Origin of the sequence: Cupriavidus yeoncheonensis (genome assembly GCF_905397275.1) — a bacterium.
In the GTDB taxonomy this organism is placed as follows: domain Bacteria; phylum Pseudomonadota; class Gammaproteobacteria; order Burkholderiales; family Burkholderiaceae; genus Cupriavidus; species Cupriavidus yeoncheonensis.
Map to the genome: position 1 here is coordinate 112,052 of NZ_CAJPUY010000014.1, position 55,843 is coordinate 167,894.

Here is a 55,843-nt window from a genome sequence, read left to right on the forward strand (position 1 = left end):
CTTCACCGTTGCGGTGGTGCCGGCCGGGGCCTGCACGACCTCATAGCTGGCCGATGCCTGGGCCAGCGTACGCTTGACGATATCGCACGAGCTGCGGAAATCGATCTCGCGTGCGATCGGGCTGCCCTGGAACGAGCACTGCTTCGGATCGGCGGTGACCACGATCTGCGCGGTCTGCTGCGCGCGCTCCAGCGCCGGGTTGGCATAGTGCGTCAGCGCCTTGAACAGCGGGAAGTAGGTCAGCACGGCCAGGGCGCAGCCCAGCAGGATGATCCACTTGCGGCCGATCTTGTCCGACAGCGAGCCGAAGAACAGGAAGAACGGCGTGCCGATCACCAGCGCGCCGGCGATCAGCAGGTTGGCCGTCTTGGCATCGACCTTCAGCACCTGGGTCAGGAAGAACAGCGAGTAGAACTGGCCGGTGTACCAGACCACGGCCTGGCCGGCGGTCAGGCCCAGCAGCGCCAGGATCACGATCTTCATGTTGCGCCACTGGCCGAAGGCCTCGGTCAGCGGGGCCTTCGAGGTCTTGCCCTCGGCCTTCATGCGCTGGAACGCCGGCGATTCGCTCATCGACAGGCGGATGTACACCGACATGGCCAGCAGCAGGATCGAGACCAGGAACGGAATGCGCCAGCCCCATGCCTCGAAGTTGGCGCCGGTCAGTTCGCGGCACAGCAGGATCACGATCAGCGACAGGAACAGGCCCAGCGTCGCGGTGGTCTGGATCCAGGCCGTATAGGCGCCGCGCTTGCCGTGCGGCGCGTGCTCGGCCACGTACGTGGCGGCACCGCCGTACTCGCCGCCAAGCGCCAGGCCCTGCAGCATGCGCAGCGCGATCAGGATGATCGGGGCGGCCCAGCCGATGGTGGTATAGCCGGGTAGCAGGCCGACGATGAAGGTCGACAGGCCCATGATCAGGATCGTCACCAGGAAGGTGTACTTGCGGCCGATCATGTCGCCGAGGCGCCCGAACACCAGCGCGCCGAACGGGCGCACGATGAAGCCGGCGGCGAATGCCAGCAGCGCGAAGATAAAGGCGGAGGTCGGGTCCAGGCCGGCGAAGAACTGCTTGGCGATCACCGCCGCCAGCGAGCCGTACAGGTAGAAGTCATACCACTCGAACACCGTGCCGAGCGACGAGGCCAGAATGACCTTCTTCTCCTCGGTTGTCATCGGTGCATGCTGTGCGCTGCCTCCGGGCATCGCTACGTTCTGCGGGTTTGCCATATTGTCTCCTCCGTCTGAAATGGTTCACCGGCGAGGCCGCGGACGCACCGCAAGACATGGCGCGCTGCGGAGCCATAGGCACCGGAGCTGCATGGATTTTGGGAGGCGAAACTTACTGAGTTCTGACAGATTTCCGCAGTCTGGCGCGCAAAGCGTCGGGGTATACGCTAGCGCGCGCAGGGCATAAGCGCGCACTTGCGTTGCTGCATTGCGAAGGCGAATGTGCGGCAAGCGCCGTGCTCTGGCGCTATGCCGGCTTGGTGCTACGCAGCATCCTTGCCAGCGTCCGGTGGCATGCCCTGCGAAGGTGGGGGGACGTCAGTGGCGCCCTCGTCAGCTTCGCCGTCGGTTTCGTCGTCGGCCCGGTTCATGCGCCAGGCATAGAGGGCGGTCATCAGGACGTAGACCACCAGCGCGCCCTGGGCGCCCATCCAGAAGGAGAACGGCCAGCCAAAGAAGTCGAAGCGCAGGTCGCGCGCGAACCAGCTGACGACGAAGGTGACCACGAACCAGACCGCCAGCAGCGCGCAGATCCAGCGCTGGTTGCGCCGCCAGGCGCGCTTGAGCGCCGGATCGACGGGCGGATGCGCGCTCATGCCGCCGGCTCCGGCGCGGGCCGCCGCAGCGTGATGCGGAAGCGCGCGCCGGCCAGCCGGGGCTCCTGCTGGTAGACGTGGTCTTCGATCCGGACTTCGCCGCCGTGCTGCTGCACGATCTCCCGAACGATGGCCAGGCCCAGGCCGCTGCCCTCGGTGTTGGTGCCCAGCACGCGATAGAACCGCTCCATCACGCGTTCGCGGTCCGCCGGCGCAATGCCGGGTCCGGTGTCTTCCACATCGAGATACGCGAACGGCTCGAAGGCATCGGCGCTGACGCGCACGGTGGCATGCCCGCCGGGCGGCGTGTAGCGGATGGCATTGTCGATCAGGTTATTGAGCATTTCCGTGAGCATCAGGCGGTTGCCCTGGATCATCACCGGATGGTCGCTGGCATCGAGCCCCAGGTCGATCTGCCGGGCCCAGGCGCGCGGCAGCCAGTCCTTCACCACGTCGCGCGCGAGCGCGGCCAGGTCGAGCGCGGCCATGCTGCCGGCGCCAGCCAGGTTCTCCATGCGCGCGAGCGACAGCAGCTGCGTGACCAGGTGCGCCGTGCGCTCGGAGCTGCCAGCAATCTGCGCCAGCGACCGGCGCAGCTCCTCGGGCGACTGTTCGCGCTGCGCCAGCTCGGCCTGCATGCGCAGCCCCGCCAGCGGGGTCTTCATCTGGTGCGCGGCATCGGCGATGAAGCGCTTCTGCGTCTGCACCGACTGGTCCAGCCGCGCCAGCAGCTCGTTGAACGACGCTACCAGCGGCGTGATCTCCTGCGGCGCGGCGCGCTCGTCGATGGGGCTGGTATCGCCGGGGTTGCGCGCGCGGATGCGCTGCTGGATCGCGGTGAGCGGCGCGAGCCCGCGCGTGAGCCCGAACCAGACCAGTACCACCGCCAGCGGCAGGATCACGAACTGCGGCAGGATCACGCCCTTGATGATCTCGTTGGCGAGCCGCGCGCGCTTGTCGAGGGTCTCGGCCACCTGCACCAGCACGGGCTGGGTACCGCCGACGTTCTTGAGATCGATATAGGTGTAGGCCACGCGCACGTCGTTGCCGACCACGCGGTCGTCGCGCAGCGAGACCAGGCCAGGATGGCCCTGGTCCTCTTCCGAAGGCAGCGGCAGGTCGTGGTCGCCGGCGACATACTCGCCGCGCTTGCCGACGACCTGGTAGTAGATGTTGTCGGTCTCGTCCGCTCGCAGGATCTCGCGCGCCGACAACGGCAGTTGCAGCGTGACCCGGCCATTTACCTCGCGGACCTGCTGCGACAGCACGATGGCGCTGGCCTCGAGCGCGCGGTCGAACGGCCCGTTGGCGATCGACTTGGCTACCAGGTACGTGACGGCGATGCTCATCGGCCAGAGCAGCAGCAGGGGCGCCAGCATCCAGTCCAGGATCTCGCCGAACAGCGAGCGTGGGGCAGGGTGGGCGGTGCTTTCCTCGAGGTGAGGCAGGGCGTCGGCCAGGTCGTCCGGGTCATCCGGGTCGTCGGCGCCGGTGGTGGGCGCGGGGTCCCTGGCGGGCCGATGCCGCCATGGCAGTCGCAGCAGGCTCATCTCGGCTAAAGGTGTGGGGCGGTTCCGGTCGAGGGATCAGCTGCGTGGGCGGGCGCGGCGCGGATGCGCCTTAGCTTGGGGTGGCCACGGCCGGCTGGAATTTTTCCAGGCAGTAGCCCAGGCCACGCACGGTGGCGATGCGGATGCCGCCGACCTCGATCTTCTTGCGCAGCCGGTGCACGTAGACCTCGATCGCGTTGTTGCTGACTTCCTCGCCCCACTCGCACAGGTGGTCCACCAGTTGTTCCTTGGAGACCAGCCGCCCGCTGCGCGTCAGCAGGATTTCCAGCAAGCCGACCTCGCGCGCCGACAGGTCCAGCATCTGGTCGTTCATGTAGGCAATGCGTCCGACCTGGTCGAAGGCCAGAGGCCCATGGCGCATCAGCGTCGCGCCGCCGCCGGCGCCGCGTCGTACCAGCGCGCGCACCCGGGCTTCGAGTTCGGTCAGCGCGAAGGGCTTGGCCATATAGTCGTCGGCGCCGAGGTCCAGTCCCTTGACGCGCTCGCCCACGCTGTCGGCGGCGGTCAGGATCAGCACCGGCAGCATGGCGCCGCGCGCGCGCAGGCGCTTGAGGACTTCCAGGCCCGGCATGCGCGGCAGGCCCAGGTCCAGGATCAGCAGGTCGAAATTCTGGGTCGACAGCGCGGAATCGGCTTCCAGGCCATTCGCGACATGGTCGACCGCATAGCCCGAGTGACGCAGCGAGCGCGTCAGGCCGTCGGCTAGCACATCGTCATCTTCGGCGATCAGAATGCGCATGGTTGTCTCCACCACGGCCGGCATTGCCAGCGGCCACGCAAACATTGCGGACAGGGCTTGCCAAGCATACTGTTTTTTTATACAGTACCCGCACATTCCGCGCAGGCCGCAGCAGAAGGCGGTCGTGCAGGTAGTCGGGTGATTTTGTAGTTGAGGCGCGAGATCGGCAAACCTACGGGAACCTACGTGGAAGCCCAAGTGGGCAACCGGTCGGAAGGCAGATCGGAAATGCCGGTGCCGCGCCACATTCGACCCTTTATACCACCATTGACTCAACATTTGACTCAAGGACGACCATGGACGACAAGAAGGCAGGTGCCGGCCTGAGCGCCGAGAAGCAGAAGGCGCTTGCCGCCGCGCTTTCGCAGATCGAGAAGCAGTTCGGCAAGGGCTCGATCATGCGCCTGGGCGATGGCGAGGTCGAGAAGGATATCCAGGTGGTTTCCACCGGTTCCCTCGGCCTGGACATCGCGCTTGGCGTGGGCGGCCTGCCGCGCGGCCGCGTGGTCGAGATCTACGGTCCCGAATCTTCCGGTAAGACCACGCTGACGCTGCAGGTGGTGGCCGAGATGCAGAAGCTGGGCGGTACCTGCGCCTTTATCGATGCCGAGCACGCCCTTGACGTCAGCTATGCCTCCAAGCTGGGCGTGGACGTCGGCGAACTGCTGATCTCGCAGCCGGACACCGGCGAGCAGGCGCTGGAAATCACCGACGCGCTGGTGCGCTCGGGCTCGATCGACCTGATCGTCATCGACTCGGTGGCCGCGCTGGTGCCGAAGGCCGAAATCGAAGGCGAAATGGGCGATTCGCTGCCCGGCCTGCAGGCCCGCCTGATGAGCCAGGCGCTGCGCAAGCTGACCGGCACCATCAAGCGCACCAACTGCCTGGTGATCTTCATCAACCAGATCCGCATGAAGATCGGCGTGATGTTCGGCTCGCCCGAAACCACCACGGGCGGCAATGCACTGAAGTTCTATGCCTCCGTGCGCCTGGATATCCGCCGCATCGGTTCGATCAAGAAGGGCGACGAGGTCATCGGCAACGAGACCAAGGTCAAGGTGGTCAAGAACAAGGTGTCGCCGCCGTTCCGCGAGGCCTTCTTCGACATCCTCTACGGCCAGGGCATTTCGCGTCAGGGCGAGATCATCGACCTGGGCGTGGACGCCAAGATCGTCGAGAAGTCGGGTGCGTGGTACAGCTACAACGGCGACAAGATCGGCCAGGGCAAGGACAATGCGCGCGAATTCCTGCGCGAGAACGTGGACATTGCCCAGGAGATCGAGAACAAGGTCCGCGCCACGTTGGGCGTGGCGCCCATGAACGGCGTGCCGGCGGCCGCGGCCGCGGTCGTGGAAGAAGACTGAGCGTCGCCGGCAGGCACGCTCCGGAGGCTGGCGCATGGCCGATGCGCCAGCCTTTTTCTTTTCCCTCCCGCACTACCTGAATTGCGCCGATGGCCACCCGACCCCCGCTTTCCCTGAAGGCCCGCGCCGTAGGCTACCTGTCGCGCCGCGAGCACAGCCGGTCCGAGTTGGCGCGCAAGCTGGCGCCGCACGCGGAATCCCCGGAGCAGCTCGAACAGTTGCTCGACGCCCTCGAGCGCGAGAACTGGCTGTCCAACCAGCGCTTTGCCGACAGCCTGCTGCACCGGCGCGGCAGCCGCTACGGTGCCGCCCGCGTCATCCAGGAGGCCAAGACCCACCAGCTCGGCAGCGAGCAACTGGGCGATCTGCAGGAACGCCTGCGCGAAACCGAGCCCGCGCGCGCGCGCGAGGTCTGGCGCAAGCGCTTTGGCACCCCGCCCGCCACGCCGGAAGAGCGGGCAAAGCAGATCCGCTTCATGATGGCGCGCGGTTTTTCGCGCTCGGTCATCGGCAAGGTGATCCAGGGCGCCGAGGACGAGCTTCCCGACGACATGGAATAGGGCCACCCGCCCGCCCGCGGTATGGTCCGCTTTTCAGGGCAATACCAGTACTGGCGACGAGTGTATTCGGCTGTATGCCTGCAGCGCCGCGAGGCGAGTCCGGCACCGGGAGCGGCGCAGATGGCGTGCATTCGCCGGTTTTCCGTTCCGGTCGGCCGACAATCCGGCGCCGACAGTCGGCACATGCGGATGTTCCCGGGCAAACCGGCGCGTCATGTTAAACTCTTCCGGTTCTTCGGCGCCGTTGCCTTTCCACGGTACCTTGCCCCCGTATTCCAGTCTGGTCATGCCTCTTTCCCAGCCCGTCAACCGCTCCCTGCGTCATACCCGCGCCATTACGGCCCAGGCTTACCTCAGGGAAGACGGCTTGTGGGACATCGAGGTGCGCCTGACCGACACCAAGCCGCGTGACATTGCCCTGGCCGGCGGCCGCATTCGTCCGGTCGGCCAGCCGCTGCACGACCTGTGGCTGCGCGTCACGATCGACGAGCAGCTGAACGTGCTGGATGCGGAGGCTTGCTCCGACTGGGTGCCTTATCCGACGCAGTGCGACCAGATCGGCCCGGCTTACCGCAAGCTGATCGGGCTGAACCTGCGCAAGGGTTTTCGCAAGGCGGTGCGCGATCGCCTGTCCGGTATCCAGGGCTGCTCGCACCTCACCGAAGCCGCAGGCGTGCTGCCGAGCACCGCGATCCAGGCCTTCGCCGGCGAAGTCATCAGCATTCGCGATGGCGGCGATGATGATCCCAATCCCGAACCCCCTTACCAGTTGAACGGCTGCCACGCGCTGCGATTCGATGGCGAGGTGGTGCGGGAGTTTTACCCCCGCTGGTATGGTCACCAGCCGAAGCCCAAGGTTCGGGCCGAGGCGGAGCAGGCCGCTGCGAACACGCCTCAGGCGCAAGCGGCAGCCGGCCACGGCAATGTTCCGTACGACCGGCCAACCGGCACTTCCGGCTGATCCTCAGGATCGGCCACGGACGAGAGAGTTCGTCTTCTTTCACATTCTTCCCTTCTACCTTTTACGCCTACCCGAAAGGAAAAACGCATGAATATCCATGAGTACCAAGGCAAGGAAATCCTGCGCAAATACAATGTGCCGGTTCCGCGCGGCATCCCCGCGTTCTCGGTCGCCGAGGCCCTGAAGGCCGCAGAAGAGCTTGGCGGCCCGGTTTGGGTGGTCAAGGCGCAGATCCACGCGGGTGGCCGCGGCAAGGGCGGCGGCGTGAAGGTTGCCAAGAGCATCGACGACGTCAAGACCTACGCCACCAACATCCTGGGCATGCAGCTGGTCACGCACCAGACCGGTCCGGAAGGCAAGAAGGTCAACCGCCTGCTGATCGAAGAAGGCGCCGACATCAAGAAGGAACTGTACGTTTCGCTGGTGGTGGACCGCGTTTCGCAGAAGATCGCCCTGATGGCATCGAGCGAAGGCGGCATGGACATCGAGGAAGTCGCTGCCCACACCCCGGAAAAGATCCACACGCTGATCATCGAGCCGTCGACCGGCCTGACCGATGCTGACGCCGACGACATCGCCCGCAAGATCGGCGTGCCCGACGCTTCGGTTGCCCAGGCTCGCCAGGCCCTGCAAGGCCTGTACAAGGCGTTCTACGACACCGACGCTTCGCTGGCCGAAATCAACCCGCTGATCCTGACCGGCGAAGGCAAGGTCATCGCGCTGGACGCCAAGTTCAACTTCGACTCGAACGCGCTGTTCCGTCACCCGGAAATCGTCGCCTACCGCGACCTGGATGAAGAGGACGCCAACGAAATCGAAGCCTCGAAGTTCGACCTGGCCTACATCTCGCTGGATGGCAACATCGGCTGCCTGGTGAACGGCGCCGGCCTGGCCATGGCCACCATGGATACCATCAAGCTGTTCGGCGGCGAGCCGGCCAACTTCCTCGACGTGGGCGGCGGTGCCACCACCGAGAAGGTGACCGAAGCGTTCAAGCTGATGCTGAGCAACCCGAACGTGGAAGCCATCCTGGTGAACATCTTCGGCGGCATCATGCGCTGCGACGTGATCGCCGAAGGCGTGATCTCGGCGTCGAAGGCCGTGAACCTGACGGTACCGCTGGTGGTCCGCATGAAGGGCACCAACGAAGACCTGGGCAAGAAGATGCTGGCCGATTCGGGCCTGCCCATCATCGCCGCCGACACCATGGAAGAAGCCGCCCAGAAGGTCGTGGCTGCTGCCGCCGGCAAGAAGTAATCCGGGCGCCGAAACACATTCAAGCGGAATGGGGCAGCGCGCGTGGCTGCGTGCCCGCGCTGCCAGAGCCAAGCAAAGGAATAACGTATGTCGATTCTGATCAACAAAGACACCAAGGTCATCACCCAGGGCATCACTGGCAAGACCGGCCAGTTCCACACCCGTGGCTGCCGTGACTACGCCAACGGCAAGAACTGCTTCGTCGCCGGCGTGAACCCGAAGAAGGCCGGCGAAGACTTCGAAGGCATTCCCATCTACGCCAGCGTGAAGGATGCCAAGGCCCAGACCGGCGCCACCGTTTCCGTCATCTACGTGCCGCCCGCGGGCGCTGCCGCCGCCATCTGGGAAGCCGTCGACGCTGACCTGGACCTGGTGGTCTGCATCACCGAAGGCATTCCCGTGCGCGACATGATGGAAGTGAAGGACCGCATGCGCCGCGAGAACAAGAAGACCCTGCTGCTGGGACCGAACTGCCCGGGCCTGATCACGCCGGACGAAATCAAGATCGGCATCATGCCGGGCCACATCCACCGCAAGGGCCGCATCGGCGTGGTGTCGCGCTCGGGCACGCTGACATACGAAGCCGTGGGCCAGCTGACCGCGCTGGGCCTGGGCCAGTCGTCGGCTGTCGGTATCGGCGGCGACCCGATCAACGGCCTGAAGCACATCGACGTCATGAAGATGTTCAACGACGATCCGGAAACGGACGCCGTGGTCATGATCGGCGAGATCGGCGGTCCGGACGAAGCCAACGCGGCCCACTGGATCAAGGACAACATGAAGAAGCCGGTGGTTGGCTTCATCGCTGGCGTGACCGCGCCTCCGGGCAAGCGCATGGGCCACGCCGGCGCGCTGATCTCGGGTGGTGCCGACACCGCCCAGGCCAAGCTGGAAATCATGGAAGCCTGCGGTATCACGGTGACCAAGAACCCGTCCGAGATGGCCCGCCTGCTGAAGGCAAAGCTGTAAGCAACACCTCCGGCCTCGCGCCATGTGGCGCGCAGGGTCTGTGTTGAACCGCTCCGGCCTGGCCAGAGCGGGCTTGCCCCCGCCAAGTGCGGGGGCAATGTCATTGTGGTGAAGCGCTTCCTAGGGTATTTCCCGAGACGTTCGCCCGTGATTTGAAATCGAATCGAAAGGTTCGCACGATATACATGTCTGTTTTCTCAGACATCCGAAACTGCCGCAATCGGGCGGGGTCGGACATAAAGATAGAAACCTCGAGGAGCCTTGCCGTGGAACTGCTGTCTTCCACCACGTTCTGGATTGCGTTGGGATCGATCATCCTGACCAACATTGTCCTGTCCGGCGACAACGCGGTGGTTATCGCGCTCGCCTCGCGCAACCTGCCGCCCGCGCAACAGAAGAAGGCCATCTTCTGGGGCAGCGCCGCCGCCATCATCATGCGCGTGGTGCTGACCGTGGCAGCCGTCAAGCTGCTGAGCCTGCCGTACCTGAAGATCATCGGCGCCGTGCTGCTCGTCTATATCGGCGTGCAACTGCTCAACAGCGACGACGATGAGGATGGCCACGACGCCAAGGACAATATCTGGGCGGCTATCCGCACCATCCTGATCGCCGACCTGGTGATGTCGCTGGACAATGTGGTGGCCGTGGCCGCCGCAGCGCAGAAGGGCCCTGAGGGCAGCCAGCTGATGCTGCTCATCCTGGGCCTGGGCCTGTCGATCCCGCTGATCGTGTTCGGCAGCACCATCCTGCTCAAGGTCATGGAGCGCTTCCCGATCATCATCGTGCTGGGTGCGGCGCTGCTGGGTTATCTGGCCGGCGAGATGCTGGTCAGCGATCCGGTCGATGCCGCCTGGTTCGAAGTCAATGTGCCGCATGCCCATCTGGTGTTCGGCGCGGCCGGCGCGATCCTGGTGGTGGTTGTCGGCAAGCTGATGGGCCGCCGGGCGGCGCAGACGGCCTGACGAAGCGTTTTCAACGCCTCATAGCAAAGGGCAGCCCGGGTGGCTGCCCTTTCTGCTGATGGCGGACCGGCAAATGTGGAGCTAACTCATGTGAGTTATCGCACATTTTGTCGGTCTGGCAGGAGACATTGGCAGACAACTGACAATTTTTGGTGCTGAGGCATTGATGCGCGATTGTGGGGTGACGAAATTTGTCGCTTACCCCCCTGGTCGTGGGGTATCACCCCCTGGCACGGTCTCTGCTCTATCCCCCCCGCACTACACAAATCGAAGGCGTGTAGTGCATCAACCTAAAATCTCTTCGAGGGGTCATCTCATGCAACGGGTGCAACAAATCAAGAAGCTGGGCCGTCGGGTTCAGAAGGGCTTTACGCTGATCGAACTGATGATCGTGGTTGCGATCATCGGTATTCTGGCGGCGATTGCGATTCCGCAGTATCAGGATTATGTGACTCGCGCACGTTGGTCGGATAACATCTCGACTGTGGCACCGCTAAAGCTTGCGATTGCGCAATGTTTGCAGGAGAACAGTGGAGTGCTGACTTCGTGCGATACCACGGCCAAGCTTGGCACTACTGTAGGCTATCCTGGTACTCAGAATCCGACCAATGGCACTATCGCGGTAACGGCGGCCACTGCGGCGATCGTTATCACCGGTGCGGGCCAGCTGGCGGCGTGTACCGTAACGCTCACGCCGACGGTGGGCACCAACGCTGTAACGTGGCTGGGGGCGACGGGCGGCGCTGCTACTTGCACTAAGTCGCAGACTGGCGTCTAAGTCCGAAATCGCATCGCCAAGATGTAAAGCGCCTTCGGGCGCTTTTTATTTATTCCTCAAGCTATCATGCGCCTTTTCCCCAACAAGGCAACGCATGCCGCAGCTTAGGACCGCCATTCCGGCGATCTTTCTTGTCCTCACGATTGCTTTCCCGCTACTGGTTTCCCGGCATACCCTGCCGCTGGCCACGTTCTACGGCGAATGGGCGGCAGCAGTAGTCTTCCTGGCACTTGCCGGCGTGCTGACTGCATCGGCATCCCGGTCTGCGTCGGGCAAGGACACCAACGTTCCTCGGGTCGCATGCCTTCTCCTCTGGCTGGTCGCCATTGCAGCAATCCAGTCAGCCTCCGGCCTCGTTGACCTAACCGGTAGCCGTTACGCGACGCAGCTCTCGCTCGTGTTTAGCGCGGTCGTCATGCTGGCAGCGTATCGCTACGGCACATCCGCTTCGACGGACAATCGTCGCAACGTCGTCGACGCCCTCGCCACTGCGTTCCTCCTCGCCGGCCTCCTCGGCACTCTGTCCCAGTGGGTCCAACTCTTCCATCTGGAGTCCCGCAGCTTCGGCCTAGTCTCGTCCTATTTCTACGACGACAACCGCCGCCTCTGGGGCAACCTCAACCAGCCCAACCACCAGGCCACGGTAGAGGGCATGACGCTGGTCGCGGCGACTTGGCTGGCCTCGCGCGGCAAGCTGCGTTTTCCGATGTGGCTGGTCGCCGTGGTGCTGCTGGAAAGCGGGATCGTACTATCTGGTTCACGCACCGGCGTTCTGCACGTTGGTCTCGCCGCGCTGTACGCCGTCATCGCCGCGTGGCTTGCACGCGGTACACCGCGCGATACCGACCCGATGCGTCGGCCCATCGGCTTGCTGGTCGCGGCGGTTATCATGGTTGCCGTGCTACTGGTGTTGCAGCCGGCCATCAAGGCAGCCGGCCACGCCTTCGACTGGCGCCTGTTCGACACCCTTGCCCAACTTGAGGCCGCGGATCAGATGTCCGCGCGCAGCGCCCTGTGGACCCACGCATGGGCCATGTTCCGCTCCCACCCCTGGCTAGGCGTAGGCTGGGGCGAGTTCGGCTGGGCCCAGTTCCAGCAGCTGCCGCAGGTCGGCGTGAAGGTCGAGATGTCCCTTCATGCGCACAACGCTGTGCTCGACCTCCTGGCCAAGACGGGGATCGTCGGGACCGCGGGCGTGGCGCTAGTGCTTGCGGGATGGTTGTGGCGCGTGGTGCGTGTCCGCCTCTTGCAGGCGGATGGCGACGAAAGGGCGCAGATCGTCGTCGTCCTGGCATGGCTGGCCATGCTGTGCGCGCATTCGATGCTCGAGTACCCGCTGCACTACCTCTACTTCTTCCTGCCGTTCTGCTTCATGCTCGGCTGGCTCGAGCCGGGCGGCTTCGGACGTTGGAATATTCCGCGCTGGCTGTCGCTTGGATTGCTGGCGGGTTTCGCCGCAGTCAGTGTGATCGTGCTCGCTTCGATGTGGCAGGACTACCGGCGTGCCGAGGCGCGTGAATACGCCACCCGCGAACGCCGCGCCACGCTGCCGATGCCGGCATACTGGTTCCGTCAGTACGCATCAGCCGATGTCGCTGAGCGCGCCGTCATCACGCCCGCCAATGCCGCGGAGTTGTTGCCTTCGCATATCGCCGCAGTGCATCTGCTGCCGACCCCGACGATGATTGCCCGCACGGCTTGGCTGATGGCGCTGACGGGCGATGGCGCGCAGGGCCGTGCATGGCTGGAGCGCCTGCGCTACTACTACCAGGGCGATGAGGCGACGCAATACGCCACGCTGGACCAGGCTTGTCGCGAAGTACCCAATGCGGCGCGGCCGCGCGAGTTCTGTGGATGGATCCGCGAACAGGCGCGGCGCATGCCGGACTAGGACGCTGACGACCCGGACCAATCAGTACGGCGCCCCGTAGCCCGGAGGCGGAGGCGGCGGCGGATAGTAGTAGGACTGCGCCGCCGGCCTCGGCGCCGTCGCCATGTGGCCATACACCGGCACCCGGTGGCCGCTGGCGTACATGCACTGCACATAGGCAGTGTCGTACTGGCGTTGCGTGCCATAGCCGGAGTAGGCGGCACTGTTTGTGCCGACCGCCGCGCCGGTCAGCAGGCCGACGCCGGCCCCCACGGCTGCACCTTCGCCGCCGCCAAATGCCGCGCCCGCGGCGGCGCCCAGCGCGGTACCCACGATGGTGCTGCCCACCGCGCTGGTATTGGCAGCCTGGGCCGAACTCACCCCGCCTACCTGGCCGAACGCGTACTGGCGGCAGTTGCCGTCATCGGCGCGGAACTGGTCGAAGGACTTCCCGGTGCCGGGCATGACCATCACGGAGGGGCCGGATGGCACCACGGCGCAGGCGCCCAGTGCAAGGGTGGCCAGCGCCAGGGTCGTGCGCGAAAGGATTTTCATAGACTCATCCTTGCAGCCGGCGCCTGTGGCACCGGTTGTGGTGCCTGTTGTGGCGTCATCGAACCCGACGGCGGGTGCGCGGGTACCTGCTGCCAGCCGCCCGGGCACTCATGTACGTACGGGTAGTAGCCCTCGGGCTTGCTGCAGTGGTACCACAAGGCCTGCGCGGGCGGTGCCGCGTTGTCCGGGCCGGGCGCCGGAACCGGGCCATCGGGGCCTTGTTCGACGTATTGAGGTGGCGATGCCGGTACGCCTACCGCGGCTGGCGGGTAGTAATACGGAGACGGGTAGCCATAGGGGTAGCCCCAGGGATAACCGCCATAGTAGAAGCCGGGGCCGATGAAAACGCCAACGCTGCCGTGTGCGTGGTAATAGCCGCCATGGCCATGGTAGTACCCGCCGTGGTAGTAGCCACGCCCCGCGAGCGCCACGCCGCTCGCCGAGACGGCTATCAATGCCAGGGCCAACTGGCAAAGCCTGCGCCCGTTCATGGTTTTCACCCGGTTGTTGGCGGGGGACGGTTGCACGGCCTCCGCAATTCGCTGCCCGGCGGATATGTGGGCACGCCGGTCTGAATATCATTCAATACCAATTTATCCCGGCCGGGGCGACTTGCGGAGTCGAGGAAATGCAGCGTTACCTTTATTACGGAAGCGATGCCTGGATGATTGGAAATGGTGACATGACGCATGCATCATGGCGCTTGAACTGCCAGGCCAGCGCAAGTTCGCCGTCGCTGCGGCTGGTGCTGCTGAAGGAGCAAAAGCAAAAGGCCAAGGTCGTTACCCCTTGGCCTTGCACCGGCGCCGATCTCACCGGATCCGGTTCCGTGAACAATCAGCCGCCATCGGTGAACGAGTCGCGCCTGTCACCGATTCTGGAGCCATCGGTGAACATGTCCCTCCGGTCCGTGACTCTCGTGCCATCCGTGTACACGTCGTACTTGCCCACAACGCGGCCTCCATCGGTGTACGGATCAACCGTCCGTATGCCAAGCGAGCCATCTGTGTAGACATCGCGGGCTCCATTGCCCGCCCAGGCCATTCCGGCACCCAATGTGGCAGCGACCGCTGCCAGCATCAGCATCTTCTTGCTCATTTTCCACCTCCTTCAGGTGGTAGCAGATCTAACAGGTTGCAGCAGTTTGCCTCCCGGCTATAGGAATTCGTACCAATATAGGCCTGTTTTTGCACTGCAGTAGAGCCATGTTCTGACAGATTCGTCATAAGTGCGAATCCTGCTAATGCCTTGTCGAAATATGGTTTGTCCAGGACTGGCCGCAGACCCACTGAATGCAGTAACGCTGTCTCCTTGGGGGCGCTTCGGCACTCCTGTCGGCGTTGGGTTCTGACGCTATACCGTTATGTGATAATCACGTCGCTATTACTGAACGGTCGCCGTCCATGGATACACGCATCAGTGGCACCCTGAAAACCTGGAACAAGGACAAAGGCTTCGGATTTATCACCTCGTCGAATGGTGGCCAGGACATCTTCGTCCATATCACGGACTACCCCAGGCAGGGTGGTCTGCCGAAGGTGGGTGAGTCGCTGACATTCCTCGTTACGCTCAACCAGGATGGCAAGAAGAAGGCCATCCAGGTTCAACGGCCGGGCGGTCGTCCGGCTGTGCCATACCGGAGTCGCAAGCAAGCACCGGTGCGCCGACGAGCATCATTCGGTTCCCGTCTGGCAAGTCTTATTGCCGTAGCAGTCCTCTGCGCTATCGGATACAAGCACTTCGCCCCGGGGGCCGGCGCAAATGAAACGTTGGCCGCTGGCGCGAGCACGGCCCCAGCCGCCGCGGCGCCCAGCTCATTCCAGTGCGATGGACGGACGCATTGTTCTCAGATGACCTCCTGCCAGGAGGCCAGGTACTTCCTGAAAAACTGCCCGAACCCGCAGATGGACGGTGATGGTGACGGTACCCCGTGCGAGTCCCAGTGGTGCTCGGGCATGTTTTCCAGATAGATTGCCCGGAGTGCGATAGCGATCGGACGTCTGCGCCGTGGGCCGCGATGGATGGACCGCCCTTCGGGTTCTCTGGTATCGATCAAGCCATTTGCAGGGCAATGCCTTACGGTTGCACCACCCAGTCCCCCGACTTGCCGCCATGCTTCTCCAGCAGGCGCACATTGCCCATCACCATCCCCCGGTCCACCGCCTTGCACATGTCGTAGATGGTCAGCAGCGCGACCTGTACGCCGGTCAGCGCCTCCATCTCCACGCCGGTCTGGCCTCGCGTTTCGGTGCGTACCGTGCAGGTAACGCTGGCGCCAGCGTCGTCCAGCGCGAAGTCCACCGCAACCTTGGTCAGGCCGATCGGGTGGCACAGCGGAATCAGGTCGGCGGTACGCTTGGTCGCCATGATCGCGGCGATCCGCGCGATGCCGAGCACGTCGCCCTTCTTCGCGGTGCCGTCGCGCACCAGCGCAAAGGTATCGGGCAGCATGGTGATGGTGCCGGTCGCCACCGCCACGCGGTGGGTGCTGGCCTTGTCGCCGACATCGACCATGTGGGCCTGTCCGGCGGTATCGAAATGGGTAAGCTGCGTCATGGCTGGGTCCTGTACGGCAACGTGCGGCAACCGCCAATGGGAACGGGTTGCGGAGGCCGCTATCATAGCAACATGCCCAAGACCCCATTGCTTCGCAGGCCAGGCACCGCCGGCCTTTGCGGACGGCCAGGCGCTGCGCCTGCCGGCCCGGCATCACATGTCCCTGCGCGGCATGCGAGGCCATGGCGCCGTTCGCTGGTGGCGCTGATTGCGCTGACCATGGTGACGCCCGCGTGGCCGCAGGGTAGCGCGCCGGCGGGGGGCGCCGGCGCCGCGGCCAGGCCCGTGGCGGTCGCGCCCGCGGAAACCAGCGACCAGGTCTACGACAACCTCAGCCGTAGCGTCAGGGCGGGACAGAAGTCCGAGTTCGGGCTGCGCACCAACAATGCTGTGGTCGATGTCGGCGGCGTCCAGTTGCCGGACATGGGCGATCCCTCCACGGCGGCGCTGTCGCCCGACATGGAAAAACGCCTGGGCGACCGCATCATCCGCGAAATCCGGCGCGATCCGCAGTACGTGCCGGATCCGCTGCTGTCCGACTACCTCAACGCGCTGGGCTACCGGCTGGTGCAGGCGGCGCGGCGCCAGAACATCTCGGGCTCGAACGGCGCCGGGACCTTCGCCACCGGCTTCGAGCTGTTCGGCGTGCGTGACCGCAGCATCAACGCCTTCGCCTTGCCGGGCGGCTATATCGGCGTGCATACGGGTCTGCTGGTGCAGTCCGAGACCGAGTCGGAACTCGCTTCGGTGCTCGGCCACGAAATCGGCCACGTCATGCAGCGCCACATCGCGCGCGGCATTACCCAGCAGGACCAGTCGATGTGGATCGCACTGGCCTCGATGGTGCTGGCCGGGCTGGCGGCCACGCGCAGCCCCGATGCCGCCGCCGCGCTCGCCATGGGCGGGCAGGGCGCTGCCATTGCCAACCAGCTGTCGTTCTCGCGCGGCGCCGAGCGCGAAGCCGATCGCGTCGGCTTCCAGATCATGACGGCGGCCGGGTTCGATCCGCAGGGCATGCCCGACTTCTTCCAGCGGCTGCAGCGTTCGTCGGGCACGGCGGAGAACTCGGTGCCATCCTACGTAAGGACCCACCCGCTCACGTCCGAGCGGATTGCCGACATGCAGGATCGCGTGAGCCACGTGATGGCACGCAAGGTTCCGAACACGCCCGAATACGAGTTTGCGCGCGTGCGCGCCCGCGTCATCCAGGAAAGCTCGCCCAGTGACCTGCAGAACCTGCGCGCTTCCGTGCGCGCCCAGCTGGCCGGCGCCTCCGCGGTGCGCTTGCCGGCGCTGCACTACGGCCTGGCCTTCATCGAACAGCGCCTTGGCCGTTACCCGGCCGCCGAGCAGGAACTGGCCGAATCGCGCCGCCTGTACGGCAACATTCCCGGCGCCAGTTCGGGAAGCCCGATGCTCGACGTGATGGCGATTGAACTCGCACGCGCGCAGGGCCGCGTGCCCGAGGCGATGAGCCAGGCCGCGGCGTCGATGAAGACCTTCCCGCTGTCGCACGCGGTGGCGCTGGCCTATGGGGACACGCTGCTGGGTACCGGCCAGTACGATGCGGCGGTCACGTTCCTGCGCGAGCGCACGCGGCAGGAGACCGGGCGCAGCGAATGGTGGGACATGCTGGCGCGCGCCTATGCCGGGCAAGGCAAGCGCGTGCAGCAGCACCAGGCGCTGGCGGAAAAGTATGCGATGGAGGGCGCCTTCCAGGCCGCGATCGAGCAGTTGCAGATCGCGCGCAAGGCCGGCGACGGCGATTTCTACACGTTGTCCGAGGTCGACGCGCGGCTGCACCAGCTCCAGCGGCAATACCGGGAGGAGCGGCAGGACAACAAGGGCATGCCCAACTGAGGCGGATCGGCCTGCTCAGGCGGCCGGCGCCCGCGGGTCGCGCATGAAGCCGAAGCGCTTCGGCACCTCGTCGGCGCCAATCGGTTCGATCGGGATGTCGCGGCCGTCATGGTGGAACACGCCGAGGTCCGCGCCGCAGGCGTCGCCATGCCACTTGCATGCGCCGCTGAAGAGGTCCAGGTCGTGGTCGTGCAGCAGCGCTGCCTGCGAATCGCCGGCTTCGCCTTCAACTTTGCCAGCCAGCACGACATTGCCCTGTTCGTCGGCAAAGCAGGCCTGCACGTCAAACGCGCGCCGCGTGGTGGTGCGCAGGCTGCCTTCATGCAGGCGCACGATCCACGGCGCATAAGCCAGCGACACAAAGACGCGCTGCGGGCCGTTCTGGAAATACCACGCCCCGCGCTCGTCATGCAGGTAGTTGCGCTCGATGAACGCGACCAGCGTTTCATGCCGGAGCGGGTCGCCCGACAGGCCGTGTTGCTGCGCGAACTCGTTGCGCAGGCGCCATTGGCCGCGGCGGTCCAGCGCCAGCCATCCATAGCAGTGGGGCACATCGGGCCAGCGCGCCAGTGCTTGCCGGACTGATTCATCCATGGTCGTGTCTCCTCGGTGCTCGTCGTTGCCCGTCGTTGCTCGTCGTCGCGTGAGGTGCCGGCTTCAGGACATGCTGTCGAAGAAGCGCAGGATCCGTGCAGGCAGCCATTCGATATGCCCGCTGAACGGCAGCAGCGGCAGCTGTCCCAGCAGGCCCGCGCGCGGCGTCATGAAGCCGACGTGTCCGCCATGCTCGGGCTGCTCCAGCCACACCTGCGGGCTGACGTCGGCGGGGCCCGGCAGGTAGCGGCCGGGCAGGAAAGGGTCATTGCGCGCATTGAGTACCAGCGTGGGCACGGCAATCTCGCCCAGCACGGGTTTGCTCGAGGCGCGTTTCCAGTAGTCGTCGGTATCGCGAAAGCCATGCAGCGGCGCGGTCACGATATTGTCGAACGCGTACAGGTCGCGGCTCGCCAGCATGGCGTCGCGATCGAACAGGCCGGGATACTGCTCCAGCTTGGCCAGCGACTTGCGCTTGAGCGTCTGCAGGAACATGCGCGTGTAAAGCATGTTGAAGCCAGCAGACAGCGCCGCGCCGCCGGCGGCCAGGTCCAGTGGCGCCGAGATGGCCGCGGCAGCGGTCAGGTACCCGGCCGCGCTGCCCTGTTCGCCAAGGTAGCGCAGCAAGGCGTTGCCGCCCAGCGAGATGCCTACCACCAGCATTGGCCTGCCGTCGGCGCAATGCTCGCGGCGCAGGCGTTCGAGTACCCAGCGGATCTCGGCGGAATCGCCGGAATGGTAGAAGCGCGGCGCGCGATTGAGTTCGCCCGAGCAGCCACGGAAGTGCGGAATCACGCCTTGCCAGCCGCGCGGCTGCAGCGCGTGCATCAGCGCCTGCGCGTAGTGGCTGCCGGAGTCGCCTTCCAGCCCGTGGAACATCACCAGCAGCGGCGCATTGGCGCGTGCCGCGTGCGTGGTCCAGTCGAGTTCGATGAAATCCTGGTCAGGCGTTTCCCAGCGCTCGCGGCGAAAGTGCACGCGCGGCGGCCGTTGCGTAAAACGCGCGGGAATGATGGTCTGGGCGTGCCCGCCACGCAGCCACCACGGCATGGCGACGCCATCGCCATAAGCGTGTGCGGATGGACCGGCCTGGGTGGTGGGCGGCAGGCGATGGTGCGGAAGCTGCGTCATGCCGGCTGGATCATGCGATGCGCCGCGCGCGCAGGCGCGCGGCCGGTGGCTGCGTTCAGTGCAGCGCCTGCCCCGGCGCCGCGGCCACGGAGGCAACCTGCACGGCGTTGGCCGGGCTGCAGTGGATATGCGCAAGGCGCCAGCCTTCGTGGTTCTGCATCAGCACGTAGGTGGTATGCACGTACAGGTCGGCCTCGACCCGGTCCGCGCCGAAGCGCAGGGCCTCGGTCACGTCGAAGATCGACACGCCCAGCGACGCATGGCTGCTGGTCTCGATGGCGTCGATCAGCACCGGCTGTTCTTCGAGCAATTGCGCGAACGCCTGGCGCAGGTGTTCATGGCCGATCAGGCGCTGCCCGTCAGGCATGACGCAGGTGACCGAGTCTTCGTCGAGCCACAGGCGCAGCGCGCCGTCGGCATCGCGCAGTTTCATGGCCTCGCGGAAGGCCTGGACAATGTCTTCCGCGGAATCGAACAGACGGGCAAAACGGGGCATGGTCGCGATGTCAGGAGTCAGGGCCGGTGCAGCAGCTTGCGCAGCTCGACGAACACCATTTCGGGTTCGATGTCTTTCAGGCAGCGCAGGTGTCCCAGGGGACACTCGTGTTTGAGGCACGGACTGCATTCGAGTTGCAGCCACATGATACTCGCAGCCTGTGACAGGGGCGGCGTCTGGCGCGGATCGCTGGAGCCGAACACGGCCACCTGCGGCCGGTTCAGCGCGGCGGCGACGTGCATGAGGCCGGTATCGTTGCAGACCGCGGCCTCGGACAGCGCGAGCAGGTCGATGGCGTCGTCCAGCGAGGTCTGTCCGCACAGGTTGCGCACGAACGGTGCTTCGCGCGCGATCTCGGCGGCCGCGTCCGCGTCGGCAGCCGCGCCCAGCGTGATCATCTGTGCATACGGGTACGAGCGCCGCAGCATCTGCGCCAGCTTGGCGAAATGCGCCGCCGGCCAGCGCCGCGCGGGGCCGAAGCCGGCACCCGGGCAGAAGGCAATCAGGCGCGTCTGCGGCGGGATGCCGAAGCGCTCGGCGGTGGCGGCAATGCGGGTCGGGTCGGTGCGCAGGCGCGGCTCGGACAGTTCCGCCGGCGGCTTGGCGCCGGGCCGCAGCGCCAGGCGCGCGTAGTGCTCGGCCATGACCGGACGGCCGTTGCGCGGCGGGTTGGCATGGCTCACGTTCAGCATGCCGAAACGCGACTCGCCACGGTAGCCGACACGCAGCGGAATGCCGGCGAGCCACGGGATCAGCGCCGACTTGAGCGTGTCCGGCAGCACGTAGGCCATGTCGTAGCCTTCGTTCTTGAGCTGCTGGGCAAACATGAACCGCGCCGAGAGCTGCAGCTTGCCGTGCGTCAGGTCGCTCGGAAAGACCCTGCCCATTTCCGGCATGCGCGCCAGTACCGGGCCCACCCATTTGGGCGCAAGGGCGTCGATGACCAGCCGCGGATGGCGTGCCTTGAGCAGCGCCAGCAACGGTTGGGCCATCAGGGCGTCGCTGATCCGGTCGGGGGCGATGACGAGGGCTTTTTTCATGAGTGGGGCGATGCTTGCCCGCGCTTCAGCGCGACGGGCGGAAACGTCGACGCTCCGAGGCGCCGACAGGCGGCCCGGAGCGTCGGGGTGCTGCGGGAGCGGCGCGGGCCGCTCAGTGGTGGCCCTTCAGCACGGTGCCCGGCTTGAGCTTATACACCGTGCCGCAGTACGGGCACTTGGCTTCGCCGGTATCCACCACATCCAGGAAGACGCGCGGATGGTAGTTCCAGGCCGGCGTGTTGGCGGTGGGGCAGTGCAGCGGAATGTCTTCAGCGCCGATTTCAACGATGTTGGCGGTTTGCGTCATGGTGTTGCGGGGTGTCGTGCTTCGGATTGGGTCGGGCTGTCGCCATGCCGGCAAGGCCAGAGGGACGTCAGCCGTTTCTTGTCTGGTTTGCCGATTCCGCCGGATAGTCCGGCTTCGGCAATGCAGCATTGTAAGCTGCGGGGGCATGGGTGCCAACGCGGCAGACCGTGAAAGGCAGTCTAAAATGCCCGCTTTCGCGTCGTTCTCCCCCAAAATTCCTCTCCCCGCACCCGTTCCCGTGCCATCCGTCATCCCTCCCGGCCCCGAAGCGGGCCCCGACAGCGGCTTGCCGGCCTGGCAGCAGGCGCTGGAAGCGCTGCAGGGGCTGGCGGGAGGCGCCACGGCCGCCGTCAACGCCCCCGATCGGCGCCTGCTGTGGGCGTTGACGCTGGATACCGACGGCGCCGTCGCCGCGATCGAGCCGCTGGAGCAGACGCGCGGCGCGCGCGGCTGGGGCAAGCCACGGCCGGCACCGCTGGCGCGCGTGGCCGAAGACGGACAGCTGCCGCCATGGGATGCGCGCGTCGCGCAAGCCATCCGGCGCGACCAGTCGCACAACCGGCGCTACGTGCTGGACCGGGCGGCAGCCATCGTGGCGCTGGTCGGTCATCCGGCGGTCGTGCTGGCCCGGTCCCCGGAACAGGTGCTCGAGGTGATCGAAGGGGCGCCCGCGCTGGAGGCCGTGCACACCGACGGCCGCTATGTGCTGCGGATCTATCCTCCGCTGCGCGAAGCGCCCGCTATGGACGCCTTCCTGCCGGCAGCGGCACGCCAGGATGCCGAGGCCCTGCGACAGGTCACGGTGCTGCGCGATGGTCCGCAGCGGCTGCGCGTGATCCGTCTCACGCCGGCGCAACAAGGGGCGGCCCGGCTGATTGCCGACGGCCTGGCTATCCCCGAAGCCGGCCGCGCGCAGCTGGACCGCACGCTGCGCGCGCTGGCCGGGCATTTCCAGGTCGAGGCGGACCCCACCGGCGCCGTGCGCGAACTGGAGCCCGAATCGCGCCTGCGCGCCGAAGTGGCGCCGCATGGCCGGGGCATCGCCTTGCGGCTGGTGGTCACGCCGCTGGGCCCGCTCGGGCCGCGCCTGGCGCCGGGCGCGGGACGCGAGCGGCTGATGGCCAACGTGCGTGGCGAAACGCTGGCCGCGCAGCGCGACCTGGAAGCGGAACTGGCACACGTGGCCGAGGTATTCGCCGAACTGCCCTTCCTGGTGCCGCTGGCTCCGCCCGGCGGCGAGCACAACTGGGTGCTCGACGATCCCGAAGACGCGCTGGCCGTCGTGGAAGCGCTGCCGCGCCTGCCCGGCGTGCAGGCGCTGGAGTGGCCGCGCGGCAAGGAGATGCGCGTGGTGGCCGCCGACCTGCCGCAGCTCAGCGTCACCGTCGAAACCCGCAATGCCTGGTACCGGCTGGTGGGCGAACTGCGCGTGGCCGAGGGCCTGGTGCTCGAACTCGCCAAGCTGATCGACTGGACCGGCAGCCACGCCGGCCGCTTCGTGCCGATGGGGCAGGGCGTGTACGTCGCGCTCACGCGCACGCTGCGCGGCCGCTTGCGCGACCTGGCCAGCGTGGCCGACCGTGTGCCCGACGGCATCCGCGTGCCGCTGATGGCCGCGCCGTGGCTCGACGATGTGCTGGCCGGCGCGGGCATCGATCCCGATGCGCATTTCCGCCTGCGGCTCGCCCGGCTGCGCGCCGCGCGCGAGACCGACATCGCCGTGCCGGCCAACCTCGTTGCGGAACTGCGCCCCTACCAGCATGACGGCTTCCGCTGGGCCATGACGCTGGCCGCGGCCGGGCTCGGTGCCTGCCTGGCCGACGACATGGGCCTGGGCAAGACGCTGCAGGCACTGGCGGTGCTGCTGGCCCGCGCGGGCGGCGGTGCGGGCCTGGTGGTCGCACCGACCTCGGTCTGCGGCAACTGGGCCGCCGAGGCGCGGCGTTTCGCGCCGACGCTGAACGTGCACGTCTATGCCGAAGGCGAGCGGGAGACCATGCTCGCGCAGGCGGGGGCGGGCGATCTGGTCATCGTCTCCTACACGCTGCTGCAGCAGGCGCATCAGGCCTTCTGCGCGCGCGAATGGCACACCGTCGTGGCCGACGAGGCGCAGGCCATCAAGAATGCCGCATCCCGCCGCGCGCGGGCGCTGTTCGACCTGCCCTCGGGTTTTCGCATGGCGCTGTCCGGCACGCCCGTGGAAAACCGGCTGGCCGAACTCTGGTCGGTGATGCGCTTCTGCAACCCTGGCCTGCTCGGATCGCTGGCCCGCTTCAACGAGCATTTCGCCAACCCGATCGAGCGCAGCGGCGCACGTGAAGTCCGGCAGCGGCTGCGGCGCATGATCGCGCCATTCGTGCTGCGCCGGACCAAGGCGCAGGTGCTCGACGATCTGCCGGCGCGCACCGAGCTGGTCATCCGCGTGGAGCCGGAGCCGGTGGAGGCCGCACATTACGAAGCGCTGCGCCGCCAGGCGCAGTCCGAAGCCGAAGCCGCGCTGGCACGTGCCGAAGCCGCGCGCAAGGCCACGCGCGGCGCACCGGAAGGGGCGCGCGCCAGGGCCATCGCGCAGGCACAGTTCCAGGCGCAGGCGCGCATCCACGTGCTGGCGCAACTGATGCGGCTGCGCCGCGCGGCCTGCGATGCGCGGCTGGTCACGCCCGAGATCGGACAGGAGGGCGCCAAGCTGCGGACCTTCGTCGAGCTTGCCGGCGAACTCGCGGCCAACGGGCACAAGGTGCTGGTGTTCAGCCAGTTCGTGGACTTCCTGCGCCTGCTCAGGCAGGGTCTGGAGCGCGCGGGCCTGGCGCTCCAGTACCTGGACGGCGCCACGCCGGCCGCGGAGCGTACCCGGCGCGTGGCGGCCTTCCAGGCGGGCGAGGGCGATGTGTTCCTGATCAGCCTGAAGGCCGGCGGTTTCGGCCTGAACCTGACCGCTGCCGACTACGTGATCATTGCCGACCCGTGGTGGAACCCCGCCGCCGAGGACCAGGCCATGGGCCGCGCCCACCGCATTGGCCAGGTGCGTCCCGTCACGGTGTACCGGCTGATCACGGCGGGGACGATCGAAGAGCGCATTGTCGAGTTGCACAAGGACAAGGGCGCGCTGGCCGACGGCGTGCTGGAAGCCGGCGAGGAAGGCGTTGCCGGCATCGGCGCGCCACTGCCGGACGTGGATGAGCTGGTCGGACTGCTGCGGCGCTGAATGTTGCTGCGGCACGACCATATGCCGGCACGGCATACCTTCAAGTGAACTCGGTCGTTTGGTTTTGGCCCGAACATTGCTATCGTGTGACCTTCGGTCCGGGGCGCCAAGACCCTGGCTCGTGACGGCGTCGCCCCGGTTCCGGCGCCCTTGTCATTCCTTTCCTTCGACGGTGCCCCCTATGTCCCGCCTGCCCTTGCGCTTCTCGTTCCGCTCCGCCCTCCAGCTGACCGCCGGCCTGGCCGCAGCCTGCGCCATTGCCGCGCCCGCACAGGCGCAAGGCGAATGGCCGAACCAGCCGGTGACGATCCTGATGGGTTTCACCGCCGGCTCGGGCGTGGACATGGTGGGCCGCACGCTGCAGGAATCGCTGCAGAAGTCGCTCAAGACCACCATCATCTACGACTACCGTCCGGGCGCCGGCGGCAACGTGGCCTCGGAAGTCGTGGCCCATGCCAGGCCCGATGGCTACACGCTGCTGCTGGGTACGGCCGCCACGCACGGCATCAACCCGGCGCTGTACAAGAGCCTGCCGTTCGATGCCGACGCCGATTTCACGCCGATCGCACCGCTGGTGGAAGTTTCCAACGTGCTGACCATCAACCCGGCCGTGATCGACGTGAAGTCGGTCAGGGAATTCATCGAGAAGGTCAAGGCCAGCCCGGGCAAGTACAACTACGCGTCCACGGGCAATGGCACCGGCACCCACCTGGCATTCGCCGAATTCAATGCGCGCGCCGGCCTCGACATGGTCCACGTCCCGTACAAGGGCGGCCCCGATGCGCTGCAGGCCGTGCTCAAGGGCGAGGTCTGCTGCATCTTCAACCAGGTCCAGAGCGTGCTGCCGCAATATCGCGCGGGCAAGGTACGCCTGCTCGGCGTGACCACGGGCAAGCGCGTGCCGGTGGTGCCGGAAGTGCCGACCATTGCCGAAAGCGGGCTGGCCGGCTTCAACAGCACCATCTGGTTCGGCTTCTTCGGGCCGAAGGGGCTGGACCCGAAGATATCGCGCAAGATCAACGACGCGGTGAAGGTCGCGCTGGAAACGCCGGCCATCCGCCAGAAGCTGATCGACGCGGGCAATTCGCCGCGCGTGGAAAGCGTGGATCAGTTCCGTGCGACGGTGAAGGCGGACCGGCAGAAGTGGGCGGGGGTGGTGAAGACGGTGGGGGCTTCGATCGATTGATCGGAGGTTGAAGTGCACGCGCCCGCAAAGATGCGGGCGCGCTTGGAATTTCCTCAGGGGCGGGGCGCTTCAGGCCCTATCCCCCTATCCCGCTAGCCCCCGAACGCCGCGGCCGCACGCTGCAGCCGGTCCCGCACACCAGCCCATTCATGCCCTTCCGGCAGCGGCTCGAACACCAGCCGCGTGTAGCCCTGCTTGTCGAGCGTGCGCAGCAGGCGATACAGCTCGCGCGCATAGGAGGTGGCATCCGCAGGCGCCTGTACCCAGGTGCAGCGCGCATCGTCGACCGGCGCGCGCCCCACCCATGCCAAGCGCACATCGGCGGCAAGCAAGGGCAGTTGTGCCGCCAGTTCGGCCGCATCGGCCAGCACCAGCGGGGTATGCGGCGCGTAGTGGGCCTTGAGCGTGCCCGAGGCGCGCGGCGCGGCGGCGTCGGGAGGCAAGGGCGCTTCGCCGAGCACCTTCGCCATCATCGCCGGCGTGATCGCGCCCGGGCGCAGCAGCACCGGGCCGATGCCCTGGTCCAGCCGCGACAGGTCGACGATCGTCGATTCGATCCCCACTTCCACGCCATCGCCTTCGAGGACATAGACCGCATCGCCGAACTCGTCGCGCACATGCTGAGCCGTGGTCGGGCTGACCTGGCCGAACTTGTTGGCCGAGGGCGCGGCAATGCCGCCACGGCCGCGCTTGAAGCGCGACAGCAGCGCCTGCGCAACGGGATGCGAGGGGCAGCGCAGGCCAATGCTGTCCTGGCCGCCGGCGACTGCCGGGTGGATGTGCGAGGCACGCTTGAGGATCAGCGTGAGCGGGCCGGGCCAGAACGCTTCGATCAGCTGGTTCGCCGCGTCCGGCACCTCGTCGACCCAGTAGCCGATGTCGGCGCCGTCCACCACATGCACGATGACCGGGTGGTTCGACGGCCGCCCCTTGAGCGCGAAGATGCGCGCCACGGCTTGCGGGTTCTCGGCGTCGGCGCCGAGCCCGTAAACGGTTTCAGTGGGAAAGGCGACCAGCTGGCCGGCCTCCAGCAGGCGGACCGCTTCGTCCAGTTCGGCGGCCGTGGGCATGCGCGACATCGTGTTCCTCGAGGCTGGCGTGGCAGTGTTGCGGAGAGTTCAGAGCGGGATGTGCAGCGCCTGCTCGGCCACCTGGAATGCCTGCTCCGCGGCCTCGGCGTTTTCGCCGATGCAGTTCACATGGCCCATCTTGCGCGACGGGCGCGCATCGCTCTTGCCGTACAGGTGCAGCTTGGCGCCGCGCTGGGCCAGGACTTCATCCCATGCCGGCGTGCGCTCCAGGCCGAACTCGAACCACACGTCGCCAAGCAGGTTCAGCATCTTGCCGGCCGAATGCTGGCGCGTGCTGCCCAGCGGCAGGCGGGCCATGGCGCGCACCTGCTGCTCGAACTGGCTGGTCTCGCACGCATCCATGGTGATGTGGCCGGAGTTGTGCGGGCGCGGCGCCATTTCGTTGGCGATCAGCGAGCCGTCGGTGAGCACGAAGAATTCGATGCACAGCACGCCCACATAGCCCATCTCGGTGGCGATGGTGGCGGCGGCGGCGCGGGCGCGCTCGGCGATGTCGGCCGACACGCTGGTGGACGGCATCGTCGTCGAGAACAGGATGCCGTCGCGGTGCACGTTCTCGGCCAACGGCCAGGTCGCGGTGCTGCCATCGGCGGCCCGCGCGGCCAGCACCGAGACCTCGTAGGCCAGCGGCAGCATCTGCTCGAGCACGCACGGCACGTGCTGCATGGCCTTCCATGCGGCGCGCACGTCGTCGCGCGTCTTCACGCGGGCCTGGCCCTTGCCGTCGTAGCCCATGCGGGCGGTCTTGAGGATGCCGGGCAGGACCGTGTCGGGCAGCTGGTCCACGTCCGCATCGTGCTGGATGACCCAGTGCGGGGCGGTCGGCACGCCGGTGCGCTCCGCGCACGAGGCAAAGAACTTCTTCTCGCCGATGCGGTTCTGCGCGATCGACACGCAGTAGCCGCGCGGCGCGACAAACGAGCCGAGCTGTTCCAGCCGGTCCAGCGACAGCGACGGCACGTTCTCGAATTCGGTGCTGACGGCCTGGCACAGCCTGGCCATCTCGGAGAGCGCTGCCTCATCAGTGTAAGGCGCGCAGATATGCCTGTCGGCCACGGAACCGGCAGGGCTGTCCTGGTCCGGGTCGAGCACGCAGACGCGATAGCCCATGGCCTGCGCCGCATGCGTGAACATGCGGCCAAGCTGACCGCCGCCGAGCATGCCGAGCCAGGCGCCGGGCAGGATGGGCGCGCTGGGGTTGTCGACGCCGAACTCGGCGCGCGACTCCGGCGTGTGGGCTTCGGAGAGGTAGGGATGGATATCGGTCGGCATTGCTCGGTTCCGTGGTTTCCGGGAGGGTTACGGCGCGGTGATTACAGCGGCAGCGTCATGGCGCGGGCAGCCTCGGTCTGCTTCGCGCGGAACGCTTCCAGCGCGCTGGCCAGCGCTTCGTCGGTGGTGGCCAGCGTGGCGATGGCGTGCAGCGCCGCGTTGGCGGCACCGGCTTCGCCGATCGCGAACGTTGCCACCGGCACGCCCTTGGGCATCTGCACGATCGACAGCAGCGAGTCCTCGCCGCGCAGGTACTTGGACGGCACCGGCACGCCGAACACCGGCACGATGGTCTTGGCGGCGATCATGCCCGGCAGGTGCGCGGCACCGCCGGCACCGGCGATGATCGCGCGGATGCCGCGGCCACGCGCGGTCTCGGCATAGCGGAACATGTCGTCGGCCATGCGGTGCGCCGAAACGACCTGCGCCTCGAACGGCACGCCGAAGTCCTTCAGCATGGCCACCGCGTGCTGCATCACGTCCCAGTCGGAACTGCTGCCCATCACGACGCCGACGAGCGGCTTGTCTTGCTTGCTCACGTCCTGTCCTCCGGGCTTACTGCAATGCTTCGCCCGTCAGGCGCGTCAGCGCTTCACGGTACTTGGCGGCGGTCTTCTCGATCACGTCGTCGGGCAGCTTCGGCGCCGGCGCGGTCTTCGGCCACGGCTTGCCGTCGATGCGCACGGCTTCCAGCCAGTCGCGCACGAACTGCTTGTCGAACGACGGCGGGTTGGTGCCGACCTGGTACGAATCGGCCGGCCAGAAGCGCGACGAATCGGCGGTCAGCACTTCGTCCATCAGCGTGAGGGTGCCGTTCTCGTCCAGGCCGAACTCGAACTTGGTGTCGGCGATGATGATGCCGCGCGTGGCGGCGTATTCGGCGGCTTCCTTGTACAGGCGGATCGAGATCTCGCGCATCTGGCGGGCCAGCGCCACGCCGATGCGCTCCTCGACTTCGCCGAACGAGATGTTCTCGTCGTGCTCGCCCATCTCGGCCTTGGCGGCCGGGGTGAAGATCGGCTCGGGCAGCTTCTGCGCATTCTGCAGGCCGGCCGGCAGTTCGATGCCGCACACCTTGCCGGTCGCCTGGTAGTCCTTCCAGCCGCTGCCGGCCAGGTAGCCGCGCACCACGGCTTCCACCAGGATCGGCTTCAGGCGCTTGACCACCACGGCGCGGCCCTGCACCTGCGCGACTTCCTCGGCCTTCACCACGGTTTCCGCGGCGACATCGGTCTCGTGGTTCGGCACGATATGCGCGAGCTTGCGGAACCAGAAGTTCGCCATCTGGTTCAGCACGCGGCCCTTGTCGGGGATCGGCTCGCCCATGATGACGTCGAAGGCGGACAGGCGGTCGGTGGTGACGATCAGCAGCTTGTCTTCGCCGACGGCGTAGTTGTCGCGCACCTTGCCGTGGCCGAGCAGCGGCAGCGATTGGATGGAGGACTGGTAGAGAGCGTTAGGCATGGTGGTTCCGATAAAACGGCGAAGCCGCCGGGCACTGAATGCTGCCGCGGCGGCCGGAACGTCAAACCGCCATCCGCGTCCGCGGATGGCGGTCAGGGGACATTACTGCACGACCTGGGCAAGCTTGCCCGACTTGTACTGGCTGGCGATATCCGTCAGCGATACCGACTTGATCTTGCTGGCCTGGCCTTCGCAGCCGAAGGCGATGTAGCGCGCCTTGCAGACCTGCTTGGCGGCTTCGCGGGCCGGCTTCAGGTATTCGCGCGGGTCGAACTTGCTCGGATTCTCGGCGAAGAAGCGGCGGATCGCGCCGGTCATCGCCAGGCGGATGTCGGTGTCGATGTTGATCTTGCGCACGCCGTACTTGATGGCTTCCTGGATTTCCTCGACGGGCACGCCGTAGGTTTCCTTCATGTCGCCGCCGAACTTGCGGATCTCTTCGAGCAGTTCCTGCGGCACCGACGACGAGCCGTGCATCACCAGGTGGGTGTTGGGGATGCGCGCGTGGATTTCCTTGATGCGGTTGATCGCCAGGATGTCGCCGGTCGGCTTGCGCGTGAACTTGTAGGCGCCGTGCGAGGTGCCGATGGCGATGGCCAGCGCGTCGAGCTGGGTGGCCTTGACGAAGTCGGCGGCCTGCTCGGGGTCGGTCAGCAGCATGGAGTGGTCCAGCTTGCCTTCGGCGCCGATGCCGTCTTCTTCGCCGGCTTCACCGGTTTCCAGCGAGCCCAGGCAACCCAGTTCGCCTTCGACGGTCACGCCGATCGCGTGCGACAGTTGCACGACCTTGCGGGTCACGTCGACGTTGTACTCGTAGTCGGCCGGAGTCTTGCCGTCTTCGCGCAGCGAGCCGTCCATCATCACCGACGAGAAGCCCAGGTCGATCGCGGCCTGGCAGATGGCCGGCGACTGGCCGTGGTCCTGGTGCATCACCACCGGGATGTGCGGGTAGGCTTCGACCGCGGCTTCGATCAGGTGGCGCAGGAAATGCTCGCCAGCGTATTTGCGGGCGCCCGCCGAGGCCTGCATGATGACCGGGGCGTTGACCTCGTCGGCCGCCTGCATGATGGCCTGGACCTGCTCGAGGTTGTTCACGTTGAATGCCGGCAGACCATAGCCGTTTTCGGCAGCGTGGTCGAGCAGCTGGCGCATCGATACGAGTGGCATGTCAAAACTCCTGAAAGTAAATGGGGTGTCTCTGAATCTTGTTCTGCTGGCGCTTTCCGCGGCGCTGGCCATGCTGGCCGGGCAAGTCATTCTGCACCGCTTGCCGCCGTGCTTCTGCCCGCCACCGCACGATCTGCTTCAACTTCCCACCCTGACGATCTTGAGGGTGTTGGTGCCGCCGGGCTGGCCCATGGGCTCGCCGATGGTCAGCACGATGAAATCGCCGCGCTGCACCACGCCCTGCGCGAGCAGCAGCTCTTCGGCCTGCTCCAGCGCCGTGTCGCGGTCGGTGCTGGCCTGCAGCGGCAGCGGCACCACGTTGCGGTACAGCTGCATCTTGCGCTGCGACGCCACGTTCGGCGTCATCGCGTAGATCGGCACGTGGATGCGGTGACGGCTCATCCACAGCGCGGTCGCGCCCGAATCGGTCAGGGCGGCAATCGCCTTCACCTGCAGATGATAGGCGGTGAACAGCGCACCCATGGCCACCGACTGGTCGATGCGCGAGAAGGTCTGGTTAAGGAAGTCCGTGTCGAGCTGCACCACCTCGGACTTCTCGGCTTCGATGCAGACCGCGGCCATGGCCTCGACGGTTTCCACCGGGTAGCGTCCCGCGGCGGTCTCGGCCGACAGCATCACGGCGTCGGTGCCGTCGAGCACGGCGTTGGCCACGTCGGACACCTCGGCGCGCGTCGGCACCGGGTTCACGATCATGCTTTCCATCATCTGCGTGGCGGTGATGGTCAGCTTGTTGGCCTCGCGCGCCAGACGGATCATGCGCTTCTGCAGCGCCGGCACGGCGGCATTGCCGACTTCCACGGCCAGGTCGCCGCGCGCCACCATGATGCCGTCCGAAGCCAGCAGGATTTCTTCCAGCACGCCCGGATTGATGGCCTCGGCACGCTCGATCTTGGCGATCATGCGCGCCTTGCGGCCATGCGGCTGGCCGGCCACGGCCGCCAGCTGGCGCGCCATTTCCATGTCGGTGGCATTCTTGGGGAAGCTCACCGCGACATAGTCCGCGCCCAGGGCCATGGCGGTCTTGATGTCGTCCATGTCCTTGGCCGTCAGCGCCGGCGCCGACAGGCCGCCGCCCTGGCGGTTGATGCCCTTGTTGTTGGACAGCTCGCCGCCGATGCGCACGGTGGTGAAGATCTCGTTGCCGAGCACGCGGTCCACCACCAGCACGATCAGGCCGTCATTGAGCAGCAGCAGGTCGCCCGGGCCCACGTCGCGCGGCAGGTCCTGGTAATCCAGGCCGGCGCGCGTTTCGTTGCCCAGCTGGCAGGCCGAATCCAGCACGAACGGGGCGCCCGGCTTGAGCGTGATCTTGCCGTTCTCGAACTTGCCCACGCGGATCTTGGGGCCCTGCAGGTCGGCCATGATGGCCACCTCGCGCCCGCACGCCTGCGCGGCTTCGCGCACCAGCTTCGCGCGGTCGATATGATCCTGTGAGGTGCCGTGCGAGAAGTTCAGCCGCACCACGTCCACCCCGGCGGCGATCATGCGCGTAAGCACTTCCAGCGAACTGGAGGCAGGGCCGATGGTGGCGACGATCTTGGTCGAGCGGGTCATGGCGGGAGATCCTTGTGCGGACATGGGGCAGGCCGGTCTTCAGCCTGCGGCGCGTTGCTCCAGCACTTCGAACGCGGGCAGCTTCTTGCCCTCCAGGAATTCCAGGAACGCGCCGCCGCCGGTCGAGATGTAGCCCACGCGGTCGGCAATGCCGTACTTGGCGATGGCGGCCAGCGTGTCGCCGCCACCGGCGATCGAGAAGGCCTTCGAATCGGCGATGGCCTCGGCCAGCACCTTGGTGCCATTGCCGAACTGGTCGAACTCGAACACGCCCACCGGGCCGTTCCACACGATGGTGCCGGCGGCCTTGAGTTGCTCGGCCAGTTGCGCGGCGGTCTTCGGACCGATGTCGAGGATCATGTCGTCATCGGCCACGTCCTTGACGTCCTTGACCGTGGCGGCGGCGGTGGCGCTGAATTCCTTGGCGCAGACGACATCCACGGGGATGGGCACCGAGGCGCCGCGCGCGGCCATGATGTCGATGATGGTTTTGGCGTCGGCGACCAGGTCGGCCTCGGCCAGCGACTTGCCGATCTTCAGGCCCGCGGCCAGCATGAAGGTGTTGGCGATGCCGCCACCGACGATCAGGTTGTCCACCTTGTCGGCCAGCGACTTCAGGATGGTCAGCTTGGTCGACACCTTGGAGCCGGCCACGATGGCCACCAGCGGACGTGCCGGCTGGCCCAGGGCCTTGCCCAGCGCGTCGATCTCGGCGGCCAGCAGCGGGCCGGCGCAGGCGATCGGGGCGTACCTGGCGATGCCGTGCGTGGTAGCCTCGGCGCGGTGCGCGGTGCCGAACGCGTCATTGACATACACGTCGCACAGCCTGGCCATCTTCTGCGCCAGTTCGTCGCTGTTCTTCTTCTCGCCCTTGTTCACGCGGCAGTTTTCCAGCAGCACGACCTGGCCCGGCGCGACTTCCACGCCGTCGACCCAGTTCTGTACCAGTGGCACCGGCTTGCCGAGCAGTTCCGACAGGCGCCTGGCGATGGGCGCCAGCGAGTCGGCCGGCTTGAACTCGCCCTCGGTCGGGCGGCCCAGGTGCGACGTGACCATCACCGCGGCACCGGCTGCCAGGCAGGCCTCGATGGCGGGCACCGACGCGCGGATGCGGGTGTCCTCGGTGATGTTGCCGGCGTCGTCCTGCGGCACGTTCATGTCGGCGCGGATGAAGACACGCTTGCCCGAGAGTTTGCCTTGGGAGATGAGGTCGGATAGACGCAGGACGGAGGTCATGAGGGTGTGATGGCGCGAGATTTCGCTGACATTTCGGGGAAACAAGCATTTTACCTGATCGTGGTCATTGCCTACCCGATTCCGGACCAACTGCCGGCCCTGATGTGCCTGTTCGTGCACAAGCACCTTGCGCAGTGTCTGGTGGCCGACATGCTTCCCCACCAAAGCGGGGTGCGGGGCATGTCCTCCTTGCGCCCCGAGTGGGTTAATGTACTCAACGTCTGCAATGCCAGACACGCAGCAGCGCCAGAGCCGAACTACAGCGGCCATAACAACAATAAGCCGCCGGGCAAGCCACAAGCATGCCGGGCGTTCGTCGTGAATGCAGGGGAAGCAGATGAACGAAGCGGACATGCACGGAGCGATCCGTGGCTTGTACGAGGGCATTCTTGACCCTGGTGCGTGGCAAAAGAGCCTGTGCACCCTGACCGGGATGGCCGGTACCGCGCACGCATCGATGATGGTGTGGGATACCGTGCGTGACCAGGTCACCGTCAACGAGATCGTCAATCCGGTGCTGGAGCTGTTTACCGAGTACGAAAGCGACTTCCAGTCCATCGACCCGGCCAAGCAGTTCGCGCCGCGCATGAAGCCCGGTGACTGGTATATCGACGCGCGCGACCTCGGCGAGGGCGCCATGTCGCGCCATCCGTTCTATCGCGATTTCTTCAACCGGTTCGACCTGCGTTCCTACGTGGCTTGCCTGGTCGAGCGCCAGCCGCACTACGAGGTCTACTTCTCGATGCAGCGCGCCATGTCGCAGCCGGCGTTCTCCACCGACGATACGCGCGGCCTGGCGTGGGTGATCCCGCACATGCGCGGCGCCATGGCCCTGCGTGACCGCACGCAAAGCCTGTCGGCGCTGGCCAGCCTGTCGTCGCAGCTGGTGGAGCGCCTGAGCTTCGCGCTGCTGGTCATGTCGCCGCGCCGGCAGGTGCTGATGGGCAACCGGGCCGGCGAACAATGGGCGCGGCGCCTGGACCCGGCCGGCAAGGTGTCGGAATGGACGCTGTCGCGCCCGTTCGGCGACATGCTGCAGGCCGCCTGCGACCCGCAGCGCGCCGCGGCGGCGCAGGCCGCGCGCGCCACCGACGGCCACGGCAACGGCGCGCAGGTGATCGTGCTGCCGCTGCCGCCGGCCCACGCCTTCGCCGCCGAATGGCAGGAGCCGGCCGCGCTCGTGGTCGTGCATGAAGACGGCCCCGCGCCGCCGAAGCTGGGCACGGTGCTGCGCGAGCTGTACGGCCTCACGCCTGCCGAGACCCGCCTCGCCACCGCGCTTGCCACCGGGCAGGGCCTGCCTGAGACCAGCGAGCAGCTGCGCATCCGTCACGAGACTGCCCGCACCCAGCTCAAGGCCGTGTTCCACAAGACCGGCACGGGCAGCCAGGCGCAGCTTTCGCACCTGCTGTCCCGGCTGGCGGCGGCGCTGGAAGGGGACTGAACCCGCCACGGCCCGGCAATTGCCCTGACAAGAACAAGCAGGAAAGGCAATGAAAGAAGACGAGATGCACGACACCATTCGCGCGCTCTACCAGGGCATCTTCGATGCCGATGCCTGGCAGCGCAGCCTGGCTGCGCTGTGCCAGTCCAGCGGCAGCGTCCACGCCGCGCTGGTGGTGCGCGATACCGTGCGCGACCGCGTGCTGGTCAACCAGGTGGTCAACCCGGTGCCCGAAGAGGTCGCCGCCTACCGCGACTACTACGAGGCGCTGGACCCGGCGATCCCGTTCGTCTCGCAGCTGACCGTGGGCAACTGGTACATCGACTCGCGCGAGCTTGGCGAGCAGGCCATGCGCAGACTGCCGTTCTATGGCGAATTCTTCCGGCAGTTCGGCCTGTCGTCGCTGATGGCCTGCCTGATCGAGCGGCAGCCGCACTATGAAGTCTTCCTGTCCCTGCAGCGGCCGGAGGGCGGTGCGCGCTATTCGACCGAAGATGCCCGCGCGCTGGACTGGGCCATTCCGCACGTGCGCCACGCCATCGCGCTGCGCGACCGCACGCGCCAGGTGTCGACGCTCGCGCATGTGTCGGCCGAATTGCTGGAGCGGCTGCCATTCGCGGTGATTGTCTTTGCCGAAGACGGCCAGGTCCTGCTTGCGAACCACGCCGGGGAGGCGTGGAGCCGCCGGCTGATGCCCGTTGCGGCGGTTGGCGCCGGCGTAGGAACAGCCAGGGCCGACGAATGGCGCCTGTCGCGACCGTTCCCGGAGGTGCTGCGCGCAGCCGTCGACCCCACCACTGTCCAGCCGGCGCAGGCCCTGCGCGCGACCGGCCCCGACGGCCGCGAGGCCCAGGTCGTGGTGCTGCCGCTGCCGGCGGCCCACCATCTCGCGGTCGACTGGCAGCACCCTGCCGCGCTGGTCGCGGTGCACGAGGCCGGCGCCCCGGCGCTGGGCATTGCCGGCGTGCTGCGCGAACTGTACGGACTCACGCCCGCCGAGATCCGGCTGGCCAACCTGCTGACCACGGGCATCGGCCTGCCGGAGGCCTGCGAGCAGCTCGGCATCCGGCGCGAGACCAGCCGCACCCAGCTCAAGGCGATCTTCACCAAGACCGGCACCGGCACGCAGGCGCAACTGGCGCACCTGCTGACCCGGCTTGGCGTGGTGCTGGGCGCCGGCCAGGCGCCGTCAGGCGAGCAGGCGTAGCGCGGTGTAGACCGCCATGCCCACCGCGATCATGCCCACCATGCGGCGCGTGAACAGGTAGAACACCGCCGCGCAGATGCCGGCCATGAGCTTGTAGTTGGACGGCGCCAGCGTGAAATGGCCGTGCCAGGTCATCAAATCGGGCAGGATGATCGCCGCGAGCGCGGCTGCCGGCGCATAGCGCAGCGCGCGCTGGAGCCGGTCCGGCACGGTGACGTGTTCGCCCGCCATAAGGAACAGCGCGCGCGTGACGATGGTGACGACGGCCATGCCGGCGAGCGCGATCCAGATTTCCGTATGGCTCATGCCTGGTCTCCCTGTTCCGCGCGCTTTGCTGTGGACTGGGGCGTGGCCTGCGCCGAGGCCTTGCGGCTGTGGATGCGGCGCAGTGTGGCCCGCGCGGCCAGTTCGTCGCTGGCCATGCCGGCGGCGATGGCGCCAATCACGGCCACGACCAGGCTCAAGCGGTAGGGCAGGTCGAAGCACAGCAGCGCGAGGATGGCCGATACCACCACGGCCAGCAGCGTCGAGCGCGAATTGATGGTGGCGAACATCACCGGGATCAGCGCCATGGTGCCGGCCAGCCCCAGGCCCCAGCTGTCCGGGAACAGGCTCGCCAGCACGATGCCGATGATCGACGAGGTCTGCCACATGGCGAAGTTGGCCAGCGCCATGCCCCAGAAATAGCCTTCCTTGCCCGGCTCATAGCCCGGCGTGCTGTAGCGCTGCATGAAATAGACGAAATGCAGGTCGCCGTTGAACGAGCCGAGCAGCGTGCGCCGCCACAGCGGCATGTAGCTGAAATGCGGCTGCAGGCCCGCGCTGAAGATCACGAAGCGCAGGTTGACGATGGCCGCGGTCAGCCACACGGTCCACAACGGCAGCCCGGCCGCGAACAGCGGCAGCACCGCGAGCTGCGCCGAGCCCGCGTAGACCAGCAACGACATGCCGATGGCTTCGGGCACCGTCATCACGGACTTGCTCATCGCCACGCCCGTGACCAGGCCCCATGAGAACACGGCGGGCAGCGACGGCGCAAAGAAGCACACGCCTTCGATAAACGAGGCGCGCTCGGCCGGTGCAATGCGATGCCAGAGGCGCAACCAGGCCGAGGGTTGTGGGGAAGTCATGGGCAATGTCGGGGGAACGCGCGGACGGCGCCGGCGCAGCGGGGGCTGCCGGCATGGCGCCATTATAGAGGCGGACGGCGCCCTGGTAAGCGGATACTTAACAAAATCCGGACCGGCGCCGGCTGGCCCCCACGCCGGCCCGCGCGGCCGGCTGTCACGCGTGTCTCAAGGGGCGCCGCGATACACCCACTGCATCAGCGCATCATGGGCTTCCTGCGCTTGCGAGGCATTGGGGTGGTTGATGAAGCTCACCACCACGTAGCGGTCGCCATTGAGCGCATCCACATAGCCGGCCAGTGCGCGCACGTCCTGCAGCGTGCCGGTCTTGAGATAGGCGTTGCCGGCGGCGTTGGCGCGCGTGAGCCGGTTGCGCAGCGTGCCGTCCACGCCGAGGATCGGCAGCGAATCGAGCAGCGTCGGGCCGACATTGCTGGCCACCGCCTGCTGCAGCAGCCGCGCCATGTCATAGGCGCTGATGCGTTCCTCGCGCGACAGGCCCGAGCCGTTGTCGAGCACCAGCCCCGGCATGTCCAGGCCCTGGCGGCTCAGCCAGCGCTGCACCACGCGCGTGGAGCGCGCCGTGCTCGCGGGCCCGCTGCGGTCCATTTCGGCGCCGATGGTCAGGAATAGCTGGCGCGCCATCACGTTGTTCGAGTACTTGTTGATGTCCCGTACGATCGCACCCAGCGGCTGGCCGTAGTGCCGGGCCAGCAGCACCGCGCCGCGCGGGACCGTGCCGCCGCGCAGCGCCGGCAGGTGCGTGAAGCGGCCGCCCGCGGCCTGCCACTCGGCGACGAAGCCGCCCCAGGCGAATTCGCTGTGCGACAGCGTGGCGATATTGAGCACGTGTTCGCCGCAATCGCTCGCATAGGCGCCCGAGAACGACGCCAGCACCGAGCCGTCCGCCTGCGGCGCCACGGTCGGGGTGGCGCTCGACTGCCAGTCGCCGCAGCGGCCGCTGGTCAGGGTCAGGCGATTGTCCAGGCGCAGTTGCGCGAGCGCCGGGGTGACCGAGACGGCCACCGACTGGCTGGCATCGTCCGGCGTCAGCGTGAACGACAGCGTCTTGAACGCGTACAGCAGCGCATCCGGACCGACGTTGTAGGCGCGCTGGACTTCGCCGTCGATGGTGCCGTTGCCGTTCAGGCCATCGGCGAAGTAGCTGCGGTCGAGCACCAGGTCGCCATTGATGGTGACGGCGCCGGCCGCGCGCGCGCTGGCCACGAGCTTGGCCATTTCCTCTGGCACCAGCTTCGGGTCGCCGCGTCCGCGCAGGTAGACGTTGCCGTTGACCGTGCCGTTGCCGTCCGGCTGGCTGTCGGCGTAGAGCGAGGTCTGCCAGCGGTAGTCGGGGCCCAGCAGTTGCAGGCCCGCAAAGGTGGTGACCAGCTTCATGGTCGAGGCCGGGTTCATCGGCTGCTGCGCGTTCCAGCTCGCGCGCGCCGATGGGGCACCGATCTTGACCACGTAGAAGCTGGCGGCGCTGGCCGGCACATGCGCGCGTTGCAGCGCCGTGGCGACCGGGGCCGGCAGGCCGGCGCGAACCAGCGTGGCATCGGCCCGCGTGCTGGCGGAAGTCCTGGCGGCCTTGGCCGGGCGGGCAAGGACGGGTGGCTGGGCGGCGGCGAGCAGCAGGGCGGCGGCCGCGCAAAACAGAGTGATTCTTCTTGGCATGGCGGCCATGTTAACGCATGGCCCGCGGCTGCCGGATGACAGGTCCGGCAGCCATCGGGTACCCGCCGGCGACTACTGCGCGCGCGGCGGCGCCAGGCGTCCCAGCAGCGCCTTGAGCGTGGCCTGTTCCGGCGCGGTCAGCGCCGACGCCACGTGGGCGTCATGGGCGATGACGGCCTGCTTCGCGGCCGCGAGCGTGCGCTTGCCGGTCGGCGTCAGCACCAGGCTGTAGGCACGGCGATCCCCGGGGGCGGGGCGGCGCGCGACCAGGTTCATCTCTTCCAGGGCATCGACCAGCAACACCGCACCGGAACGCGCGATGCCCAGGATGCGCGCCAGGTCGGTGAGCTTCAGTTGCGGGTTGCGGGAGACGATGACCAGTGCCGAAAAGCGCGGCGGCGTGATCTGCCATTGCGCAAGCGACGCGACAAAGTCCTCGTAGATGCGGATCTGCGCGCGGCGGATCGCGTAGCCGACCAGGCTGTCGAGCACGCCATAGTCGATATCCGGCACATGCGGGTCGAAGCCGCTGTCGGCCGTCGTCCCGGGCGCCGTGGGATCATGCGCCAGCGGTTTGCGTCGCGCTGCCACGGCACGCGTGTTTTTCGGCGTACTGGGCGGGTCGGCCGTATCGGCCATATGGGCCGCACGCGGTGCCATGTCGACGGGGGCGTCTGACGGGTCAGGACTCATTTGGGCAGCTTCCAGTTGCCGTTCTCGATCGTCAGCATAACGCGCCCACGCTGGTCAAAGCCACATCGATCTTGCGCGCTGTAGTCGAGTACCCCGTGCGACACCACGATATCGCGCTCGGTCGCCAGTCCTTGCGCGGCACGATGCCGGCGGTAGCCGTCGCCGCCGGCGTGCGCGGGCGGGACGTCAGCCCAGCGCGGCGCCGCTTTCGCGCTTGTCGGCCTTGAGCGACGGCACCGGGAAGACGATGTCGTAGAGCCAGTTGTAGATCAGCGCATAGACCATGTAGAAGCCGGCCACGGCAATGTCCATGATCAGCGCGTCGACCAGGCTGATGTCGAGGTACCACGCCACCGACGGCAGGAACACCACCAGCAGGCCAAGCTCGAACAGGACGGCGTGCAGCACGCGCACGAAGACCGACTTGCGCAGTTGCCCCGTGAACCGCAGCATGGCCTTATCGAAGATCAGGTTGTAGACGTAGTTCCAGCCCGCCGCTATCAGCGAGGCGACCGCGCCGAGCAGTCCCATCTGGTGCAGTTCGTAGCCGAACACCACGCTGGCAAGTGGCGCGAACGCCAGCAGGCCGATCACTTCAAAACCGATGGCGTGGCGGATCCGGTCACGGGTGTTGCGCATGGGGCTCTCCTGCAGCGTGTTCGATGGCAGGAAGTCTATCTGTTTTGACGGGGATGCAAAGTTAGGTAGTATCGTCAAAACAGATAGATTGGCAATCCACTGACATGTCCCTTTCCCTTGAGCAGCTCCAGGCCTTTGCCGCGGCCGCCGAAACCGGTTCCTTTTCCGCCGCCGCGCGCCGGCTGGGCAAGGCCCAGTCGGTCATCAGCGCCGCCGTGGCGAACCTCGAGATCGATATCGGCAACGCGCTGTTCGACCGTTCCGGCCGCTATCCCGTGCTGACCCCGGCCGGCGAACGGCTGCTGGCCGAGGCGCGCGTGATCCTGGAACGCTGCGAACATTTCCGTGGTGTCGCCATGAGCCTGGGCGAGGGCGTGGAGACGCGGCTCGTCCTGGCGGTGGACGAGCTTTATCCCGAAGAGACGCTCGGCATGCTGCTTGAGGAGTTCTCTGGCCGCTTCCCCGCAGTCGAGCTGGAGTTGCTGTTCCCGTTGATGGAGGACGTCAGCCGTCTGGTGCTCGAAGGCAGCGCGGACCTCGGCATCATGTGGAGGCAGGAGATCCTGCCGCCGGCACTGGGCTTTCACGCGCTGGGCTGGGTGCCGATGAAAATCCTGTGCGCGCCCGATCATCCGCTGGCGGGCGGCCAGCGCGTCGATTGGGAAGAGCTCAAGCGCTATCGCCAGCTTATGGTCGCGACCCGCACCGACAGCGAGGAGAAGATGCGGCTGCGGGTGGCATCGGATGTCTGGTGGGTCGAAAGCCAGTGGGTCATCGTTGAACTGGTCAAGCGCGGGCTCGGCTGGGCGTTCGTGCCGTGGCACGTGGTGGCCAACTCACCGGCCGCGGCGCAGCTCGTGTCGCCGCCGCTGGCGTTCCAGGAGCAGGACTGGCCGGTGGCGCTGGAACTGGTGTGGCACAAGCAGCGTCCGCTGGGGAAGGCGGCGCGGTGGCTGAAGGACAGGATCTGCGGGCAGGCGTTGCCGCGGCCGGGTGGGGGGAAATAGGTTCTTCGCTGGATTGCGGGAGTGGGGGAGGGTTGGGGTTTGTTGTGCTTGGCAAGCGCCGCTGTTTCGCCGGCGTAGCCGGTGGAGTTTTGATTGGTGTGTTGTTCTTGGCAGACGCCGCTGTTTCGCCGGCGTAGCCGGCGAGTTACTTCTTGTCCAAGCGACAAGAAGTAACCAAGAAACGCGTCGCCTGGCGGCTGGCCATCAACGATGCGCTCCTTGTTTTCAAGCGGCGTTGGTCTCGCGAAACGTGATCGCCGTTCGACCCTGCTACGCCTAGTGATTCAGAACCAGTGCCTGCGATAACCTGCTTTTGAACGATCCCCATGTAGGGCTCGGGTACAGCGTTCCAACAGCGCCATCGGTGGGACGCCTACGGCTGCGCTGCGCGCACGTTCTAGTCGGATGCACGGGACATCAACGTCGCTGGCGCGGTGCTTCCCGTCCCTTCCAGTCCTCCGCCTGCCACTTCCCAATATTGCCCTGATTGTTTTCCGCTGAGTGCGCGCAGCGCAGCCGTAGGCGTCCAACCGATGGCGCGTTTAGCAGGGGCCACCAAGTAATCCGGGTTCGTTCATCCGACGTCTCTATCCTGATCATCTACGCGGCAGGCAGTCTGGCTATGCCCTGTACCGTCTTCACCCCATCGGGCCGATCGTCGACCACGAAGACGCGTTTTTGCCTCCTTTTGCCGCTCGGGCAAAAGCAGGTCGCCGGCTACGCCGGCGAAACAGCAGCGAACGTCAAGCACGACACCCCCATCATTACTCATTCCCCGCAATCCGGCGAAGATGGTATGAACGCGCCCCGCCCCGGAGCCGTAACGAGAAGGCTGAGACCTCATGAATTTGGGGCCCCCTCGGGACGGTCGCGTTCAGCGCTGACCGACTGCCGTCGGCGCCGCGCCCGGTGCCAAATCCTCCTGATGCCACCCTCCACCCAAGGCCTTGATCAACACCACGCTGGCCGTGTACTGCCGCCCGATCAGCGTCAGCTCCGTCCGCTCGGCCGTGTAAGCCGTGGTCTGTGCGACCAGCACATCGAGGAGGCTGGCCGTACCGGCGCGGTAGCGGTTGTTGACCAGCGACAGCGCCTCGCGCGCCGCGCGCACCGCATCGTTCTGCACCACCGCTTCCTGTTCGAGCAAGCGCTGCGAGGCGAGATTGTCCTCGACTTCCTGGAACGCCCCCAGCACCGTCTGCCGGTAATTCGCCACGGTCTGGTCATAGGCAGCCACGGCCTGCGCCTTGACAGCGCTGCGCAAGCCGCCGTCGAACAGCGTGCCGGCCAGGCCGGCACCGACTGACCAGATGCGGTCGGGCAAGGACATCCAGCGCGCCAGCGTGCTGGCCGTCAGGCCGCCGCTGGCCGAGAGCGACAGGGTGGGATAGTAGGCGGCCTGTGCCACGCCGATCTGCGCATTCGCAGCCGCCATGCGGCGCTCCGCTCCGCCGATGTCCGGTCGCCGTTCCAGCAGTTGCGAAGGCACGGCTACCGGCACGCGTGGCGGCGCGTTGGCGAAATCCGCCTGGCCAAGCGTCAGTTCCGAGGGCGGCTTGCCCACCAGCACCGCGATCGCATGCTCGAGCTGCGCGCGCGTGATCTGGATATCGAGCTGCTGCGCCTGCGCGGTCTTGAGCTGCGTTTCGGACTGCAGCACGTCGGAGCGCTGCGCGGTGCCGGCCTTGTACTGGTTCTGCACGAGCTGCAGCGACTTCACATAGTCGGCCACGGTGCGGTCCAGCAGCGCCTTCTGCGCATCGGCAATGCGCAGCAGGAAGTAGCTCTGCGCAAGCGTCGCCTGCGTGGAGAGCAGGGTCGAGGCCAGGTCCGCCTGGCTGGCCTGCGCGCTGGCTTCGCTGCTCTCCACCTGGCGCCGCACGCGGCCCCAGACGTCAAGTTCCCAGGCCGCGCTCAGTGTCGCACTCTGGCCGCTCAGCGTATTGCCGCTCGCGCCGCGTGCGCGCGACACGCCGGCCTGCGCATCCACGGTCGGGAAGAAGCCGGCGCGCGCGGCCTGCAGCGAGGCCAGCGCCTGCCGGTACTGCGCCTCGGCGGCCTTGATGTTCTGGTTGGAGATCTGCACCTGCGACATCAGCGCGTCGAGCTGGCTGTCGCCGAACACCTGCCACCATTGTGGCCGCGCGTGGGCGTCCTGCGGCTCGGCGGTCTTCCAGTCGCCGGTCCAGGCTTCGGCGTCGGCAGGAGCCTCCTTGAAGGCGGGCGAGACCGGCGCATCGGGCCGCTTGTAGTCGGGGCCGACGGCGCAGCCGGCGAGCAGCAGCGCGCAGGCCAGCGGCACGGGCGCGCCAAGGGTGAGGAGGCGGGAGAGGGGGTTCATCATCGTCTTCATGATTCGGTGCCGGCAGCGGGCGCGGAGCCGCGCGGGCCGCCGCGGCGGCGTTCACGCCAGGCCTTCACGTTCAGGCGCCAGCGGTCCAGCGTCAGGTAGACCACCGGCGTGGTGTACAGGGTCAGCAACTGGCTCACCACCAGCCCGCCCACGATCGAGATGCCCAGCGGCGCGCGCAGCTCGGCGCCGTCGCCGCGGCCGATGGCCAGCGGCACCGCGCCCAGCAGCGCCGCCATGGTGGTCATCAGAATCGGGCGGAAGCGCAGCAGGCAGGCACGGTGGATGGCGTCGTGCGGCGACAGGCCGTCGCGTCGCTCGGCATCGATGGCGAAGTCGATCATCATGATCGCGTTCTTCTTCACGATGCCGATCAGCAGGATCACGCCGATCAGCGCGATGATGCTGAACTCCGTCTTGAAAGCCAGCAGCGCCAGCACCGCGCCCACGCCCGCCGACGGCAGCGTGGACAGGATGGTCAGCGGGTGCACGTAGCTTTCATACAGTATGCCCAGCACGATGTAGATCGTGATGATCGCGGCCAGGATCAGGATCGGCTGGCTCTTGAGCGAGTCCTGGAACGCCTTGGCGCCACCCTGGAAGTTCGCCTGCAGCGTCTCGGGCGCGCCGATGCCGGCCATTGCCGCCTTGATGGCGTCGGTGGCCTGCGACAGGGAATACCCTTCCGCAAGATTGAACGAGATCGTCGACGCCGCGAACTGGCCCTGGTGGTTCACGCCCAGCGGCGTGCTGCTCGGCGCCACCGTAGCGAATGCCGACAGCGGCACGCGTCGGCCGTTGCCGGTGACCACGTAGATGTCATGCAGCGCCTGTGGTCCCTGCAGATACTCCTGGCTCAGCTCCATCACCACGCGGTACTGGTTGAGCGGGTTGTAGATGGTCGAAACCAGGCGCTGGCCGAAAGCGTCGTTGAGCACCGCGTCGACCTGCTGCGCGGTCACGCCCAGGCGCGATGCCGCGTCGCGGTCGATGATGACCGAGGTCTGCAGGCCCTTGTCGTTGGTGTCGGTGTCGACGTCCTCGATGCCCTTGACGTTGGAGATCGCCGCGCGCACCTTCGGCTCCCAGTCGCGCAGCACCTGCAGGTCGTCGGACTGCAGCGTGAACTGGTACTGCGAGCTGCTCTGCCGCCCGCCGATACGGATGTCCTGCACGGGCTGGAGGAACAGGCTGGCGCCGGGCTCCTTGGCCAGCTTGACGCGCAGCCGCGCGATGATGGCGTCCGCGCTTTCCTTGCGCTGCGACAGCGGCTTGAGCGTGACGAACATCTGGCCGGTATTGCGCTGCGAGCCGCCGGTGAAGCCGGTGACGTTCTCCACAGCCGGGTCGGACTGGACGATCCTGATGAAGTTGTCCAGCTTCGGCTGCATGGCCTGGAACGAGGTGGCCTGGTCGGCGCGGATGAAGCCGATCAGGCGCCCCGTGTCCTGCTGCGGGAAGAAGCCCTTGGGCACGATCACGTAGAGCCAGACATTGAGCGCCACCGTGGCCAGCAGGACCAGCCAGACCACCGCGCTGTAGCGCAGCGCCACGGCCAGCGTGCGCGCGTAGCCGTCATGCAGCCACTGGAACACGCGTTCGCTGGCGCGGAAGAAGCGGCCCCGCTCTTCCTCGGGCACGGCCGGGCGCAGCAGGCGCGCGCACATCATCGGCGTAGTGGTCAGCGACACCACCAAAGACACCAGGATGGACACCGACAGCGTGATCGCGAATTCCTGGAACAGGCGCCCGACGATGCCGCCCATCATCAGCAGCGGAATGAACACCGCGATCAGCGACAGGCTCATCGACAGCACCGTGAAGCCGACCTCGCGCGCGCCGCGCAGCGCGGCGGCAAGCGGCTTCATGCCTTCCTCGATATGGCGCGAGATGTTCTCCAGTACCACGATGGCATCGTCCACCACGAAGCCGGTGGCAATGGTGAGCGCCATCAGCGACAGGTTGTTCAGGGAGAAGCCCGCCAGGTACATCACCGAGAACGTGCCGATCAGCGACACCGGCACCGCCACGCTGGGAATGAAGGTGGCGCGAACATTGCGCAGGAACAGGAACACCACCATGATCACCAGCGCCACCGAGATCATCAGCGTGTGTTCCACTTCGCGCAGCGATGCGCGGATGGTCGGGGTGCGGTCCATCATCACGTCCATCGAAATGGCCGCGGGGATCATCTTCTGCAGCGTCGGCAGCATGTCGCGCACGCGATCGACCGTCTCGATGATGTTGGCGCCGGGCGAGCGGTTGAGCACCAGCAGCACCGACGGCTTGCCATTGGCGGAGCCCGCGTTGCGGATGTCCTGCACCGAATCGACCACGCTGGCCACGTCCTGCAGGCGTACCGGCACGGAGAAGGAGTTGGGCCCGCTGGTGGCATTGTTGCCGCCGGTGGCGCCGCTGGTGACCGTGGTCGTGCCGCTGCTGGTGGTGATCGTGGTCACGGTCACGCCGTTGACGACCTTGGTGCTCACGCCGCCCATGGCGGCCGCGCTGGCGGTGCTGGCGATCAGCGCACCGGCCGATGCCGACGAGAACGTGCCCGGCGTCGCGTAGCGGATGATGAGCGGCATGTAGTCGCTCGCCTTCATCGCCTGGTCGTTGGCGTAGACCTGCCAGTTGCTGGTGCGGTTCTCCAGCGTGCCCAGCGGCCGGTTGGCGTTGGTGGCGCTGATGGTGTTGCGTACGTCTTCCAGCGAGATGCCGTACTTGTTCAGCGCGGTCGGGTTCAGCTCCACGCGCACCGCCGGCAGTGACGAGCCGCCAATCGTCACCTGGCCCACGCCTTCCACCTGCGACAGCTTCTGCGAAAGGATGGTCGAAGCCGCGTCATAGAGCTGGCCGCGCGTCATGGTCGGCGAGGTCAGCGCGATGATCATGATCGGCGCGTCGGCCGGGTTCACCTTGCGGTAGGTCGGGTTGTTCGGCAGGCTGGTCGGCAGCGTCGCGCGCGAGGCATTGATGGCTGCCTGCACGTCGCGCGCGGCGCCGTCGATGTCACGCGACAGGTCGAACTGCAGCGTCACGCGGGTCGAGCCGAGCGAGCTGCTGGACGTGATTTCCGTCACGCCGGCAATGGTCCCCAGCGCGCGCTCCAGCGGCGTGGCCACCGTGGCGGCCATGGTTTCTGGGCTGGCACCGGGCAGCGAGGCCGATACCGAGATCGTCGGGAAGTCCACCTGCGGCAGCGGCGACACCGGCAGCAGGCGCAGCGCCGCCAGCCCCGCCAGCAGGATGCCGATGGTGAGCAGCGCCGTCGCGACCGGCCGGTGGATGAACGTGGCGGACAGGTTCATCGCGGCCCCGCTGCCGACGGATCGCCTTCATCGGTGCCGCCTTCGTCGGGGTCGCCGAAGCGGCGCTTGCGCCAGTCCCTGAGGCGATAGGCGACGCGGTCGAAGGCCAGGTAGATCACCGGCGTGGTGAACAGCGTCAGCACCTGGCTGACCAGCAGGCCGCCGACCATGGTCACGCCGAGAGGCCGGCGCAGTTCCGAGCCGATGCCGGTGCCGAGCATCATCGGCAGCGCGGCCAGCAGCGCGGCCATGGTGGTCATCAGGATCGGGCGGAAGCGCAGCAGGCAGGCCTGGAAGATGGCCTCGCGCGGGGCCATGCCGCCTTCGCGCTCGGCTTCGAGCGCGAAGTCGATCATCATGATGGCGTTCTTCTTGACGATGCCGATCAGCAGGATGATGCCGATGATCGCGATGATGCCCAGGTCCTGCCCCGCGAGCAGCAGTGCCAGCAGCGCGCCGACGCCCGCCGACGGCAGCGTGGACAAGATGGTCACCGGGTGGATCGTGCTCTCATACAGCACGCCCAGCACGATGTACATCGTCACCACGGCTGCCAGGATCAGCCACAGCGTGTTCGACAGCGAGGCCCGGAACGCCAGCGCGGCGCCCTGGAACTCGGTCTGCATCGAGATCGGCAGGCCCAGTTCCTGTTCCACCTTGGAAATCTTGTCGACCGCCGGACCCAGTGATTCGCCCGGTGCCAGGTTGAACGAGATGGTCGCGGCCGGGAACTGGCCCTGGTGGTTGATCACGAGCTGGCCCGTGCGCTCGCTGATGCGCGCGAACGCACCCAGCGGCACCTGTCCGCCGGACGAGGAGGGCAGGCGCAGTTCCGCGAGCGACTGCGGGTCCTTGCGGAACTCGGGCATGGTTTCGAGCACCACGCGGTACTGGCTAGACTGCGTGAAGATGGTCGACACCAGGCGCTGGCCGAACGCGCTGTACAGCGCGCTGTCGATCACCGCGGTGGTGATGCCGAAACGCGCGGCGGCATCGCGGTCGATATCGACGTAGGCGCGCAGGCCGTTGTTCTGCTGGTCGCTGGCGACGTCGCGCAGTTCGGGTTCCTGGCGCAGCCGCTCGACGAGCCGCGGCACCCAGGTCGCCAGGACCTGCGGGTCGGGGTCTTCGACCGTGAACTGGTACTGCGTGCGCGCCACGCGGTCCTCGATCGTCAGGTCCTGCACCGGCTGCGTGTACAGCGAAATGCCGCCAAGCTTTTCCACCGCGTGCTGCAGCCGCTGCGTGACCACGTCGATCGGATCACGCTCGCCCTTGGGCTTGAGATTGATCAGCATGCGCCCGGCATTGAGCGTGGTGTTGGACCCGTCCACGCCGATGAAGGACGATACGCTTTCCACGGCCGGGTCTTGCGCCACCACCTTGGCCGCGGCCTGCTGCTTGAGGCCCATGGCCTGGAACGACGTGGTCTGCGCCCCTTCGGTGATGCCCTGGATCAGGCCGGTGTCCTGCACCGGGAAGAAGCCCTTGGGCACCAGCATGTACAGCAGCACGGTCAGCACCAGCGTGGCGATGGCCACCACCAGTGTCGCCTTCTGGCGGTCCAGCACCCATTCGAGCGCGACGCCATAGCGGTGGATCACGTTGTCGAAGAAGCGTCCGGTGGCCTTGTGGAAGCGCGACTGCTGTTCCTCGGGCACGTGGCGCAGCAGCCGCGCGCACATCATCGGCGTGAGCGTCAGCGAGACCACCGCCGAGATCAGGATCGATACCGCCAGCGTAATGGCGAACTCGCGGAACAGGCGCCCGACCACATCGCCCATGAACAGCAGCGGGATCAGCACGGCCACCAGCGAGAAGGTCAGCGAGATGATGGTGAAGCCAATTTGCTTCGAACCTTTCAGCGCGGCTTCCATCGGGGAATCGCCTTCCTCGATGTAGCGCATGATGTTCTCGATCATGACGATGGCGTCGTCGACCACGAAGCCGGTGGCGATGGTCAGCGCCATCAGCGTCAGGTTGTTGATCGAGAAGCCGGCCAGGTACATCACGCCGAACGTGCCGACCAGCGACAGCGGCACGGCCACGCCGGGAATCACCGTGGCCGAGACATTGCGCAGGAACACGAAGATGACCATCACCACCAGCGCGATGGCCAGGAACAGCTCGAACTCCACGTCATGCACCGATGCGCGGATGGTGGTGGTGCGGTCGGTCATGAGCTGCACGTGCACCGAGGCCGGCAGCGCGGTCCGCAGCTGCGGCAGCAGCGACTTGATGCGGTCCACCACCTCGATCACGTTGGCGCCGGGCTGGCGCTGGATGTTGAGGATGATGGAGGGGTTGCCGTTGGCCCAGGCGGCCAGGCGGCTGTTCTCGGGGCCATCGACGATCTCGGCCACGTCGGTGATGCGGATCGGTGCGCCGTTCTGGTAGGCAATGATGATCTGCTTGTACTCGTCGGCCGAACGCAGCTGGTCGTTGGCGTCGATGGTCGACGCGCGCGCCGGGCCGTCGAAGCTGCCCTTGGCGCCGTTCACGTTGGCCGCGCCGATGGCGGTGCGCAGGTCGTCGATCGACATGCCCAGCGACGCCAGCGCGGTCGGGTTGGCCTGGATGCGCACCGCGGGGCGCTGGCCGCCGCTGATGGTGACCAGACCCACGCCCTGGATCTGCGAGATCTTGGCCGCCACGCGCGTGTCCACCATGTCCTGCAGCTTGGGCAGCGGCAGGGTGTCGGAGGTCATGGCGATGGTCATGATCGGCGCGTCGGCCGGGTTGACCTTGCTGTAGACCGGCGGCATCGGCAGGTCGGACGGCAGCAGGTTGCTGCCGGCATTGATGGCCGCCTGCACCTCTTGCTCGGCCACATCCAGCGGCAGTGTCAGCTCGAACTGCAGCGTGATCACCGAGGCGCCGCCCGACGAGGACGACGACATCTGCTTGAGCCCCGGCATCTGCCCGAACTGTCGCTCCAGCGGCGCGGTGATCGACGAGGTCATCACATCGGGGCTGGCGCCCGGATAGAGCGTGGTGACCTGGATGGTGGGGTAGTCCACCTCGGGCAGCGCGGACAGCGGCAGCAGCCGGTAGGCCACCAGCCCGGAGAGCAGGATGGCCAGCATCAGCAGCGCCGTGGCTACCGGGCGCTCGATGAAGAGGCGAGACGGGTTCATGCGGATTCCTTACTGCTGGCGGCGCGGGGCGGGGGCCTCGGCCGCGGCGCCGCTGGCGTCGGAACTTTCGCGCTGGCGGCGGTGTTCGCCCTGCGGCGCGCTCGCGCCGCCCTCGGCATGGGCGCCGCTGGCGCCGCCGCTGCCGCTGCCGTCTCGGCGGCGTCCGCGTCCGCGCGGCTGGCTGGCCGGCACCAGCTGGGCCGCGCGTGCCGCCGGGTCCACGGCTTCCACGGTCATGCCTTCCTTGAGCCGGTCGGCGCCATCGACCACCACGCGCTGGCCGGGTTCCACGCCCTTGAGCACGGCGGTGCGGGTGCCGTCGCCGGGGCCAAGCGTGACCACCTGCACCTTGACCTTGCTGCTGTCGTCGACCACATAGACGAAGGTGCCTTGCTGGCCGCGCTGGACGGCGGCCACCGGGATGACCGTGGCGTCCTTCAGCGTGTCGACGCGCGTGCGCACATTGACGAACTGGTTCGGGAACAGCATGCCGTCGGCGTTCGGGAAGATCGCCTTGAGCTTGACCGTGCCGGTGGTGGTATCGATCTGGTTGTCGGTGGTCAGCAGCGCGCCGTCGCCAAGCTGATTGCGCATCTGGCGGTCCCACGCCTGCACCGGCATCTTTTCGCCGGTGTTGAGCTTCTTCAGCACCGCCGGCAGGTTGTCTTCGGGGATGGTGTAGAGCACGGCAATCGGCTGGATCTGCGTGATCAGCGCAATGCCGTTGGTGTCGGACGTATTGACGATATTGCCCGGGTCCACCTGGCGCAGGCCGATGCGGCCCGACACCGGCGCGACGATCTTCGTATAGCCCAGTTGCAGCCGCGCATTGTCCACATTGCCCTGGTCGGTCTTGACCACGCCTTCGTACTGGCGCACCAGCGCATCCTGCGTATCGACCTGCTGGCTGGAGATCGAGTCCTGCTGCAGCAGGGTCCGGTAGCGCTTCTGGTCCAGCCGCGCGTTCTGCAGCAGCGCCTGGTCACGCGCCAGCTGGCCGACGGCCTGGTCCAGCGTGGCCTGGAACGGTCGCGGGTCGATCTCGGCCAGCACGTCGCCGGCCTTGACCATCTGGCCTTCCTTGAACAGCACCTTGAGCAGCGGCCCCGACACCTGGGCGCGCACGGTGACGTTGGACACCGGCGTGACGTTGCCCAGCCCGTTCAGGACCACGTCCATGTCACGCTGCGCGACCGTGGACACCACGACCGGCGAGCGCGGCGCGCCGGCGCCGCCCGGACCACCGGGGCCACCGCGTCCCGGGGCGCCCGCGCCGCTCGCACCGCCACCGGGGCCACCGGGGCCGCGGGCCGCCTGCGTTTCCGGACCGGCGCCGCGGTGGCTGTACCAGTACCAGCCGCCGCCGGCGAGCAGCACGACGAGCGCCCCGACTATCAGCTTGCGGCGGGGCGAACGGTCGGGTCCCTGAGGGGGGCGGGACGGCGGGTTGGGTTGTTTGCCTTGTTCGGGGTTGGACATGTCCGGAATCCTGGGAGCGGCGCGGTATGCGCCGGCGTTCTTCGCGCGGTCTCGGGCGCGGCGATGATGCAGTATGCCGCATCAGGTGCGGCACTAGCCCCATCTGGCGTGGGGTTCTGCCCAAGCGGGCAGCGGCCTGTGGGTGGCCGGGCAGCGCAAACGCATGCCATGCCGCAAGGATAATGTGAGACGCCGGATGCACGTGTTTCCGCGGGACGCAGGTTTATTACAGCGGATTACCAGCGCCTCCCGTGTAATCTCCGGAAACAAAGCCGCCGGCCCGATTCGGCAGGAGAGCGGCCAGCCTGACTATCATGTGCCTATGCGAACGAACCAGCCCACCCAGATCCTTGTCGTCGATGACGACCCTGAACTGCGCGACCTGCTGCGCGAGTACCTGACCCAGCAAGGCTTTGCCGTCTCGGTGCTGCACGACGGCGACGGCCTCCAGGCGCGCCTGGAGCGCGAGCGCCCGGCGCTGATCGTGCTGGACCTGATGATGCCCAAGGTCGATGGCCTGACCGCGCTGCGCAACCTGCGCGCGAAGAACGATGATATCCCGGTGATCCTGCTGACCGCGCGCAGCGACGAGATCGACCGTATCGTCGGCCTGGAGATCGGCGCCGACGACTACCTTGGCAAGCCGTTTTCGCCGCGCGAGCTGCTGGCGCGCATCAATGCCGTGCTGCGCCGCAAGCTGGCGCGTCCGGCGGCCGCGCCTGAAGACCGCGAAGCGGTCGCGTTCGGGCCGTTCCGCGTCAATTTCCGCCAGCGCTCGCTGCAGCGCGCGGGCCAGGTGCTGTCGATCAGCGACACCGAGTTCGCGCTGCTCAAGCTGCTGCTGATGCATCCGCTCGAAGTGCTTTCGCGCGAGCGCATCGTCGAGCTGATGTACGGCACCGCCAGCGGCATCAGCGACCGCGGCATCGACGTGCAGATCTGGCGCCTGCGCCGGCTGCTCGACGAAGACGCGCAGCGTCCGCGCTACATCCAGACCGTGCGCGGGCGCGGCTACACGTTCGTGCCCGACGAAGCCGAAGATATTCCGCAGTAACGCCCATGCCGCCCCTGCCGTCCGTCTGGCGGCTGGCGGCTGCGGCAACGACGAGCCCCGACATGAAGTTGCGTATCGATACCCTGTTCGGCCGCATCGCGCTGCTGATCGCCGCGGTGCTGGTGATCAGCCATTTCTCCTGGCTGGCCATCCTGCGCATGGACCGGCGCCAGCAGCAGGTGGACTATTCGGTCGAACAGATGCTGTTCCAGTTCGCCAGCATCCAGCGCGCGCTCGACGCGCGCCCGCCCGTGCCGCTGCCGAGCCTGGTCGAGGTAGCCAGCGAGGCCAGCGCCGAAGAACATACCGTCGTGCCCAAGGGCCGCTCGCGGCGGCTGGTGGAGCAGTTCATCACCCGCCTGCCGCAAGGCACCGAGATCCGTATCGAGGACGAGGCCACGCCCCGGCTCTGGATCAAGCTGCCGACGCGCGGCAACTGGATCGCCATGCCGATCCTCTGGGTCCACAATCCGCCGCCCGACAACCGGCTGGTGCCGGGCGTGATGCTGGTGGTGGGGGTGGCCATCATCTTTGCGCTGCTGATTGCCTGGCAGATCCAGCGGCCGGTGCGCGACATGGCGGCGGCGGCCGAGCAACTGTCGCGCCAGCAGCCGGTGGCGCCGCTGCGCGAGCGCGGCCCGCATGAGCTGCGCCAGCTGATCGAGCGCTTCAACCGCATGGTGGCGGACCTGACGCGCATTGACCAGGAGCGCAACACCATGCTCGCCGGCATTGCGCACGACCTGAAGACGCCGCTGGCGCGGCTGCGCCTGCGCGCCGAGATGCTGTCGGACCCGAAGGCCGCGGCGGGCGTGACGCGCGATGTCGATTCCATGGCGGCCATCGTCGAGCAGTTCCTGAGCTTCGCGCAAACCAGCGAGCCCACGGCCCGGCCGGTGCCGGTGGACCGCCGCGTCAACGAACTGGCCGCCTCGCTCGCGGAGCAGGAACGGAAGGTGGTGCTGTCGCTGGGCGCGGGCGACGGATTCCGCATGATCGCCACGCAGCTGGACCGGATCATCGGCAACCTGGTCGACAATGCCTACGTCTACGGCAAGCCGCCGGTATGCATCGCGACGACGCGCACGCCGGAGGGCTACCTGCTGGTGGTCGAAGACCAGGGCGTGGGGATTCCCGAGGCGGACAAGGAGCGCGTCACGTTGCCGTTCGTGCGGCTGGATCCGGCGCGCGGCGGCAATGCCCATTCGGGGCTGGGGCTGGCCATCGTGGACCGGCTGGTGCGACAGGCCGGGGGCAAGCTCAACCTGGTGAATGCCGATGAGGGGGGCTTCAGGGTCGAGATGCTGTTTGCGGGGGCGGTGGGGGCGTAGGTGGTGCCCGACGGCTGGGTCGGCCGCATGATGCGGTGACCGTGACCCAGTGAACCTCTCCCCCTGGTGGCGGCTGTCGCAGGGCCCGCGCGGTCCTGGCCGGACCCGTCGCAGCCGGCGGCTAGGGCCGCGCGGCGCTCAGACCTTCTTCTTCTCGCCGATGCGGCTTTCCTTGCCGGAGAGCAGCTTGGCGATGTTCTGGCGGTGGCGCGCGATCAGCAGGATGGAGATCGCGAGGATCGCGCCGGCCATGATGTCGATGCCGTCCGTCAGCACGTGGAAGAACGGCGCGAAGATTGCCGCGACCAGCGCGGCCAGCGACGAGTAGCGGAAGAAGAACGCGATGATGAGCCAGGTGGCCAGCGTGGCCAGGCCCAGGATCGGGTTGATGGCCAGCAGGATGCCCGCCGCCGTGGCCACGCCCTTGCCGCCGGCAAAGCGGTGGAACACCGGGAACAGGTGGCCGAGGAACACGGCCAGCGCCACCATGGCGAGGCCGTTGTCATCGACGCCGTAGGCGGGCCCGAAGCGGGTCGCCAGCCAGACCGCCAGCCAGCCCTTCAGCGCATCGCCGATCAGCGTGAAGATGGCTGCCTTCTTGTTGCCCGTGCGCAGCACGTTGGTCGCGCCCGGGTTGCCGGAGCCGTAGGAGTGCGGATCGGGCAGGCCCATGACCTTGCTGACGACGACCGCAAAGGAGACCGACCCGATCAGGTAGGCGGCAAGGGCGAATAGCAGGTTGGCCATGTAGGGATGCGCGGGCAGTGGGGGCTGCCTTGTCTGGAATTGGCGGGATTGTAGCGCGGCGGCGGGCTCGCCACGACCGTGACTTCCCCAATATCCGCTATGGGCACGGGCGGGTCAGTCAGGCAGCGCGCATGCCACGGGCTTGGCATCGACCAGCGCGGTCAGCAGCTTCGGGTCCAGGCTGACCAGGTAGCCGCGCCGCCCGCCGTTGATATAGATTTTCCCAAGCTCCAGTACGGTTGCCTCCACATACACCGGCATGCGCTTCTTCGTGCCGAACGGCGAGGTGCCGCCGACCATATAGCCGCTGTGCCGCTGCGCCACCTCGGGCTTGCACGGCTGCACGCTCTTGCAGCCGATCTGGCGCGCAAGGTTCTTGGTCGAAACGGAGCAGTCGCCGTGCATCAGCACGACCAGCGGCTGCGCGCGCTCGTCTTCCATGATCAGGGTCTTGACCACGTCGTGCTCGGGCACGCCGAGCTGGCGCGCCGATTCACCGGTGCCGCCGTGGTCCACGTATTCGTACGGATGCTCGCCGAAGGCGGCGCCCTGCCGGCGCAGGAACTGGGTAGCCGGAGTTTCCGAGATATGTTTCGATTTGCTCATGTCGGGTTGCAGGCGGGACAGGACAACAGGACCCTACCCGCGCGGGTGGTGCTGCTGGTGCAGCTCGCGCAGCCGCTCGCGCGCCACGTGGGTGTAGATCTGTGTCGTGGAAATGTCGGCGTGGCCCAGCAGCAGCTGCACCACGCGCAGGTCGGCGCCATGGTTGAGCAGGTGCGTGGCAAACGCATGGCGCAGCGTGTGCGGCGACAACGGCACGTTGATGCCGGCATCGAACGCATGGCGCTTGATCAGGTGCCAGAAGGCCTGGCGCGTCATGCCTTCGCCGCGCTGCGTGACGAACAGCGCATCGCAGGCGCGGCCGGCCAGCAGCGCGGGGCGCGCGCTGCCAAGGTAGCGGCGCAGCCAGTCGCCGGCCTGCATGCCGAACGGCACCAGGCGTTCCTTGTCGCCCTTGCCGCCAACCACGCGTGCCACGCCTTCG

50 protein-coding genes and 2 pseudogenes (2 of these 52 cut by a window edge) are annotated in these 55,843 nt (G+C 67.1%); 18 read left to right on the forward strand and 34 right to left on the reverse strand.

What is annotated here, in order from left to right:
* The 4 genes from KHO22_RS19845 to KHO22_RS19860 form a co-directional block, all read right to left on the reverse strand.
* Positions 1-1,230 carry the 5' portion of an MFS transporter gene (locus KHO22_RS19845; RefSeq protein ID WP_211948879.1) on the reverse strand. Its footprint begins 471 nt before the window's first position, so 1,230 of the gene's 1,701 nt are visible here — the first part of the coding sequence; the start codon lies at positions 1,228-1,230; its stop codon lies beyond the left edge, outside the window.
* A gap of 263 nt (positions 1,231-1,493) precedes the next feature.
* Complete coding sequence (locus tag KHO22_RS19850; protein WP_211948880.1) at positions 1,494-1,826, reverse strand: DUF4212 domain-containing protein; 333 nt, start codon at positions 1,824-1,826, stop codon at positions 1,494-1,496.
* Entirely contained in the window at positions 1,823-3,376 is a 1,554-nt protein-coding gene (locus KHO22_RS19855) for a sensor histidine kinase (protein WP_211948881.1), read from the reverse strand. Before KHO22_RS19855 ends, KHO22_RS19850 begins: the two co-directional genes overlap by 4 nt.
* A 70-nt stretch (positions 3,377-3,446) precedes the next feature.
* The gene (locus KHO22_RS19860) at positions 3,447-4,136 is read right to left on the reverse strand and encodes a response regulator (protein WP_211948882.1); all 690 of its coding nucleotides are present in this window, start codon (positions 4,134-4,136) and stop codon (positions 3,447-3,449) included.
* A 296-nt stretch (positions 4,137-4,432) separates the two neighbouring features.
* Here KHO22_RS19860 and recA point away from each other — a divergent pair, with 296 nt between their 5' ends.
* Entirely contained in the window at positions 4,433-5,500 is a 1,068-nt protein-coding gene (recA, locus tag KHO22_RS19865) for a recombinase RecA (RefSeq protein ID WP_211948883.1), read from the forward strand.
* Between the two features lie 89 nt (positions 5,501-5,589).
* A complete protein-coding gene (gene recX / locus KHO22_RS19870) occupies positions 5,590-6,060 on the forward strand; it encodes a recombination regulator RecX (protein WP_211948884.1) in 471 nt (156 codons plus the stop codon).
* Between the two features lie 33 nt (positions 6,061-6,093).
* Here the strand turns inward: recX and KHO22_RS19875 are convergent, their stop codons facing one another.
* On the reverse strand, positions 6,094-6,348 hold the full coding sequence (locus tag KHO22_RS19875; protein WP_211948885.1) for a hypothetical protein: 255 nt from the start codon (positions 6,346-6,348) through the stop codon (positions 6,094-6,096).
* On the opposite strand from KHO22_RS19875, the gene KHO22_RS19880 reads away from it, so the two are divergent.
* The 6 genes and pseudogenes from KHO22_RS19880 to KHO22_RS19905 all read left to right on the forward strand — a co-directional run bounded on the left by KHO22_RS19880 (position 6,347) and on the right by KHO22_RS19905 (position 12,878).
* Positions 6,347-7,021: a DUF2889 domain-containing protein gene (locus tag KHO22_RS19880; RefSeq protein WP_211948886.1), complete on the forward strand. Its 675-nt coding sequence runs from the start codon at positions 6,347-6,349 to the stop codon at positions 7,019-7,021. The two genes, KHO22_RS19875 and KHO22_RS19880, sit on opposite strands and share 2 nt — an antisense overlap.
* 84 nt (positions 7,022-7,105) lie before the next feature.
* Positions 7,106-8,278: pseudogene (gene sucC, locus KHO22_RS19885) on the forward strand (ADP-forming succinate--CoA ligase subunit beta); the annotation flags it as partial.
* A gap of 87 nt (positions 8,279-8,365) precedes the next feature.
* On the forward strand, positions 8,366-9,247 hold the full coding sequence (gene sucD / locus KHO22_RS19890; protein ID WP_211948888.1) for a succinate--CoA ligase subunit alpha: 882 nt from the start codon (positions 8,366-8,368) through the stop codon (positions 9,245-9,247).
* Between the two features lie 266 nt (positions 9,248-9,513).
* Complete coding sequence (locus KHO22_RS19895) at positions 9,514-10,209, forward strand: TerC family protein (RefSeq protein WP_211948889.1); 696 nt, start codon at positions 9,514-9,516, stop codon at positions 10,207-10,209.
* A 316-nt stretch (positions 10,210-10,525) separates the two neighbouring features.
* Positions 10,526-10,987, forward strand: a complete 462-nt coding sequence (locus tag KHO22_RS19900) for a pilin (protein WP_211948890.1) — start codon at positions 10,526-10,528, stop codon at positions 10,985-10,987.
* 94 nt (positions 10,988-11,081) lie between these two features.
* On the forward strand, positions 11,082-12,878 hold the full coding sequence (locus KHO22_RS19905; protein ID WP_211948891.1) for a PglL family O-oligosaccharyltransferase: 1,797 nt from the start codon (positions 11,082-11,084) through the stop codon (positions 12,876-12,878).
* A gap of 21 nt (positions 12,879-12,899) precedes the next feature.
* Here the strand turns inward: KHO22_RS19905 and KHO22_RS19910 are convergent, their stop codons facing one another.
* The 3 genes from KHO22_RS19910 to KHO22_RS19920 all read right to left on the reverse strand — a co-directional run bounded on the left by KHO22_RS19910 (position 12,900) and on the right by KHO22_RS19920 (position 14,510).
* Entirely contained in the window at positions 12,900-13,412 is a 513-nt protein-coding gene (locus KHO22_RS19910; RefSeq protein ID WP_211948892.1) for a YMGG-like glycine zipper-containing protein, read from the reverse strand.
* Complete coding sequence (locus KHO22_RS19915; RefSeq protein WP_230426941.1) at positions 13,409-13,903, reverse strand: hypothetical protein; 495 nt, start codon at positions 13,901-13,903, stop codon at positions 13,409-13,411. Before KHO22_RS19915 ends, KHO22_RS19910 begins: the two co-directional genes overlap by 4 nt.
* Positions 13,904-14,249: 346 nt before the next feature.
* Positions 14,250-14,510: a hypothetical protein gene (locus KHO22_RS19920; protein ID WP_211948893.1), complete on the reverse strand. Its 261-nt coding sequence runs from the start codon at positions 14,508-14,510 to the stop codon at positions 14,250-14,252.
* A 305-nt stretch (positions 14,511-14,815) separates the two neighbouring features.
* Here KHO22_RS19920 and KHO22_RS19925 point away from each other — a divergent pair, with 305 nt between their 5' ends.
* A complete protein-coding gene (locus tag KHO22_RS19925; protein WP_211948894.1) occupies positions 14,816-15,382 on the forward strand; it encodes a cold shock domain-containing protein in 567 nt (188 codons plus the stop codon).
* A 106-nt stretch (positions 15,383-15,488) separates the two neighbouring features.
* Here KHO22_RS19925 and moaC read toward each other — a convergent pair whose 3' ends face one another.
* Entirely contained in the window at positions 15,489-15,968 is a 480-nt protein-coding gene (gene moaC, locus KHO22_RS19930) for a cyclic pyranopterin monophosphate synthase MoaC (RefSeq protein WP_211948895.1), read from the reverse strand.
* A gap of 72 nt (positions 15,969-16,040) precedes the next feature.
* Here moaC and KHO22_RS19935 point away from each other — a divergent pair, with 72 nt between their 5' ends.
* Complete coding sequence (locus KHO22_RS19935; RefSeq protein WP_420839623.1) at positions 16,041-17,828, forward strand: beta-barrel assembly-enhancing protease; 1,788 nt, start codon at positions 16,041-16,043, stop codon at positions 17,826-17,828.
* Positions 17,829-17,843: 15 nt separating this feature from the next.
* Here the strand turns inward: KHO22_RS19935 and KHO22_RS19940 are convergent, their stop codons facing one another.
* The 5 genes from KHO22_RS19940 to KHO22_RS19960 form a co-directional block, all read right to left on the reverse strand.
* Positions 17,844-18,422 (reverse strand): DUF2946 family protein, encoded by a 579-nt coding sequence (locus KHO22_RS19940; protein WP_211948896.1) that lies wholly within the window; start codon positions 18,420-18,422, stop codon positions 17,844-17,846.
* Positions 18,423-18,485: 63 nt separating this feature from the next.
* Positions 18,486-19,553, reverse strand: coding sequence for a YheT family hydrolase (locus KHO22_RS19945; RefSeq protein WP_211948897.1), 1,068 nt, complete (start codon positions 19,551-19,553; stop codon positions 18,486-18,488).
* A gap of 55 nt (positions 19,554-19,608) precedes the next feature.
* Positions 19,609-20,049, reverse strand: coding sequence for a YybH family protein (locus KHO22_RS19950; RefSeq protein WP_211948898.1), 441 nt, complete (start codon positions 20,047-20,049; stop codon positions 19,609-19,611).
* A gap of 17 nt (positions 20,050-20,066) precedes the next feature.
* Positions 20,067-21,089: a lipopolysaccharide heptosyltransferase II gene (gene waaF, locus KHO22_RS19955; RefSeq protein ID WP_211948899.1), complete on the reverse strand. Its 1,023-nt coding sequence runs from the start codon at positions 21,087-21,089 to the stop codon at positions 20,067-20,069.
* 112 nt (positions 21,090-21,201) lie between these two features.
* Positions 21,202-21,396 carry a zinc-finger domain-containing protein gene (locus KHO22_RS19960; protein WP_211948900.1) on the reverse strand — a complete coding sequence of 65 codons (195 nt, stop codon included), beginning with the start codon at positions 21,394-21,396 and terminating at the stop codon, positions 21,202-21,204.
* Positions 21,397-21,580: 184 nt separating this feature from the next.
* On the opposite strand from KHO22_RS19960, the gene KHO22_RS19965 reads away from it, so the two are divergent.
* Both KHO22_RS19965 and KHO22_RS19970 read left to right on the forward strand, forming a co-directional pair.
* Entirely contained in the window at positions 21,581-24,601 is a 3,021-nt protein-coding gene (locus tag KHO22_RS19965) for a DEAD/DEAH box helicase (protein WP_420839624.1), read from the forward strand.
* 181 nt (positions 24,602-24,782) lie between these two features.
* Complete coding sequence (locus KHO22_RS19970) at positions 24,783-25,787, forward strand: Bug family tripartite tricarboxylate transporter substrate binding protein (RefSeq protein WP_211948902.1); 1,005 nt, start codon at positions 24,783-24,785, stop codon at positions 25,785-25,787.
* A 92-nt stretch (positions 25,788-25,879) separates the two neighbouring features.
* Here the strand turns inward: KHO22_RS19970 and KHO22_RS19975 are convergent, their stop codons facing one another.
* The 7 genes from KHO22_RS19975 to KHO22_RS20005 all read right to left on the reverse strand — a co-directional run bounded on the left by KHO22_RS19975 (position 25,880) and on the right by KHO22_RS20005 (position 33,592).
* Positions 25,880-26,866: an L-threonylcarbamoyladenylate synthase gene (locus tag KHO22_RS19975; RefSeq protein WP_211948903.1), complete on the reverse strand. Its 987-nt coding sequence runs from the start codon at positions 26,864-26,866 to the stop codon at positions 25,880-25,882.
* 39 nt (positions 26,867-26,905) lie between these two features.
* Complete coding sequence (locus tag KHO22_RS19980) at positions 26,906-28,150, reverse strand: 5-(carboxyamino)imidazole ribonucleotide synthase (protein ID WP_211948904.1); 1,245 nt, start codon at positions 28,148-28,150, stop codon at positions 26,906-26,908.
* 41 nt (positions 28,151-28,191) lie between these two features.
* Entirely contained in the window at positions 28,192-28,689 is a 498-nt protein-coding gene (gene purE, locus KHO22_RS19985) for a 5-(carboxyamino)imidazole ribonucleotide mutase (RefSeq protein WP_211948905.1), read from the reverse strand.
* 16 nt (positions 28,690-28,705) lie between these two features.
* A complete protein-coding gene (locus KHO22_RS19990) occupies positions 28,706-29,614 on the reverse strand; it encodes a phosphoribosylaminoimidazolesuccinocarboxamide synthase (RefSeq protein ID WP_211948906.1) in 909 nt (302 codons plus the stop codon).
* A 102-nt stretch (positions 29,615-29,716) separates the two neighbouring features.
* Positions 29,717-30,781, reverse strand: a complete 1,065-nt coding sequence (fba, locus tag KHO22_RS19995) for a class II fructose-bisphosphate aldolase (RefSeq protein WP_211948907.1) — start codon at positions 30,779-30,781, stop codon at positions 29,717-29,719.
* Between the two features lie 138 nt (positions 30,782-30,919).
* Positions 30,920-32,356, reverse strand: a complete 1,437-nt coding sequence (gene pyk / locus KHO22_RS20000) for a pyruvate kinase (protein WP_211948908.1) — start codon at positions 32,354-32,356, stop codon at positions 30,920-30,922.
* A 39-nt stretch (positions 32,357-32,395) separates the two neighbouring features.
* Positions 32,396-33,592 carry a phosphoglycerate kinase gene (locus tag KHO22_RS20005; protein WP_211948909.1) on the reverse strand — a complete coding sequence of 399 codons (1,197 nt, stop codon included), beginning with the start codon at positions 33,590-33,592 and terminating at the stop codon, positions 32,396-32,398.
* 9 nt (positions 33,593-33,601) lie between these two features.
* Here KHO22_RS20005 and KHO22_RS20010 point away from each other — a divergent pair, with 9 nt between their 5' ends.
* Genes KHO22_RS20010 through KHO22_RS20020 form a run of 3 tightly spaced genes read left to right on the forward strand, consistent with a single transcriptional unit; the run spans position 33,602 to position 36,243 of the window.
* Positions 33,602-33,985, forward strand: coding sequence for a hypothetical protein (locus tag KHO22_RS20010; protein WP_211948910.1), 384 nt, complete (start codon positions 33,602-33,604; stop codon positions 33,983-33,985).
* Positions 33,930-35,036, forward strand: coding sequence for a helix-turn-helix transcriptional regulator (locus KHO22_RS20015; protein WP_211948911.1), 1,107 nt, complete (start codon positions 33,930-33,932; stop codon positions 35,034-35,036). Before KHO22_RS20010 ends, KHO22_RS20015 begins: the two co-directional genes overlap by 56 nt.
* A gap of 49 nt (positions 35,037-35,085) precedes the next feature.
* On the forward strand, positions 35,086-36,243 hold the full coding sequence (locus KHO22_RS20020) for a helix-turn-helix transcriptional regulator (protein ID WP_211948912.1): 1,158 nt from the start codon (positions 35,086-35,088) through the stop codon (positions 36,241-36,243).
* Here KHO22_RS20020 and KHO22_RS20025 read toward each other — a convergent pair.
* The 6 genes and pseudogenes from KHO22_RS20025 to KHO22_RS20045 form a co-directional block, all read right to left on the reverse strand.
* Positions 36,226-36,549, reverse strand: coding sequence for an AzlD domain-containing protein (locus tag KHO22_RS20025; protein ID WP_211948913.1), 324 nt, complete (start codon positions 36,547-36,549; stop codon positions 36,226-36,228). The two genes, KHO22_RS20020 and KHO22_RS20025, sit on opposite strands and share 18 nt — an antisense overlap.
* A complete protein-coding gene (locus KHO22_RS20030; protein WP_211948914.1) occupies positions 36,546-37,373 on the reverse strand; it encodes an AzlC family ABC transporter permease in 828 nt (275 codons plus the stop codon). Before KHO22_RS20030 ends, KHO22_RS20025 begins: the two co-directional genes overlap by 4 nt.
* Positions 37,374-37,538: 165 nt before the next feature.
* Entirely contained in the window at positions 37,539-39,056 is a 1,518-nt protein-coding gene (gene dacB / locus KHO22_RS20035) for a D-alanyl-D-alanine carboxypeptidase/D-alanyl-D-alanine endopeptidase (RefSeq protein ID WP_211948915.1), read from the reverse strand.
* 63 nt (positions 39,057-39,119) lie between these two features.
* Positions 39,120-39,740: a MarR family winged helix-turn-helix transcriptional regulator gene (locus tag KHO22_RS20040; protein WP_420839625.1), complete on the reverse strand. Its 621-nt coding sequence runs from the start codon at positions 39,738-39,740 to the stop codon at positions 39,120-39,122.
* Positions 39,737-39,868, reverse strand: a pseudogene (locus tag KHO22_RS32520) (ABC transporter substrate-binding protein); the annotation flags it as partial. The pseudogene KHO22_RS32520 and the gene KHO22_RS20040, both read right to left, overlap by 4 nt.
* 58 nt (positions 39,869-39,926) lie before the next feature.
* Positions 39,927-40,379 carry a PACE efflux transporter gene (locus tag KHO22_RS20045; protein WP_211948916.1) on the reverse strand — a complete coding sequence of 151 codons (453 nt, stop codon included), beginning with the start codon at positions 40,377-40,379 and terminating at the stop codon, positions 39,927-39,929.
* 104 nt (positions 40,380-40,483) lie between these two features.
* Here KHO22_RS20045 and KHO22_RS20050 point away from each other — a divergent pair, with 104 nt between their 5' ends.
* Positions 40,484-41,386, forward strand: coding sequence for a LysR family transcriptional regulator (locus KHO22_RS20050; RefSeq protein ID WP_211948917.1), 903 nt, complete (start codon positions 40,484-40,486; stop codon positions 41,384-41,386).
* A gap of 874 nt (positions 41,387-42,260) precedes the next feature.
* Here the strand turns inward: KHO22_RS20050 and KHO22_RS20055 are convergent.
* From KHO22_RS20055 to KHO22_RS20070, 4 genes are read right to left on the reverse strand one after another with little or no spacing between them, the layout of a single operon-like run.
* The gene (locus KHO22_RS20055) at positions 42,261-43,727 is read right to left on the reverse strand and encodes an efflux transporter outer membrane subunit (protein WP_211948951.1); all 1,467 of its coding nucleotides are present in this window, start codon (positions 43,725-43,727) and stop codon (positions 42,261-42,263) included.
* 8 nt (positions 43,728-43,735) lie between these two features.
* Complete coding sequence (locus tag KHO22_RS20060; RefSeq protein WP_211948918.1) at positions 43,736-47,047, reverse strand: efflux RND transporter permease subunit; 3,312 nt, start codon at positions 47,045-47,047, stop codon at positions 43,736-43,738.
* Positions 47,044-50,184 carry an MdtB/MuxB family multidrug efflux RND transporter permease subunit gene (locus tag KHO22_RS20065; protein ID WP_211948919.1) on the reverse strand — a complete coding sequence of 1,047 codons (3,141 nt, stop codon included), beginning with the start codon at positions 50,182-50,184 and terminating at the stop codon, positions 47,044-47,046. The genes KHO22_RS20060 and KHO22_RS20065 overlap by 4 nt, the downstream gene beginning before the upstream one ends.
* 9 nt (positions 50,185-50,193) lie before the next feature.
* The gene (locus tag KHO22_RS20070; RefSeq protein WP_211948920.1) at positions 50,194-51,663 is read right to left on the reverse strand and encodes an MdtA/MuxA family multidrug efflux RND transporter periplasmic adaptor subunit; all 1,470 of its coding nucleotides are present in this window, start codon (positions 51,661-51,663) and stop codon (positions 50,194-50,196) included.
* A gap of 322 nt (positions 51,664-51,985) precedes the next feature.
* Between KHO22_RS20070 and KHO22_RS20075 the strand changes: the two genes are divergently transcribed.
* Complete coding sequence (locus KHO22_RS20075; RefSeq protein ID WP_211948921.1) at positions 51,986-52,717, forward strand: response regulator; 732 nt, start codon at positions 51,986-51,988, stop codon at positions 52,715-52,717.
* 62 nt (positions 52,718-52,779) lie between these two features.
* Positions 52,780-54,048 carry an ATP-binding protein gene (locus tag KHO22_RS20080; RefSeq protein WP_211948922.1) on the forward strand — a complete coding sequence of 423 codons (1,269 nt, stop codon included), beginning with the start codon at positions 52,780-52,782 and terminating at the stop codon, positions 54,046-54,048.
* Positions 54,049-54,186: 138 nt separating this feature from the next.
* Here the strand turns inward: KHO22_RS20080 and plsY are convergent, their stop codons facing one another.
* The 3 genes from plsY to xerD all read right to left on the reverse strand — a co-directional run.
* Positions 54,187-54,795, reverse strand: a complete 609-nt coding sequence (gene plsY / locus KHO22_RS20085; RefSeq protein ID WP_211948923.1) for a glycerol-3-phosphate 1-O-acyltransferase PlsY — start codon at positions 54,793-54,795, stop codon at positions 54,187-54,189.
* A gap of 114 nt (positions 54,796-54,909) precedes the next feature.
* On the reverse strand, positions 54,910-55,401 hold the full coding sequence (locus tag KHO22_RS20090; RefSeq protein ID WP_211948924.1) for an aminoacyl-tRNA deacylase: 492 nt from the start codon (positions 55,399-55,401) through the stop codon (positions 54,910-54,912).
* 33 nt (positions 55,402-55,434) lie between these two features.
* Positions 55,435-55,843, reverse strand: the 3' portion of a protein-coding gene (gene xerD / locus KHO22_RS20095) for a site-specific tyrosine recombinase XerD (RefSeq protein WP_230426936.1). It continues 575 nt past the right edge of the window; the window shows 409 of its 984 coding nt (coding positions 576-984); its start codon lies off the right edge, out of view — the gene reads right to left on this strand; its stop codon occupies positions 55,435-55,437.

Bases quoted from the DNA above. Each gene is read 5' to 3' on its own strand.
- KHO22_RS19850 (WP_211948880.1), bottom strand. From the start codon at position 1,826: ATGAGCGCGCATCCGCCCGTCGATCCGGCGCTCAAGCGCGCCTGGCGG.
- KHO22_RS19855 (WP_211948881.1), bottom strand. From the start codon at position 3,376: ATGAGCCTGCTGCGACTGCCATGGCGGCATCGGCCCGCCAGGGACCCC.
- KHO22_RS19860 (WP_211948882.1), bottom strand. From the start codon at position 4,136: ATGCGCATTCTGATCGCCGAAGATGACGATGTGCTAGCCGACGGCCTG.
- recA (WP_211948883.1), top strand. From the start codon at position 4,433: ATGGACGACAAGAAGGCAGGTGCCGGCCTGAGCGCCGAGAAGCAGAAG.
- recX (WP_211948884.1), top strand. From the start codon at position 5,590: ATGGCCACCCGACCCCCGCTTTCCCTGAAGGCCCGCGCCGTAGGCTAC.
- KHO22_RS19880 (WP_211948886.1), top strand. From the start codon at position 6,347: ATGCCTCTTTCCCAGCCCGTCAACCGCTCCCTGCGTCATACCCGCGCC.
- KHO22_RS19875 (WP_211948885.1), bottom strand. From the start codon at position 6,348: ATGACCAGACTGGAATACGGGGGCAAGGTACCGTGGAAAGGCAACGGC.
- sucD (WP_211948888.1), top strand. From the start codon at position 8,366: ATGTCGATTCTGATCAACAAAGACACCAAGGTCATCACCCAGGGCATC.
- KHO22_RS19900 (WP_211948890.1), top strand. From the start codon at position 10,526: ATGCAACGGGTGCAACAAATCAAGAAGCTGGGCCGTCGGGTTCAGAAG.
- KHO22_RS19905 (WP_211948891.1), top strand. From the start codon at position 11,082: ATGCCGCAGCTTAGGACCGCCATTCCGGCGATCTTTCTTGTCCTCACG.
- KHO22_RS19910 (WP_211948892.1), bottom strand. From the start codon at position 13,412: ATGAAAATCCTTTCGCGCACGACCCTGGCGCTGGCCACCCTTGCACTG.
- KHO22_RS19915 (WP_230426941.1), bottom strand. From the start codon at position 13,903: ATGAACGGGCGCAGGCTTTGCCAGTTGGCCCTGGCATTGATAGCCGTC.
- KHO22_RS19920 (WP_211948893.1), bottom strand. From the start codon at position 14,510: ATGAGCAAGAAGATGCTGATGCTGGCAGCGGTCGCTGCCACATTGGGT.
- KHO22_RS19925 (WP_211948894.1), top strand. From the start codon at position 14,816: ATGGATACACGCATCAGTGGCACCCTGAAAACCTGGAACAAGGACAAA.
- moaC (WP_211948895.1), bottom strand. From the start codon at position 15,968: ATGACGCAGCTTACCCATTTCGATACCGCCGGACAGGCCCACATGGTC.
- KHO22_RS19935 (WP_420839623.1), top strand. From the start codon at position 16,041: ATGCCCAAGACCCCATTGCTTCGCAGGCCAGGCACCGCCGGCCTTTGC.
- KHO22_RS19940 (WP_211948896.1), bottom strand. From the start codon at position 18,422: ATGGATGAATCAGTCCGGCAAGCACTGGCGCGCTGGCCCGATGTGCCC.
- KHO22_RS19945 (WP_211948897.1), bottom strand. From the start codon at position 19,553: ATGACGCAGCTTCCGCACCATCGCCTGCCGCCCACCACCCAGGCCGGT.
- KHO22_RS19950 (WP_211948898.1), bottom strand. From the start codon at position 20,049: ATGCCCCGTTTTGCCCGTCTGTTCGATTCCGCGGAAGACATTGTCCAG.
- waaF (WP_211948899.1), bottom strand. From the start codon at position 21,089: ATGAAAAAAGCCCTCGTCATCGCCCCCGACCGGATCAGCGACGCCCTG.
- KHO22_RS19960 (WP_211948900.1), bottom strand. From the start codon at position 21,396: ATGACGCAAACCGCCAACATCGTTGAAATCGGCGCTGAAGACATTCCG.
- KHO22_RS19965 (WP_420839624.1), top strand. From the start codon at position 21,581: ATGCCCGCTTTCGCGTCGTTCTCCCCCAAAATTCCTCTCCCCGCACCC.
- KHO22_RS19970 (WP_211948902.1), top strand. From the start codon at position 24,783: ATGTCCCGCCTGCCCTTGCGCTTCTCGTTCCGCTCCGCCCTCCAGCTG.
- KHO22_RS19975 (WP_211948903.1), bottom strand. From the start codon at position 26,866: ATGTCGCGCATGCCCACGGCCGCCGAACTGGACGAAGCGGTCCGCCTG.
- KHO22_RS19980 (WP_211948904.1), bottom strand. From the start codon at position 28,150: ATGCCGACCGATATCCATCCCTACCTCTCCGAAGCCCACACGCCGGAG.
- KHO22_RS19990 (WP_211948906.1), bottom strand. From the start codon at position 29,614: ATGCCTAACGCTCTCTACCAGTCCTCCATCCAATCGCTGCCGCTGCTC.
- fba (WP_211948907.1), bottom strand. From the start codon at position 30,781: ATGCCACTCGTATCGATGCGCCAGCTGCTCGACCACGCTGCCGAAAAC.
- pyk (WP_211948908.1), bottom strand. From the start codon at position 32,356: ATGACCCGCTCGACCAAGATCGTCGCCACCATCGGCCCTGCCTCCAGT.
- KHO22_RS20005 (WP_211948909.1), bottom strand. From the start codon at position 33,592: ATGACCTCCGTCCTGCGTCTATCCGACCTCATCTCCCAAGGCAAACTC.
- KHO22_RS20010 (WP_211948910.1), top strand. From the start codon at position 33,602: ATGGCGCGAGATTTCGCTGACATTTCGGGGAAACAAGCATTTTACCTG.
- KHO22_RS20015 (WP_211948911.1), top strand. From the start codon at position 33,930: ATGAACGAAGCGGACATGCACGGAGCGATCCGTGGCTTGTACGAGGGC.
- KHO22_RS20020 (WP_211948912.1), top strand. From the start codon at position 35,086: ATGAAAGAAGACGAGATGCACGACACCATTCGCGCGCTCTACCAGGGC.
- KHO22_RS20025 (WP_211948913.1), bottom strand. From the start codon at position 36,549: ATGAGCCATACGGAAATCTGGATCGCGCTCGCCGGCATGGCCGTCGTC.
- KHO22_RS20030 (WP_211948914.1), bottom strand. From the start codon at position 37,373: ATGACTTCCCCACAACCCTCGGCCTGGTTGCGCCTCTGGCATCGCATT.
- dacB (WP_211948915.1), bottom strand. From the start codon at position 39,056: ATGGCCGCCATGCCAAGAAGAATCACTCTGTTTTGCGCGGCCGCCGCC.
- KHO22_RS20040 (WP_420839625.1), bottom strand. From the start codon at position 39,740: ATGAGTCCTGACCCGTCAGACGCCCCCGTCGACATGGCACCGCGTGCG.
- KHO22_RS20045 (WP_211948916.1), bottom strand. From the start codon at position 40,379: ATGCGCAACACCCGTGACCGGATCCGCCACGCCATCGGTTTTGAAGTG.
- KHO22_RS20050 (WP_211948917.1), top strand. From the start codon at position 40,484: ATGTCCCTTTCCCTTGAGCAGCTCCAGGCCTTTGCCGCGGCCGCCGAA.
- KHO22_RS20055 (WP_211948951.1), bottom strand. From the start codon at position 43,727: ATGAACCCCCTCTCCCGCCTCCTCACCCTTGGCGCGCCCGTGCCGCTG.
- KHO22_RS20060 (WP_211948918.1), bottom strand. From the start codon at position 47,047: ATGAACCTGTCCGCCACGTTCATCCACCGGCCGGTCGCGACGGCGCTG.
- KHO22_RS20065 (WP_211948919.1), bottom strand. From the start codon at position 50,184: ATGAACCCGTCTCGCCTCTTCATCGAGCGCCCGGTAGCCACGGCGCTG.
- KHO22_RS20070 (WP_211948920.1), bottom strand. From the start codon at position 51,663: ATGTCCAACCCCGAACAAGGCAAACAACCCAACCCGCCGTCCCGCCCC.
- KHO22_RS20075 (WP_211948921.1), top strand. From the start codon at position 51,986: ATGCGAACGAACCAGCCCACCCAGATCCTTGTCGTCGATGACGACCCT.
- KHO22_RS20080 (WP_211948922.1), top strand. From the start codon at position 52,780: ATGAAGTTGCGTATCGATACCCTGTTCGGCCGCATCGCGCTGCTGATC.
- plsY (WP_211948923.1), bottom strand. From the start codon at position 54,795: ATGGCCAACCTGCTATTCGCCCTTGCCGCCTACCTGATCGGGTCGGTC.
- KHO22_RS20090 (WP_211948924.1), bottom strand. From the start codon at position 55,401: ATGAGCAAATCGAAACATATCTCGGAAACTCCGGCTACCCAGTTCCTG.